Source organism: Chelatococcus sp. XZ-Ab1, assembly GCF_029309855.1.
Classification (GTDB): domain Bacteria; phylum Pseudomonadota; class Alphaproteobacteria; order Rhizobiales; family Beijerinckiaceae; genus Chelatococcus_A; species Chelatococcus_A sambhunathii.
Genome location: NZ_JARKII010000017.1, coordinates 1 through 55775, shown reverse-complemented (window position 1 = coordinate 55775; position 55775 = coordinate 1). Strand labels below are relative to the sequence as shown.

The window sequence follows — 55775 nt, the reverse complement described above, 5'->3', positions numbered from 1 at the left end:
TGCGACGGTGATCTCGCCGTCGTTCAAGGGCAAGACCCGCGTTCAGCAGCATCAGATGGTCTATGCCGCGCTGCAAGGCCGCATGGGCGGGGCGCTCCACGCCCTTGCATTGACGACGGCCGCGCCCGAGAATTGATGCCGGACCGCGGGTCGATGGACGAGCCCCGCGAACAGGGAAAGATCATGAGCAACGCCCACGCTTTCATCGACAACGAGGTCAAGACGAACGACGTCGTGCTCTTCATGAAGGGCACCCCCCAGTTCCCCATGTGCGGGTTCTCCGGCCAGGTCGTGCAGATTCTCGACTACCTCGGCGTGCCCTACAAGGGCGTCAACGTGCTGGAGGACGACGGCATCCGCCAGGGTATCAAGGACTATTCCAACTGGCCGACCATCCCGCAGCTCTATGTGAAGGGCGAATTCGTCGGCGGCTGCGACATCGTGCGCGAAATGTTCCAGTCGGGTGAGTTGCAGAGCCACCTCAGTGACAAGGGCATCGCGGTGCGCGTGCCCGAGAAGGGCTGACGCGCGGCAATTGCGAAACGCATCAGGGCACGCCGCGCGGGGCGGCGTGCCCTTTTTCATGGGCCTTTTCCTGGCCGCGACGCAACGGAGGTACACGTGCCGGCAAGTGCAGTGCTTCCCGCGGCCCTTGTGCTGGCCTTGGCCGCCGCACCGGGAAGCCTTGCCCGGGACAAGGGCGAGAGCCCCTTCGCCGCGGCCGATGCGCCGCCGGCGAAGCCGGCCGCGTGCCACGAGATCCGCGGGCTCATCCGCGACGCGCCCGATCAGGAGGAGGCGGCCCGCATCGACTTCGGGGCCGTCGGGCCGCTGTCGCTCGTCGAGCACGACGGGGCGCTGGCCTATCTCGGCATCTGCGCCGAGCCGGACGTGCGGGTGCTCTGCGTCACCTATTCCACCAACGGCATGCAGCCGGGTGACGTCGTGGCCGTGACGGGCGGCTACCAGCGAGTGGACGAGAACCTCGTGATCCTCGATCCCTGCCTAGCGGCACGTCCCGGCGAAGGCGGCTAGCGGCCGAGCGCGGCCCTGATGAAGGTCACCGCGTCGTCCGAATGCCACTCGGCCGGGCCGGCAAGTTCGGCGACGGCGCAGCCGTTCGGCCCGACGACGAGCGTCGTCGGCATGCCGAAGGCCTTGCCGGCGGACTTGAGCTCCTGGAAGATCTTCGCCTCCGGGTCCCGGTAGTGGGCGAGGCGCGTGATGCCGGCGTCCTTCAGCCAGACCTGTGGCTTTTCGGGATCGCGCGTATCGATGTTGACGGCGACGACCTCGAAATCGGCGCCGCCGAGGTCGGCCTGAAGGGCGTCGAGCGCCGGCATCTCTTGGCGGCACGGCGCGCACCAGGTGGCCCAGAGATTGAGCAGGACGGTGCGGCCCTCGAAATCGGCGAGCGTCAGGCGCTTTCCGTCCGGCCCGTCGAAAGCGAGCGGCGGCAGGGGCTGTGGCGTCGACGGCACCTTTACGGCCGCCAACTCGCCCTTGGCGAGCGGGCGCAGCCGGTCGAGCGTCGCCTGCGCCATCTCGCACTGGGCGGCCGCAGCATCGTTGCCGCCGACGAGCCGGCCCGCCGTGAGGGCAAGCCCCACCCCGAGGATCGCGGCCCCGAGGACGGCTACGACGAACAGCGGCCGGCGGATGAGCGGCGTGGTCTCGGCCATGGGTCTGTCACCTCTCCTCAATCACCTCATGGGCGCATTAGTGCGCGCCGGCGGCGAAATCCAGACCGTCGCCACTCACGAAGACGTGGCCGATGAGCGCAGGTGGCGGATCGCGGCTTCGGCCACGCGCCTGCACCATCGCCGGCGTTTGGGGCTCGCGCTTCGCGATCCTTCCGCTATAGTGCGCGCCGTTTTCCCGGAGAATGCCTTCGTGCCGTCACCGCTGCCCACCGCCCGTTCCCTTGCCGTCGTCCTCGCCGTCGCGCTCGCGCTCGCCGCCTGTGGCCGACGCGGCGCGCTCGAACTGCCGCCGGACCCGAACGCCCCGGCGCAGGAGGAGAAGACCTCGACCGGCGGCGCGAGCCTGACGCCGTCCCCGGTCGGCACGCCGAAGAAACAGCCGGTCGCGCAGCCGCGCCCCAACGAGCCCTTCTTCCTCGACGCCATCCTCTGAAAGGGCGGCCGCTGCGGCGGTCCATCCGGCCATGCACCACTTCTCCTATCGCGGTGACGTTCTCCATGCCGAGGACGTTGACCTCACCCGTCTCGCCGACGAAGTCGGGACACCGTTCTACTGCTATTCCACCGAGACGCTGAGCCGGCACTACCGCGTCTTCGCGGAAGCCTTCGCCGGCGAGAAGGCGCTCGTCTGCTACGCCGTCAAGGCCAATTCGAATCAGGCCGTGCTCAAGACGCTCGCCGACCTCGGCGCCGGCATGGACATCGTCTCGGCCGGCGAACTCGCCCGCGCGCTCGCGGCCGGCGTGCCCGCGCACAAGATCGTCTTCTCCGGTGTCGCGAAGACGAAGGAGGAGATGGCGACGGCGCTCGACGCCGGCATCCTGTGTTTCAACCTCGAATCGGAGCCGGAGCTCGAGGCCCTGTCCGAGGTGGCGCAGTCGCTCGGGCAGATCGCGCCCGTCTCCGTGCGCGTCAATCCGGACGTCGACGCCAAGACCCACGCCAAGATCTCTACCGGCAAGTCCGAGAACAAGTTCGGCATCCCGATCGCGCGCGCGCGGGAAGTCTATGCCCATGCCGCCACCCTGCCCGGCATCGCCGTGCGCGGGGTGGACATGCATATCGGCAGCCAAATTACCGATCTTGCCCCGTTCGACAATGCAGCAGCCCTGCTCGCCGAGCTGGCGCGCGACCTGATGGCGGCGGGCCACAAGCTGCATCACATCGACTTCGGCGGCGGCCTCGGCATCCCATATCGCCACGACGATCCCCCGCCGCCGGATCCGAAGGCCTATGCCGAGGTCATCACCCGCCACACCAGGGGCCTCGGCCTCGAGCTCGTCTTCGAGATCGGCCGCATGATAGCCGGCAACGCCGGCATCCTCGTGACGCGCGTGGTCTACGTGAAGCACGGCGAGGGCAAGACCTTCGTCATCGTCGACGCCGGCATGAACGACCTCATCCGGCCGACCCTCTACGAGGCGCACCACGACATCATCCCGGTGGTGCAGGCCCCACATGCGGGACAGATCAAGGCCGATGTCGTCGGGCCGGTGTGCGAGAGCGGCGACTATCTCGCCCTTGGGCGCCGGATGCCGGAGGTGAAGGCGGGCGACCTCATCGCCGTCATGACGGCCGGGGCATATGGCGCGGTTCAGGCCAACACCTACAATACCCGCCCGCTGGTGCCCGAGGTGCTGGTGCGGGGCAGCGATGCCGCCATCGTGCGGCCGCGCCCGAGCGTCGCGGAGATGATTGCCCTCGACCGCATCCCCGATTGGCTCAACCACAAATCGGCGTGAGACGGGGTTCTCGTCGCGCCCGGGCATGTTAACCTTCGTGTCGGTGGGGGCATTGTGCCGGAGACGGCGCGTGGAGAACCCGCATGAGCGAAAGCCCGGCACGCGTGCCCGCGCGCGTACGGCCCATGATCGACGAGCGGCTCAGCGCGCTCACGGCGCGTGCCCGTCTGGTGCTGTGGTGGGAAGCGCTGTGGCCGGCCCTCTGGTGGCCGCTCGGCACCATCATCGCCTTCCTCATCCTGTCGCTTCTGGGCATCTGGGACATGGTGCCCACAGGCGCGCGGCCCTACGGCGTCGGCCTTGCCGCGCTTGTGCTGCTGGCCTCTCTCGTCCCGCTCGTGCGCGTTCCCCCGCCGACACGACAACGGGTGCTCGCCCGCATCGACCGCGATTCGCCGGCGCCGCATCGGCCCGCGACAGCGCTCGCCGACAGCTTGGCCGGCACGCCGAGTGATCCCGGCACCCTCGCTCTGTGGGAGGCGCACCGGCAGCGCGCCGCCGCGGCGATCGATTCGATGCGCGTCGCGCCGCCGCGGCCGGGCATGGCGGCACGCGACCCCTTTGCCGTGCGTGGCGGCCTCATCATCGTGCTTGCGGCGGCACTCATCGCCGCGGGCGCCGATGCCGTCCCGCGCCTGAAATCCGCCTTCGACTGGCAGGCGCCGCAGAGCGCGGGGCTACCCTTCCGCATCGACGGTTGGATCGATCCGCCACACTACACGCGCCTGCCGCCACTGTTGCTCGACCTGCGCGGCGGCGAGGTGCGCCAGGCCAAGGCGCCCGTCGGCAGCACGGTCGTGGTGCGGGCGGCCGGCAGTGCCGACCTTTCCGTCTCCGCCGGCCGCGGCCTGCCGAGCATCGAGGAACCGACCGGGAATTCCTCGGCCGGGCTCATCGAGCGCCGGTTCACCGTCCGGGCGGACGACGAACTCGTGGTCTCGTCGCAGGCAGGTGCCAGCCGCGTGGTCATCGAAGCCACGCCGGACATGGCGCCGACGATCACCTTCTCCGGCGAGCCGCAGAACAATGCGCGCGGCAGCATTACCCTCACCTATCGCATGGGCGACGACTACGGCATCGACACCGCCGAGGCGCTCGTTGCGCCGCTCGGACAGGAGGGCCGGCGCCCCTTGGTGCCGCCGCCGCGCATCACGCTCGCCCTGCCAATCGATCCGGCGGCGGACGAGGACACACGCACGACGAGCGACCTGTCTGCGAGCCCCTGGGCGGGTGCGACCGTGGCCATGACCCTGGTCGCCCGTGACCACGCGAGCCAGGAGGGACGCAGCGAGACGAAGACCGTCGTGCTGCCGCAGCGGCCCTTCACAAAGCCGCTCGCCAAGGCGCTCGTCGAGCAGCGCCGTAACCTCGTGCTCGCGCCGGACGAGCGCAACCGGGTGCAGACGGCACTCGATGCACTGCTCATCGCTCCGGAAGATTTTACGCCGGAGCTCGGGGTCTATATCGGCCTCGGCCTCGCCTCCGCGCGCCTTGCCGCAGCCAAGAGCGACGAAGAGCTCCTCGACGTCGCCGAACTACTGTGGGCGATGGCGCTGCAAATTGAGGACGGCGGCATGTCTCAGGCCGAGCGCGACCTTCGGGCGGCCCAGGAGGCGCTGCGCCAGGCGCTGGAGCGCGGGGCGGACGAGGAGGAGATCCGGCGCCTGACCGACGAACTGCGACAGGCTATGAACAACTTCCTGCGCGAATTCGCCCAGCGCATGCAGCAGAATCCTGGCCAGCCAAACCAGGCGCGGCCGGACGCCCAGGGGCGCACCATCACGCCGCAGGATCTCGACAACCTCCTGAACCGGCTCGAGGAAATGGCCCGGCAGGGCGCCACGGCAGACGCGCAGCGCCTGCTCGACGAGTTGCGCAACATTCTGGAGAACCTGCAGACCGCCCGCCCCAACCAGGGCGGCGACCAGTTCTCGCAGGAGATGAACCGCTCCCTCAACGAGCTCGACGAGATGATGCGTGATCAGCGCAACCTGCGCGACGACACCTACCGCCAGAGCGCGCCCTGGTCGCAGCAGAACCGGGGCGGACAGCGCCAGCGCGGCCAGCAGGCCCAGCCGGGGCAGGACGGCCAGCAGGATCAGGATGCTCAGGGGCTCGCCGACCGGCAGCAGGCGCTGCGCGAGCGCCTGGAGGAACTGCGCCGCCGGATGCGCGACTTCGGCCTCGAGGACGAGCCTGGCTTCGGCGAGGCCGAGGAGGCGATGCGCGAAGCCGAAGGCCAGCTCGGCCAGGGGCAGAGCGGGGATGCCGTCGACGCTCAGGGACGGGCGCTCGATGCCCTGCAGCGCGGGGCGCAGGGTCTCGCCCAGCAGATGCAGGGCAACGGCCAGCCGCAGCAGGCCGACGGCTCCGACGGGCCGCCCCAGCAGGGCGCCACGGGCCCCGGCGGGCCGCGCAACGAGGACCCTCTCGGACGGCCGACGCGCAACCGCGACTGGTCGGACGGCCGCGTGCGCATTCCAGGCGCGGACGAATCAGCGGCGGTGCGGGCACGGCGCATCCTCGACGAACTGCGCCGGCGGCTCGGCGATCCAACCCGGCCGAGCGAGGAAATCGACTATCTCGAGCGCCTCCTGCGTCGCAATTGACCGAAGAAGGCCGATCCCGGACACAGCGGCGAGACGATCGGTCGCTGGACCCAGGTACGCGGCAGGGTTGGAGACGACGCAAGGGAGCTCTAAAGCACGATCATGACCGCCAATACACTTGTCTCCATGGCCGTCGGCGTCGTCGCCGTGGTCCTCGTCCTCGGGCTCTTCAACATGCTGCGCGGCGGCAGCCCCGAGCGCTCGCAACGCCTGATGCGTCTGCGGGTTCTGCTGCAGTTCCTCGCCATCATCCTCATCATGCTCGTCGTGTGGATGCGCGGCTTCTGACAGCAACCGCAGCAGAACTGCAACACTGGCGCAACACTTTGCTAACCATGTGCGGTTCAGGGTTGCCCGGCGATCAGCTCCGCTTTAAGCCTTTTCATCACGATCAGGCATGCCTCTGAGCGGGAGGAGTGCTGGTCCGTTCCTCGCTGGCAGGCCCTCTCTCCCGGATCGCCTGTCATCTCTGGCATTAGCGACGTTGGTGCCGATGAACCTGTTCCGCTCCTTCCGGGCTGCGATCTGCGTGCCGGCCGTTCTTACTTGGGGCCTTCCGGCGCAGGCCGCCGATTTTGCACCGCCTGCTCCGGCCATCTATCAGGCTCCGGCCCCATCCGGCAGCCTTTCCGACTTCGTCTCGCAGTTGCGCCTGGGCGTCCTCGCGCACGATCCCGGCGGCAAGGAGGATGGCTCCGTCGACGTCATTGGTGAGGTCGTCTTTGCCAAGCCGTGGTCGCACGGGAATCCGCTCGTCGACATGCTGCTGCCCACCTTCAATGCCGGCATCAGCGCAAATACCGACGGCAAGACGAGCTATGTCTTCGCCGGTCTCAACTGGCATGCCGACATCACGGACGCGCTGTTCATCGAGCTCGACTTCGGCGGTGCCGTGCACAACGGCAAGGTGGGCGACGTGGTGCCCGACGGGCGCGATGCCCTCGGCTGCCGTGTTCTCTTCCGCGAGGCGGCGTCCATCGGCTATCGGTTCGACGCCAACTGGAGTGTGCTGGCCACTGTGGAGCATCTTTCCAACGGCGGGCTTTGCGACGACAATCGCGGCCTCACCAATGTCGGTGCGAAGCTGAGCTACCATTTCTGAGGGGTCATGGTCCGCCTCAACCGCATCTATACCCGCACCGGCGACGACGGCACGACGGGCCTCGCCACGGGCGCGCGGCGGCCGAAGTACGACCTCAGGGTCGAGGCCTACGGCACGGTGGACGAGGCGAACGCCTGCATCGGGCTCGCCCGTCTGCATACGGGCGCGGATGCCGAGCTCGATGCCATGCTCGCGCGCATCCAGAACGACCTGTTCGATCTCGGGGCCGATCTCTCGACGCCGGACGACGGCAAGCCGCTGCCCTACGAGCCGCTGCGCATCCTCGACGCGCAGGTGGCGCGGCTCGAAGGTGAGATCGACCAGCTGAACGCGCATCTGTCGCCGCTGCGCTCCTTCGTCCTGCCCGGTGGCAGCCCGGCGGCGGCGGCGCTGCACCTGGCCCGCACCGTCTGCCGGCGGGCCGAGCGCCAGGCGACCGCGCTCGCCGCGCGCGCGGACGAGCCGGTGACGCCGGCGGTCGTCAAATATCTCAACCGCCTGTCGGATTTCCTCTTCGTCGCCGCACGCTACGCCAACGACAAGGGCGTGGCGGACGTGCTATGGATACCCGGGCAGAACCGCTGAGCGTACCGGGAGCGGCGCTGCCGCCGATCGTCCCCGGGCCGGAGCGCTCCACATGTTTGTGCCGCTGCACGATGGCGTGCCGATGCGCAATCTCAGGGCGCCTTACGCCACCTATGCGCTCCTCGTCATCTGCATCCTCGGCTACCTGCTGATTCTCGCCGATCCGGACATCCTGCCGGCGGACTGGGCGATCGCCGGGCTCGGCGTCATTCCGGGCGTGCTCTTCGGCGCCCTTTCCCTGCCGGAGGGGCTGCCGCTGGTGCCGGAGCCGGCGACGCTGCTGACGAGCCTCTTCCTGCACGTCTCCTTCCTGCACCTCGCCGGCAACATGCTGTTCCTCTGGGTCTTCGGCGACAATGTCGAGGACGCGATGGGGCACGCCCGCTTCATCCTGTTTTTCCTCCTGTGCGGCACTGCGGCCGGCCTCGCACATGCTTTCGCCGTTCCCGGTTCGGAGCGGCCGCTTGTCGGCGCTTCGGGCGCGGTGTCGGGCGTTGTCGCCGCCTATCTCATCCTCCATCCGCGCGTCCGGCTGTGGGGCCTCTTCTTCGCGCGCATCCCGCTCCGGCTGCGGGCCTACTGGGCCATCGGCCTGTGGCTCGCCTTCCAGATCTTCCAGGCCTTCACCGCCTCGGACGATTCGGTGGGCTGGTACGCGCATATCGGCGGCTTTGCCGCAGGAGCCGTGCTGGTCCTCATGTTGCGCCGCCGCGACCAGCCGCTGCTCGGCATCGCCGATGGGCCACGCGAGACCGGGGACGCCTAGCCGCTCGTCGGCGTTGACAAGCCCGAACGGCGCTCGTTACGGTCCCCCGCCACGCAAGTTGCCTGTTGATGCGGCAGGCGGTCGCTCAGCTTTGCTGCACCGCCACATGACGGCAGGGCGTCCCATGTCGGTCCTCGGTCGAAAGGACTCAAGTCGATGAAGATCCTGGTGCCCGTGAAGCGGGTCGTAGACTACAATGTCAAGATCCGCGTCAAGGCGGACGGCTCGGGTGTCGAGCTCGCCAATGTGAAGATGTCCATGAACCCCTTCGACGAGATCGCCGTCGAGGAGGCCATCCGCCTCAAGGAGGCGGGCAAGGCGAGCGAGATCGTCGTCGTGTCGATCGGCCCGCAGCAGGCGGCCGAGACCATCCGCACCGGCCTTGCCATGGGCGCCGACCGCGGCATCCTCGTGAAGACCGACGTTGCCACCGAACCGCTCGGCGTCGCCAAGGTGTTGAAGAAGATCATCGAGCAGGAGGCGCCCGGCCTCGTCATCATGGGCAAGCAGGCCATCGACGACGACGCCAACCAGACCGGCCAGATGCTCGCCGCGCTGCTCGGCTGGTCGCAGGGCACTTTCGCCTCCAAGGTCGTGGTCGGCGATGGCTCCGTCGACGTGACGCGCGAGATCGACGGTGGCCTGCAGACGCTGACACTGAAGCTGCCGGCCATCGTGACGACGGATCTGCGCCTCAACGAGCCGCGCTATGCGTCACTGCCCAACATCATGAAGGCGAAGAAGAAGCCGATCGACGAGACAAGCCCCGAGGCGCTCGGCGTCGACGTGTCGCCGCGCCTCAAGGTGCTGAAGACGGCGGAGCCGCCCGTGCGCCAGGCCGGCGTCAAGGTGAGCTCGGTTGCCGAGTTGGTGCAGAAACTCAAGAACGAGGCAGGAGTTCTCTAAGATGACGACGCTGCTTCTCGCCAAGCACGACAACAAGACCCTCAACGAGGCTACTGCCAAGGCGCTCACGGCGGCCAAGGCGCTCGGCGCGCCGGTGCATGTCCTCGTTGCCGGTGCCGGCTGTGGCGCGGTCGCAGAAGCCGCCGCCAAGCTCGACGGCGTCCAGAAGGTGCTTCTCGCCGACGCCCCGCTTTACGAGCACCGCCTCGCCGAGCCGCTGGCCGCTCTTATCGTGTCACTGGCGGATGGCTATGACGCCCTCCTCGCGCCCGGCACGACGACGGGCAAGAACGTCATGCCCCGCGTCGCGGCTCTGCTCGATGTCATGCAGGTGTCGGAAATCACCAAGGTCGTCTCGCCGAACACCTTCGAGCGGCCGATCTACGCCGGCAACGCCATCCAAACGGTCGAGACGAACGAGGCCAAGAAGGTCATCACCGTGCGCACCGCCGCCTTCCAGGCTGCCGGTCAGGGCGGTTCGGCGCCGATCGAGCAGGTCGCCGCCGGGCAGGATCCGGGCCTTTCGTCCTTCAAGGGCGAGGAGCTGTCGAAGTCCGACCGTCCCGAACTCGCCTCCGCCAAGATCATCATCTCCGGCGGCCGTGCGCTCGGCTCTGCCGAGAACTTTACCAAGGTGATCGAGCCCGTTGCCGACAGGCTGGGTGCCGCCATGGGCGCTTCGCGCGCGGCGGTCGATGCCGGCTACGCGCCGAACGACTGGCAGGTGGGCCAGACGGGCAAGGTGGTGGCGCCGGAGCTCTACATCGCCGTCGGCATCTCGGGGGCCATCCAGCACCTCGCCGGCATGAAGGATTCCAAGGTCATCGTCGCCATCAACAAGGACGAGGAGGCTCCCATCTTCCAGGTGGCGGACTATGGCCTCGTTGCCGATCTCTTCACCGCCTTGCCCGAACTTGGCGAGGAACTGGAGAAAATCGGTCGCTGACATGCACGCCACGGCAACCGCCGCGAGCGGTTTCCGTGGCGTTCGCCCGGGAGAGTGATAAAACAGAGCGCGGAACAGCCTCAGGCTGCCGCGCTTGCCGGTTTTGGTGGCCGCCACGCGCGCCGGCCGGCGAAAGTCGGCGGGTATCGACAGGGATGGATTGGACTTCATGTCTCAGCAGATCCGGACAGTAGGCATCATCGGCGCAGGGCAGATGGGCAACGGCATCGCCCATGTCTGCGCACTCGCCGGTTACGACGTCGCGCTCAATGACCTCAGCGAGGAGCGCATCAACGCCGGGCTTGCGACCATCAACGGCAATCTCTCCCGCCAGGAATCCAAGGGCCAGATCAGCGAAGCCGAGAAGCAGAAGGCGCTCCAGCGCATCACGCCCGCTCTCACCTACGAGGCCCTGGCCCGCTGCGACATCGTCATCGAGGCGGCGACGGAGAACGAGGAGACGAAGCGCAGGATCTTCGAGGCGCTCTGTCCTGCCCTGCCGCCGGAAACCATCATCGGTACCAACACCTCGTCCATCTCCATCACCCGGCTCGCCTCCACGACTGACCGGCCAGAGCGCTTCATCGGCATTCACTTCATGAATCCCGTGCCGGTGATGCAACTCGTCGAGATTATCCGCGGCATCGCCACCGAAGATCCCACCTTCGAGGCCACAAAGGCGTTCGTCGCCAGCCTCGGCAAGACGGCGACGCTTGCCGAGGACTTCCCGGCCTTCATTGTCAACCGCATCCTGCTGCCGATGATCAACGAGGCGATCTACACCCTCTATGAGGGCGTGGGTTCGGTGGAATCGATCGATACGGCCATGCGCCTCGGTGCCAACCATCCGATGGGGCCGCTGCAACTTGCCGACTTCATCGGCCTCGATACCTGCCTGTCGATCATGCAGGTGCTGTACGACGGCCTCGCCGACTCGAAGTATCGCCCCTGCCCGCTGCTCGTGAAATATGTCGAGGCCGGCTGGCTCGGCCGGAAAACGAAGCGTGGCTTCTACGACTATCGGGGCGAACACCCGGTTCCCACTCGCTGAGGGAACCCGCCATGGCGCGGCTGCGGCAAAGACGCAGCCCTCCGCCTCCATCTTGGCGCTTCACAAGCCCGTCACACGGTTTATAGACTATCTCTGCTGACGGATTCGCACGTCACGTGCGAGCCCCCAACCAGCGGAGGCCCCCGTGACGGTGCACGTGCCTCACACGACGGTGTCGCCGGACGCCTGTCCGGCCCTGGTGCTCAATGCCGATTACCGGCCCTTGAGCTACTACCCTCTTTCGCTCTGGGGCTGGCAGGACACGATCAAGGCGGTCTTCCTCGAGCGGGTCAACATCCTCTCGCACTATGACCGAACAGTTCGAAGTCCCAGCTTCGAGATGCGCCTGCCTTCGGTTGTTTGCCTCAAGACCTACGTCAAACCGTCACGACACCCCGCCTTCACCCGGTTCAACGTTTTCCTGCGCGATCGTTTCACCTGCCAGTATTGCGGCTCCCGCGAAGACCTCACGTTCGACCATCTGATTCCCCGGTCGAAGGGCGGGCAAACCACCTGGGACAACGTCGTCACCGCCTGCTCCCCCTGCAACCTGCGCAAGAGCGATCGCCTGCCCGAGGATGTCGGGATGTGGCCCGACCAGTTGCCTTATGCCCCGAGCGTACAGGACCTGCACCACAACGGCCGACAGTTCCCGCCCAACTACCTGCACGACAGCTGGCTCGACTACCTCTACTGGGATACCGAACTCGAGCCCTGATCAGCCGCGCGTCAGCGCCGCTTTCGCACCGAGAGCCGCCACGGCCGCAATGGCCAGCGAGATCAGCACGTTCCAGCCTGCCAGCGACAACCCCAGAAAACGCCAGGCCGCCTCCGTGCAACTGACGACGCGTGTGCCTTGGAGGCTCTGCAGAAAGTCACCGACCGCCGCGGGGTTCGCTCCACCCGTGCCGGCGCAGTCGCTCGGCCCCAGCCACCACCCCCATTCGACGCCCGCATGATAGGCCCCGAGGCCAGCACTGACCAGGAAGACGCCAGCGAGCAGCAGCAGGCCAACGCCACTTGCCCGCTCGAGCGCCGGCCGTGGCGGCAGGACGGCGAGACCGAAGGCGACGGGCATGGCCACGTAGTAGGGGTTGCGTTGCATGAGGCAGAGCGGGCACGGCCGAAGGCCGAAGCCATGTTCGAAAACGAGGGCGCCCCCGATCGTCGCAACCGCGGCGAGAAGGATGGCCAGCGCGACGCGACGCGGGCTCGCCAAAAACTCGGCCAGAGCGTTCATTCGCCTCGTCCTCCATCGGCGCCGTCCAGGACGCCTTCATTCTTGCACGCGGCGCAGATGGCCACAGGTTCAATCGGGTTGCATCTCACGATCGGCTGAAGCAACCATCGTCAGAAGAGAAGAACCGCTGCGGCAAAGCCACCGACGATGCCCACGATGACGATGGACGCCACCAGTGTCAGGTGCTCGTCGAGCAGGCGCCGGATGGGGCCGCCGAAGCGGTGCATCACCCCGGCGACGAGATAGAAGCGGGCGCCGCGCGTCACGATGGACAGGAGCACGAACCAGAAGAGATCGTAGCCGGCGAAGCCCGAAGTGATAGTGACAAGCTTGTACGGGATTGGCGTCAGGCCCTTCAGCAGGATGACCCAGTGCCCATATTCCGCATAGGCGCTGCGGAAGCTCTCCACCTTGTCGCCATACCCGTAGAGCTGGATGAGCCACAGCCCCAACGAATCGTAAAGCAAGGCCCCGATCGCATAGCCGAGGAGCCCGCCGACCACCGAGGTGACCGTGCAGACCATGGCGTAGAACCAGGCCCGGTCCGGCCGCGCAAGCGCCATCGGTACCAGGACGACGTCCGGCGGCACAGGAAAGAACGAGCTCTCCGAAAAGGAAACCGCACCAAGGGCCCAGGTGGCACGGGGCCTGCCGGCGAGTGAGAGCGTCCAGTCATAGAGGCGTCGGAACATCGGCTTCGCTTACCGGGCGGGCGGGCGCTTGTCCATCGGCCAACGAGCCGCACCGGCACAAGCCCATGTCGAATTCTCGTGGCAATTCTCTCTGCTGCATTGACCGGCGTTGCGCCGCCGTTATGATCCGCCGCGCTCCGGCTCAAGCTGGTGGGCATGTGCGGGCGTGGCGGAATTGGTAGACGCAGCGGACTCAAAATCCGCCGTCCTTACGGATATGTCGGTTCGAGTCCGACCGCCCGCACCATCGCCTCGACGGCCATTTCTACTGGTGGGCTAGCGAAGAGCGTGCCGTTGCACGCCTGAGCTGGCGCACCTCGCCTATCGCCCGGCCCTAGCCTATCAGGCCCTCGGCTTGCGCGGCCTGCGGGCAGCCATGCCATCCGCCGGATGCTTCCGTGGTTCGCGCTTCTTCAGGGTGTCGCTCTCCGCCGGCAGCTTCGCCGCACCCTTGCTCAGCCTATCGATATCCAGCACCGCCGGCTTGACCCATGAGCGGGAAAGGCCTGTGGTGGACCAGAATCCGCCTCCCCGATCCTCTTGCAAAGCAGTCGATCCGGATTACGCGCGCAATCTCGGCGGCTTTGCCGACCTTTGCCGACGAACTCTCCGAAGATGGATTTTCCCGGCCGTCCCGCCTTGGCAGGTCGCGCTGCCACTCGATATAGTCCATCGGATATATCGAAGCGACGTATTCATGACTGCTCATGCTTGGACACGGCGGCCCCTTCTCGCGCTTGGCCTTGTGGCCGGGGCGATGATCGCAGGCCTTGCGATTCCGACGACCGGGGCCGCGGCCCAGCAGGCGCCGGCGCCCGTCATTGCCGCCGCTGCCGATCTCAAATTCGCCGTCACCGAGATTGCCGCAGCCTTCAAGGCCGACACCGGCAAGGAGGTGAAACTCTCCTTCGGCTCGACCGGCAATTTCGCCACCCAGATTCGCGAGGGCGCTCCATTCCAGCTGTTCATGGCCGCCGACGAGAAATTCATCCGCGATCTTCACAAAGATGGCTTCACTAGGGACGAGGGTGACCTCTATGCCGAAGGCCGCATCGTGCTGATGGTGCCGCACGGCTCGTTGTTGAAGCCAGACGCGGCCATGGACGATCTCGCGGCACAACTGGCGGCAGGCCGAATCACTCGCTTCGCCATTGCAAATCCGGAACATGCCCCCTATGGCCTGCGCGCCGAAGAAGCGCTTAAGCATCGCGGCCTGTGGGAGAAGGTGAGACCGCATCTCGTTCTCGGCGAAAACGTGAGCCAGGCGGCGCAATTCGCCCTCTCGGGCAATGCAGAAGGCGGCATCATCGCCTATTCGCTGGCGCTAGCCCCGGAGGTGCGTTCGCAGGGCACATTCGCGCTGATCCCGCATGACTGGCACGAGCCGCTGCTGCAGCGCATGGCGCTCCTGAAGAGCGCCGGTCCCGTCGCCGAGCAATTCTATGCCTACCTCAAGACATCCAAGGCGCGTGACATCATGAAATCCTTCGGCTTCGTGCTGCCGGACGAGGGCTGATCCTTGGACTGGACTGCCCTGTTCCTGTCGCTGCGGCTCGCCGGGTGGACCGTCGCGATCCTGTTGCCCGTGTCCATCGTGACCGGGCGCTGGCTCGCCTACCGGCAGTTCCGCGCCAAGGGACTGGTCGAGGCGGTGGTCATGCTGCCGCTTGTGCTGCCACCGACGGTCTTCGGCTTCTACCTGCTCATGGCCTTCGGACGAAACTCACCCATCGGCGCCTTCTGGCAGGCGAGCTTCGGCCATCAACTGGTGTTCACCTTCGAGGGGCTTCTGGTGGCCTCGGTGATCTTCAACCTGTCATTTGCCATCCAGCCAGCGCAACGTGGCTTCGAGGCGGTTCCCGTCGATGTGCGTGAGGCGGCCGCCTGCTGCGGCATGTCGCCGATGCGCAGCCTGTTGCGTGTCGAGCTGCCGCTGGCCTGGCCCGGTGTGCTGACGGCCATGGTCCTGACCTTCGCACATACCTTGGGCGAATTCGGCATCATCCTGATGATGGGCGGCTCAATCCCGGGCGAGACGAAGACGATCGCGATCGCGATCTACGATCGTGTGCAGGGCTTCGACATGGCCGGCGCCGGCATCATGTCGGCCACGCTGGTGGCGATCTCGCTTTTCACCATCGCAGCAACCTACATGCTCTCGGCACGGGTAGGACGGAGGCTGTCCTGATGGCGCTTGAGGTGATGGCCAAGGCGCAAGCCCCCATTCCGCTCGACGCATCCTTCCGCGCGGAACCCGGCGAGTTGCTCGCGCTGGTCGGTCACTCCGGTTCGGGCAAGACCACGCTGCTGCGGACCATCGCCGGGCTCTGGCGGCCGGAGATGGCGCGGGTCACAGTGGACGGCGAGGTATGGCTCGACACGGCCGCCGGCGTGAACCTGCCGCCGCACCGGCGGCATGTAGGCGTCGTGTTCCAGAACTATGCGCTGTTTCCGCATATGACGGCGGCGCAGAACGTGATCGCGGCGATGGACCGGAGCGCGCCGGACCCGCGGACCGAGGCCGAGCGCCTTCTGGCCCTCGTCAACCTGCCGGGTTTCGCCGACCGCAAGCCCGCCCAGCTTTCGGGAGGGCAGCAGCAGCGCGTCGCGGTGGCGCGCGCGCTTGCCCGCCGCCCCCAGGCCCTTCTGCTCGACGAGCCGTTCTCAGCGGTGGACCGCGCCACGCGCGAGCGGCTCTACGATGAGATTGTCGCTCTGCGCGCGCACCTCAGAATGCCGGTGGTGCTTGTCACCCATGACGTTAACGAGGCCCAGTTGCTGGCCGACCGCGTGGCGGTGATCGAAAAAGGGCGTGCCGTGCGCGAAGGCACCACGGCCGAGGTGATGGCCGATCCCGAAGCCTTGCGCGCCATGGGCATTCGCGAGATCGCGGCAATGTTGCCGGCGATCATTGTCGAACACGCAGACGACGGGCTGACCCGGCTCGACGCCGCCGCGGGTCCCCTGTTCCTGCCCACCATCGATGGGCCGGTTGGCACGCGGGTGCGCGTGCGGATCATGGCGCATGACGTCATTCTTGCTCGCAAGCGGCCCGACGGGCTTTCCGCGCAGAACATCCTTGCCGGAAAAGTCGCCGGCATCGTAACCGGCACCGGGCCGGGCGTGATCGTTCATGTCCAGGTGGGCGAGGATGAGATTCTCGCTCGCATCACCCGCCGCGCGGCCGACCAGCTACGCCTCCAGCCGGGTGATGCTGTCCATGCCATCGTCAAGTCAATGTCGGTCGCCCGCGATCACGTCGCCCGCGCACCCATGCGCAGCGAACCAGCGCAATGATGCGGAACGTCCGCTCTGCGAAGGCTGTCGGCTGGGGCGCGGTCATCGGAACCCTCGGCGGGCTGATCGGCCTTGGCGGGGCGGAGTTTCGCCTGCCGGTGCTTATCGGGCTTTTTCGCTTTCCTGCGCTCGAGGCGGTCATCCTCAACAAGGCGATGAGCCTCGTGGTCGTGGCGTCGGCCCTGCCATTCCGCGCTGGCACGGTGCCCTTCGGCGCCATCGCCGATCACTGGTCTGTCGTCGTCAATCTCCTGTCCGGCAGTCTGCTGGGCGCCTGGTTCGGAGCAGGTTGGGCCACGCGGATGCAAGCCCGTGCGCTCAATCGCGTGATCGCGCTGCTGCTGCTCGGCATCGCGGCCGTGCTGCTCTTCGGGCACGACGCGGACGGGGCCGGCGTCCCGCTGACGAGCGGGATCGCGCAGACTATGGCCGGCGTCGCCGCGGGATTCGTTATCGGCGTGGTCGCTTCCCTCCTCGGCGTCGCCGGCGGCGAGTTGCTTATCCCTACACTGGTTCTGCTGTTCGGCTTCGACATCAAGCTTTCCGGCAGCCTGTCGCTCGCGGTCAGTCTGCCGACCATGATCGTGGGGTTTGCTCGCTACAGTCGCGACGACAGCTTCGCGGTGCTCGGCCGCAATCGCCGCTTTGTCCTCCTCATGGCGGCGGGCTCGATCGCCGGCTCCTTCATCGGCGGCCAATTGCTCGGCATCGTGCCGGGCGCGGTGCTGCTCCCGGCGCTCGCCGCGATCCTGCTGGTCTCGGCGGTCAAAGTCTGGCGGCATCGCTAGCCCAGCGCGGTCTGGCCGCACAGCCAGCGTCACTCACATTGTGACGATTGATTTGTGACGGCCGTTACATTAAATGTGGGCGATGGTATCATTCACTTGGCTCCTCCTCACGTACAAGGTCCCGCCCGAACCCGCCTCCAGGCGCGTGGCGCTCTGGCGCCGATTGAAGGGTATGGGCGCCGTCTATCTGCAGAACGGCGTCTGTCTGCTGCCGAAGACCGACGATCATGTTCGACGGCTGAAGATGCTCGAAAACGACATCGCGGAGGCCAAGGGCGAAAGCGTGATCCTGGAGACCATCGCGCTAGACAAGGCACAGGAAGGCAAGGTCATCGCACGGTTCAAGGCGGACCGGGACGAAGCCTATGCGGAATTCATCGACAAGTGCGACGACTTCGAGCGCGAGGTCGCCAAAGAGGTCGACGCGAGCCACTTCACCTATGCCGAACTGGAAGAGAACGACGTCGACCTGAAGAAGCTCAGGGGCTGGCTCGCCAGGATCAGGAAACTCGACTTCTACGGCGCCGCGCGCGCGGCCGAGGCGGAGCAGCGCCTGAAGGGCTGCGAGGCGGTGCTCGACGACTATGCCCGGCGCGTCTTCGACGCCCATGACGAGAATCGATGAGGGGTGCGGCGATGACACAGAAGGCGGAGACGATCGCCGCGACACCCGAGAACGGCCCGCGCAACTGGCTCAACCGGACCGTGGCCGGCGCGGGCCTCACCAGCGCGCTCGGCGACTTCTGCTACGAGACGACGACGGTCATCCTGCCGGGCTTTCTTGCCGTTCTCGGCGTACCGGCGGCGGCACTTGGCCTCATCGAAGGCATTGCCGATGCCGTAGCGAGCTTCACCAAAATGGTCGCGGGTTACATTGCCGACAAGTTCGGCCGTCGCAAGCTGCTTGTGCTCGTCGGCTATGGCCTGACGCCACTCGGCCAGGCGCTGATCGCGCTTGCTGTGGGCTGGCCGCTGATTCTGCTCGGGCGCATCGTGTCCTGGTTCGGCAAGGGCCTGCGCGGCCCCTTGCGCGACGCCATCGTCGCCCAGTCGATCACGCCGGATACGCGCGGACGGGCCTTCGGCTTCCATCGTGCGATGGATACGATCGGCGCGGTCGCCGGGCCGCTGCTCGGGGTCGCCTTGCTCGGCTGGGCGCAGCATCTTCCGTGGGAGACGGCCTCCGGCCCCTTCCGCCTGGTGTTCTGGCTGACGCTCATCCCCGGCGTCCTCGCGGTGCTGGCGTTTCTGATTCTCGTGCGTGACCCCGAGCAGTCGCCGAACCCGGCGCTGAAGTTCTTCTCGACGTTGCGAGGTCTGCCGGCCCGCTTCAAGCGGTACCTCGTCGCCGTTGGCATTTTCGGGATGGGTGATTTCTCACACAGTCTGCTCATTCTGGCAGCGACCCAGTTACTGACCCCTGCGATGGGCGTTATCGACGCTGCCCAGGCCGCAGGCCTGCTCTATGTCTGGCGCAATGTGGTCCAGGTCGCCACGTCCTACCCGATCGGGATGTTGGCGGATCGCTTTGGCCAGCGCGGCGTGCTGATCGCGGGCTATGGCCTTGGTGTCCTGACCGCGGCGCTCACCGCGTTGGTCTTCGCGACGGGCGCGGGGACCGTCGTTCTGCTTGCCGGGATTTTTTTCGTCGCGGGCCTCTATGTCGCCGTCCAGGAGGCGCTCGAACCGACCGTGACGGCCGAGATGGTCAGCCAGGATACGCTCGCGACGAGCTACGGGGCGCTCGGCACGGTCAACGGTGCCGCGAAATTCGTCTCCAGCGCAGCCGTCGGCGTGTTGTGGACCGCCGTATCCCCCAGCGTCAGCTTCGCTGTTGCGGCTATCCTGATGGCCGCGGGCGCCCTCGCCCTGGTGCGTGTTCGATAGGGGGCGCGCCGCTCGCGCTCGGTGCGTGCCGAGACAATCAACGGCGCGCGAACGTCGCCGCGACGTTGCATGTACTGATCGATCACGTGCAGCGCTTGCGGTAACAGGTCATCAGCGCAGGGGCAGCACGTGGGTGTGCTTGACCTGTTCCAGCGCGAAGCTCGACTCGATGGAGGCAACCCCGTCGAGGCGCGTCAGCTTCTCCTTGAGGAAGCGCTCGTAGGCCGGCAGATCGGCGCAGACCACGCGCATCAGGTAATCGCGCTGGCCGGTCATGAGGTAGCATTCCATCACCTCGGGCCAGCGGGACACGGTGGCGGCGAAACGGTCGAGCTCCTCCTCGCGCTGGCGCTCGAGCTTGATGGAGATGAAGACGCTCACCGGCAAGTCGACCGCCGCCTGGTCGACCACCGCCACATAGCCCCGGATGACGCCGGCCTCCTCGAGCAGGCGCACGCGGCGCAGGCAGGGCGAGGTGGTGAGGCCGACCCGCTCCGCCAGCGCCTGGATGGTTGTGCGCCCGTCCGCCTGCAGGGCGGCGAGGATGCGCCGGTCGATGTCATCGAGGACGACGTGGCGTTTTCTCATCGCAGGAACTGGGGCTTCTCTCTATAATTGCCATGATTTGAACGTGCGCTGGCAAATTTGGCAAGTTATGCCACGTTGCGCGCCCTAGCCTAACCCTGTCGCGGCCGCGGCCGCCCAGAACGACAGAGGGACTGCCCATGACGGACGAGCGCCTCGCCCATCTCTCCGAGCTGGAGAGGAAGGTGCTGTGGCTGGCCACCTGGACCATCCACAATGCCAACCACCTGCGGAACAACGAGGACGGGCTCAAGATCGGCGGGCATCAGGCCTCCTCGGCCTCGCTCGCCACCATCATGACGGCGCTCTACTTCTCTGCGCTGCGGCCGCAGGACCGGGTCGCGGTGAAGCCGCACGCAAGCCCCATCTTCCATGCGATCCAGTATCTCCTCGGCCATCAGAGCAAGGAGAAGCTCGCGGATTTTCGCGCCTACAGGGGTGCCCAGTCCTATCCTTCGCGCACGAAGGACGTCGACGATGTCGATTTCTCCACGGGCTCGGTCGGGCTCGGCGTGGCGCAGACGTTGTTCGCCTCGCTGGTGCAGGATTACGTCAAGGCGCACGGCTGGGCGAAGGACTGGCCGGAGGGGCGCATGGTCGCCCTCATCGGCGATGCCGAGATGGACGAGGGCAACATTTTCGAGGCCTTGCTCGAGGGCTGGAAGCAGGGCCTCCGTAACTGCTGGTGGATCATCGACTACAACCGCCAGAGCCTCGATGCCGTCATCCGCGAGGGGCTGTTCTCCCGTTTCGAGGCCCTGTTCTCGGCCTTCGGCTGGGAGGTGGTGACGCTGAAATACGGCTCGCTGCTGGAGGAGGCCTTTCGCGAGCAGGGCGGCGAGGCGCTGCGGCGCTGGATCGACACCTGCCCCAACCAGCTCTATTCGGCGCTGACCTTCCAGGGCGGCGCGGCCTGGCGCAAGCGCCTCCTCGACGACATCGGCGACCAGGGGCCGGTCACCGCCCTCATTGAGCGGCGCAGCGACGAGGCGCTGGCACGGCTGATGACGAACCTCGCCGGCCATGACCTGCCCTCGCTCATCACCGCCTTCGAGGCGGCAAAGGCGCACGACAAGCCGGTCGTCTTCATCGCCTATACGATCAAGGGCTTCGGCCTGCCGCTCGCCGGCCACAAGGACAACCATTCAGGACTGATGACGCCGGCCCAGATGGAAGACTTCCGCAAGGCGATGAACATCCGCCCGGGGCACGAGTGGGACAAGTTCGAGGGCCTCGGCGTCGATGCGCGCAAGCTGCAGGCGTTCCTCGACGCCGTGCCGTTCAATGCCCGCGGGGCGCGGCGGCTCACCGCTCCGCGCGTGCCCGTGCCAGCCGAGCTGCCGGCGCCGAAGCAGGCGGAGATGTCGACGCAGCAGGGCTTCGGCCTCGTGCTCAACGAGCTCGCCCGCTCGGACACGGCGCTCGCCGAGCGCATCGTCACCACGTCCCCGGACGTGACGGTGTCGACCAATCTCGGGCCATGGGTCAACCGGCGCGGGCTCTTCGCGCGCGAGGCGATGGCCGACACCTTCCGGCAGGAGCGCATTCCCTCGACCTTCAACTGGGAGTTCTCGCCCAAGGGCCAGCACATGGAGCTTGGCATCGCCGAGATGAACCTGTTCATCATGCTCTCGGCGTTGGGTCTCTCGCACAGCCTCTTCGGCGAGCGGCTGCTGCCCATCGGCACGCTCTACGACCCCTTCATCGCCCGCGGGCTCGATGCGCTGAACTATGCCTGCTACCAGGATGCACGCTTCCTCCTCACGGCGACGCCTTCGGGAATCACGCTGGCGCCGGAGGGCGGTGCGCACCAGTCGATCGCGACACCGCTCATCGGCATGGCGCAGGACGGGCTCGCGGCCTTCGAGCCCGCCTTCGTCGACGAGCTCTCCGTCATCATGCGCTTTGCCTTCGACTACATGCAGCGCAGCGGCGAAGCCGCGGACGAGGACGGCTCTGCCGCCCGCTCATGGCTGCGCGACGAGACCGGCGGCTCGGTGTATCTGCGCCTGTCGACGCGGCCTCTCGCCCAGCCGCAGCGCACGATGAGCGCGGACCTCGCCCGCGACATCATCGACGGCGCCTACTGGCTGCGCGAGCCAGGGCCGAATTCGGAGATCGTCGTCGCCTATGCCGGCGCCATCGCGCCCGAAGCCATCGCCGCGGTGGGCCTGATGGCGGAGGACCGGCGCGACGTTGGCCTGCTCGCCGTCACCTCGGCCGACCGGCTCAATGCCGGCTGGACGGCGGCGAGCCGGGCCCGGGAGCGCGGCCTCGTGCACGCGCGGAGCCACGTCGAGCGGCTGTTCGCAAAACTGCCGCCCCACTGCGGCATCGTCACCGTGCTCGACGGCCATCCGGCGACGCTCGCCTGGCTCGGCGCCGTCGGCGGCCATCGCACCCGCTCGCTCGGGGTGGAGCACTTCGGCCAGACGGGCAGCCTCGCCGATCTCTACCGGCACTACGGCATCGACACGCAGTCCATCGTCGCCGCGGCCGAGACACTGGCACCCGGCCGGCCGATCCGGCACCTCAGGGCACTTGGCTGAAAGGAAGGAACCCGCAGGTCGATGCGACCTCCGGGTTCTCGAACGACACAGATGGTATACCGGCCTTCCGGCCACGCGCATCAGTAGCCGCGGCCGCCACCCAGCACGTCGCCGCCGAAGCGATCATCACGCGGCAGCGGCGTTTGCATCAGCTGATCCTCGACATATTTCGGCGTGCCGGACGGGATGTCTCCATCCACGCCCGAGCGTGACGTATTGCAAGCGGCGAGCGTGAGGGCAAAGCCCGCAGCAGCGAGCGCCACAACGAAGCGCGGCATGGAACCTCCTTGAGTCTCAGGTGGCGCCATTCGACATGAGCGACCTGCCGGGCGCAAGCAAGAAGAGGCAGGCCGCACAACTTCGCCACAGCCATAAGGCTTTGCTGCAACACTTCAGAAGCCGACCTGATCGCCGCCCTTGAGATCGAGGATCTGACGCGCCTCGTCCGGTGTCGCGATCTCAAGGCCGAGGCCCTCGACGATCTGGCGGGCAAGGCGCACCTGTTCGGCGTTCGATCGAGCGAGCCTGCCGGGCCCGGCCCAGAGGGAATCCTCGAGCCCCACGCGCACGTTGCCACCCATGGCAGCGGCCATGGCGGCGATCGGCAGCTGGTTGCGACCAGCGCCGAGCACTGACCACTGGTATTTGTCGCCGAACAGCCTGTCGGCCGTACGCTTCATGTGCTGCACGTCCTCCGGATGGGCGCCGATGCCACCGAGAAGACCAAAGACGGTCTGCACGAAGAGCGGCGGCTTGACGAGGCCGGCGTCGAGGAAATGCGCCAGATTATAGAGATGGGCCGTGTCGTAGCACTCAAACTCGAAGCGCGTGCCGGCGTCCGACAGCGTGCGCAGGACATATTCGATGTCCTGGAATGTGTTGCGGAAGACGATGTCCTTGTTGCCGAGGTGTTTCTCCTCCCAGTCGTGCCTGAAGTCCTTGAAGCGCTTCAGCATGCCGAAGAGGCCGAAGTTCATGGAGCCCATGTTGAGCGAGGCGACCTCGGGCTTCCACGTCGCAGCCGGCTTCACGCGCTCCTCGACGGTCATGTAGGGCGCGCCGCCGGTCGTGAGGTTCACGACACAGTCGGAGCGCTGCTTGATGATCTTGAGAAAGGGCTCGAAGGCCTCGGCCGACTGGTCGGGCTGGCCTGTTTCAGGGTTGCGGGCGTGCAGGTGAACGATAGCAGCCCCCGCCTCGGCGGCGCTGATGGCGGCGTCCGCGATCTCCTCCGGCGTCACCGGCAGGGCGGGCGACATGGAGGGCGTGTGGATGGCGCCGGTGACGGCGCAGGTGATGATGACTTTGCGGGCCATAGTGGACACTCCGACTGGTCGGGAGGAAGGGATCAGGGATCGCCGGGCTGGCTCTTCTTGTGGGCGGCAAGCGCGGCGAGGCGCCGGTTGCGCCATTCGCTGCGCGCGGCGATGCAGGACGGATCACCCGAGCCTTGCCAGGCGGCGAGGATCTTCTCGACGTTTTCCGGGTTGTAGACCTCCGGGCGGGCGGGGTCGGCTGCAAGACGCTTGTAGAAACCGGTGTAACGCGCGCAGTAATCGGCCATGCCACCGGGAGCATTCAATTCGATGGTCTCGAACGGGCCGATGAAGGACCAGCGCAGGCCGAGCCCGTCCTTGACCGTATGGTCGAGGTCCTGCGGCGAGACATAGCCCTCCTCGACGAGGCGGAACGCCTCCGCCAGCAACGCCCCCTGCAGGCGGTTGAGGATGAAGCCGTCGATCTCCTTGCGGACGGTGATCGGCACCTGGCCGACGGCCTCGTAGATGGCGCTGGCACGTGCCATCGTCTCGGGCGCCGTCCAGGGCGCGCCGCACAATTCCACCACCGGCACGAGATGCGGCGGATTGACGGGATGGGCGACGAGACAGCGCGCCCGACCTGGCAGATCCTCGGTAAAGAGCGAGGCGACGATGGCCGAGGTCGAGGAGGCGAGCATGGCATCCGGCCGTGCCAAGCGGTCGAGATCGGCATAGATGGCGCGCTTGGCTTCCACCTTCTCCGGCCCGTTCTCCTGCACGATGTCCGCTTCGCTCACCGCCTCGGCAAGAGAAGCGGCGACGCGTGCCCGGGCGGCGACGGCTGCTGCGTCATCGACGAGCCCGTGGCGGGCAAGCTCCTCACATTCACGGGCGATGAGCGCCGGCGCCTCGGCGAGGGTCGGCCGGTGCGGATCCCACAGGCGCACGTCCCAGCCGGCCCGGGCGAAAACGATGGCCCAGGCCCGGCCGATGAGACCTGCTCCGACGATGGCGGCGGTCGACATGTCTTCCCAGTCTCCTCAATCGTTACAGCCACAGCACCTTGCGGCGCAGGTCGAGGTCCTCGCGCAGCGCCTTGGACGGGCCGGCGTGGATGACCTCGCCGCGCTCCAGCGCCACCGTCTGGTCGGACAGGGCAAGCGCGAGATCGAGGTGATGGTCGACGATGATGATCGCGACTTCCCTGCGCAGGCGATCGAAGCTCTCGAAGAGCTGCTCGACAACCGCCGGAGCGAGGCCCTCGAAGGGTTCGTCGAGCAGAAGCACGCGCACGTCGCCCGACAGCGCCCGCGCCACCGCCACCATCTGCTGCTCACCGCCGGAGAGGTAGTCCGCCGGCGTGCCGAGTCGCTCGCGGATGCGCGGGAAATAGTCGTAGATGCGCTCGAGATCCCAGTGGATGCCGTTGCCGGTGCGGCGCTTGAGGCGGCCGAGCTCGAGGTTCTCAGCCACCGTCATGCCGGCGAAGAGCCCCCGCCCCTGTGGCACGTAGCCCATGCCGAGGCGCGCCACCTCCGCCGAAGGGCAGCCGACGAGTTCCTCACCCGCAAGTCTGATGGAGCCGCGCGCCGCCGGAGCGATGCCGACGAGGGACTTCAGCAGCGTCGACTTGCCGGCGCCGTTGCGGCCGAGCAGCGCCACGATCTCGTTCTGGTGCACCGTGAAACCGACGCCGTTCAGGATATGGCTCTTGCCATAATAGGTGTGGACGTCGTCGAGCGTCAGGATCGGCTCAGGGCGCGCCGCCGTCTCGCGCGGCCTCGCCGCCACATGGGCGGCGCCGGAGCCGATGTAGACCTCCTGCACCTTCGGGCTCGAACGCGCGTCCTCCACCGTGCCGTCGAGCAGCACGCGCCCGTCGTTCATCACCGTCACATGGTCGGCGAGCTTGAAGACGCGGTCGATGTCGTGCTCGACGAGCAGCACTGGCACGTCCGCCGATAGACGCTTGATGATGTTGCCGATGCGCTCGCGCTCGGCCGCGGCGAGGCCGGCGAGCGGCTCGTCGAGGAGCAGCATGCGCGGGCGCGTCGCGAGCGCCAGCCCCATGTCGAGCAGGCGCTGGCCACCGTAGGAGAGCGAGCCGGCCTCGGCGCGCTCGATGCCGGCGACGCCGAGATAGCGCACGACCTCGGTCGTCTCGCCGTTGATCTCGGCGATGGCGCGCGCCTCCCGGAAGACGTTGAAGCGCTCGGGATGGCGCGCCTGAACCGCGAGGCGGATGTTCTCCTCGACGCTGAGCGCCGGGAAGAGATTGGTGATCTGGAACGAGCGACCGATGCCGGCCCGGCAGATGGCCTCCGGCGCCATGCCGGCGATGGAGCGGCCGGCGAGCGTGATCGTGCCCTCGTCCGGCACGTACATGCCGGACAGGAGGTTGAAGGCCGTCGTCTTGCCGGCGCCGTTGGGGCCAATGAGGGCGTGCAGGGTGCGGTCCTCGACGGCGATGTCGAAGCCCTGAACGGCCTTGATGCCGCCGAAATGCTTGACGACGCCGCGTGCCTCAAGGAGCGCGCTGTTGAAATGCTCGGCCGGTTTCAGGAATTCCGGCAGCGGCAGGTTCTCCACCTTGCGTGCCGCCATGGCGGCAGCCTCCTCCGTCTTCTTGCGGAAGGGCGCGAGAAGGCGCTTGCCGATGCCGACGAGGCCGGTGGGGGAGAAGACGATGAACGCGACGAAGAGAAGGCCGAACCAGAACAGCCAGTTCTCGGTATAGATCGACAGGAACTCGCGGAAGAGGATGAAGAACAACGCCCCGAGCGCCGGCCCGAGGAAACTGCGCATGCCGCCGATGACGACCATGGCGAGCAGTTCGCCCGAGAAGGCGACCGAAATCGGCTCGGCCGAGGTCATCCGGTTCTTGTAGAGCAGCAGGATGCCGGCAAGGCCGGTGATGACGGCCGAGGCGACGAAGGCGACGAGCTTGTAGCGGTTCGTCGCATAGCCGAGGAAGCGTGCGCGCTGCTCGTTCTCGCGGATGGCGACGAGGACGGTGCCGACGGGCGAGTTGTGGAAGCGCCACAGCAGCACGACGACGAGGAAGCCGACGGCCGCGACGAACCAGTACCAGGCGGTCGAGCTCTCGAAATCGATGCCGAACCATTGCGGCCGCGTGATGCCGCCGAGACCGTTCTCGCCGCCGGTCACCTCCGTCCAGCGGAAGGCGACGACATGGAGCATGGCGGCGAGCGCCAGGGTCATCAGCGAGAAATAGACGCCGCGCCGGCGCAGGATGAGATAGCCGAACACCGTCGAGCCGATGAGGACGGAGCCGAGGCCGAGGAGAACAGGCGCCACGAACGAGCCCGGAAAGAGCTCGCGCTGGGCGATGCCGGCGACATAGGCCGCCATGCCGAACCAGGCGCCATGGCCGAAGGAGATGAGCCCGGTGTGGCCGGCGAGGATGTTGAGCGCCATGCAGGCGATGGCAAAGATGACGACCTCCGCCGCCGAGGTCATGGTGAGGCCGAGCGCGAGCAGCACGGACGGCAGGACGACGAGACCGACGGCCGCGACGGCGAGCGAGGAATATTTCTGCATTGTGCTGCGCCTCACTCGAAGCGGGTGATGCGCTCGCCGAACAGGCCGCGCGGCCTGAACAGGAGGACGAGGAACATGAGGAGGTAGATGGCGGCCGTGGAGCCGGCCGAATAGCCGACCGCCACCATCAGCCCCTTGACGAGGCCGACGAGCACCGCCGCGACGACGACGCCCCAGAAGGAGCCGAGGCCGCCGATGACGACGACGACGAAGGCCGGCGTGATGATCTCCGCGCCCATGGCGGGATGGACGGAATAGATCGGCGCGAGCAGCACGCCGGCAAGGCCCGCAAGGCCGATGCCGAGCGCGGCGACGGCCGACATGTAGGGCTGCAGCGAGATGCCGAGCGCGCCGACCATGTCCGGGTTCTGCACGCCGGCCCGCACCACGCGGCCGAAGGCGGTCTTCTGCAGGAGGAACCAGAGCCCGGCGATACAGGCCACCGCGACGACGAGCAGCATCGAGCGGTAGTAGGAATAGATGAAGTCGCCGATGAACACCTGCCCGCGCAGGGCCGGCGGGATGGAATAGGATAAAGGCGGAGCGCCGAAGATCATGCGCAGCGCCTGCTCGGCAACCATGGCGAGGCCGAAGGTGAGCAACAGCGAATAGATGGGATCCGTCCGGTAGAAGCGCGTGAACAGGACGCGCTCGATGAGGACGCCGAGCAGCGCCACCGCAACCGGCGAGACGACGAAGGAACCGCCGAAGCCGATGTAAGGCGACAGGACGATCGTGAGGTAGGCGCCGATGGCATAGAAGGCGCCGTGCGCCAGGTTGACGATGCCGCCGAGCGAGAAGATCAGCGACAGGCCGAGCGCGATGAGAAGGTAGTACACACCGTCGAGCAGGCCGTTGAGCACCTGCTGCAGGAAGAGCGTGAAGGTCACGAGGTCATGCTCCGGCGGTCGTTAACGGCTGGGCGGCGGGGCGTGTCATACCTTGAACTCTCTATCGGCATTGGCGTCCCGGCGGCCCTGATCCTCCCCCTCAGGGGGGTGGCGCTGCGAAGCAGCGACGGAGGGGGCCACCCGCGGACACCGCAAGCGATATCCCGGCCATAACCCCACCCGTCTCGGTCCTTCGGACCGATCCACTTTCCCATAAAGGGAGGGATCATCGCGTCACCACGTTTAACCAGCCCACGGCGAGGCGGTTGCGCCCCTCCTCACGCCGGGAAGGTGCAGGCGTTCTCTTCACGCGTCGCGGCGATCGCATCGAGCGGCTCGTCGGCGCCGGGGACAGGGCCGGACGAAGTGAAGATGTCCCACTCATTCTCGATCTTGTCCGCCGGCAGGGCCGTCACGGCGTACATCTCGTGCATGAGCTGGTGGTCGAAATCGCGGAAATAGCCCTCGCGCGTCTTCAGCACGTCGAACTTGGCGCCCTTCTCCCAATGCTCGACGAGCTGCAGCGATTCCGTCGATTTCAGCTCGTTCATCGACTGGGCGATGATCTTGAGCGCGATGTAGTCGCCCCAGGCCTGGTTCTCCGGCGGCTTGCCGTATTTCTTGACGAAACCCTCGGTGAAGGCCTTCGAGCCGGGCGTCTCGAGGAGATGGTGCCAGACCACCGGCCAGGTGCCGACGAAATTGCCCTTGCCGGCCGCCCAGGCAAGCGCCGTGTCGAAGCCGAAGCCCCCGATCGGGAAGGTGAGGCCGAACTCGGCATATTGCTTGAGGAAGTTGGTGATCTGCGCGCCGGCGAGATTCAGCACCACGAGGTCGGGGTTCGCCGAGCGGATCTTGATGAGATAGGCGGAGAAGTCGGTGGCGTCCGTCGGCACGAGGTCGTCGCCCGCGAATTCGCCGCCGTTCGCCTGCATGAAGCGCTTGGCGACCGAGAGCAGGTCGTGGCCGAAGGCATAGTCGGCGGTGAGCGAATACCACTTCTTGCCCTTGACGAGCCCCTCCTGCATGAACGAGCGGCCGACCGATTTCACATACATGGAATTCTGCGATTCCACATGGAACATGAAACGCTTGCAGTCCTTGCCGCGCAACGCGTCCGAATTGCCGCCGGTGTTGACGAAGAGCGTCTTCGTGCGCTGGGCGACCTGGGCGATGGTAAGGCAGGAGGCCGAGGAGATCTCGCCCACGATGCACGTCACCTTGTCGCGCTCCACCATACGCTCGGCCTTGGTCGAAGCCGTCTGGGGATTGACCGAATCCTCCTTCAGGATTTCGACCTTGCGGCCGAGGATGCCGCCTGCGGCGTTGATCTCCTCCACCGCCAGGTCGGCCGCCATGACGGCATATTCACCGAGCGGCCCGAGGAAGCCCGTGCGCGGGGTGAGATGGCCGAAGCGGATGACGTCGGATTGGGCACGCACAATAGCCGGCATGCCGAGCCCGGCGACGAGCGCAGTGCCGGCCGCTCCCTTCAGCAGACCGCGACGGGACAGATGATCCTTAACTGTCATGACCTCCCCCTTGGGCTTTGGCCGCTTCTGGCGGCGTGGTTTTCCATCCCCTCGACCGACGGCAGACGTCGATCGTCCTCAGTCACTTGGGCCGGAGCCCCGCAGGCGTCGCATCTCTGAGCGGACGCGTTCTGCGCTTGCCGTGATCTGTGATCACAGTTAGATTTTCCTATCTCTCGGCTGATGTCGAGTCCTTTTTTGAGGTTGCCCTTGCCGCTCGCCCCCGCCCTCAACGAGATCGCACCGCTCGCTCGCCAGACACTGGGCGACCGGACCTATGCGCAGCTGAGTGAGCTTCTCGTGTCCGGCCGCCTCGCGCCGGGCGACAAGCTCTCGCTGCGCGGTGCGGCCGAGGCGCTCGGCGTTTCGATGATGCCGGTGCGCGAGGCTGTGAGCCGCCTCGTGGCGGACGGAGCGCTGGAAGTCGCACCCAACCGAGCCGTGCGCGTGCCGATCATGACGACGGAGCAGTTCCGCGACCTGGCGCGTGTGCGCATCGAGATCGAGGGTTATGCCACTGAACAGGCGGCGCTGCTGCGCGACGCGGATGATCTCGCCGCCATCGCCCGCTGCGAGGAGGCCTTCCGGCTGGAAAGCCATGCTGAGAAGCCGGACGCGCCGCTGTCGGTCGAGCTCAACAAGAACCTGCATTTCGCGATCTACAGCGCGGCGCGCTCGCCGATCCTCGTCGAGATCATTCGCGGGCTGTGGCTCAAGGTGGGGCCCATCCTCAACCTCGACCTCAGGGCCAATCCGGACCGGCTGACGAGCGGCGGGGCTCGGGAGCGGCACGCCGCAGCGCTCGCCGCCATCATCGCGAAGGATGGCGCGGCGGCCCGCGCCGCCATCGCCGAGGACATCCGCAACGCGGCGGACTTCATCATCTCCCGCGGGCAGCTCGCGGACTGACGAACCAAAGGGACGGAACGGAGAGGGCAATGGATCTCGACATCAAGGGCCTGCGTGTACTCGTGACAGCGGGCGCGAACGGCATCGGCCTCGAAATCGCCCGCGCCTTCGTGCGCGAGGGAGCGCGTGTGCATGTGTGCGACGTCGACACGGCGGCGCTCGACGCGCTCGCCGGGAGCGATCCCGCCCTGACGCGCTCCACCTGCGACGTGGCGGACCGGGCCTCCGTCGCACGGCTGTTCGAGGAGGCCCTCGCCGCTCTCGGCGGGCTCGACGTGCTCGTCAACAACGCCGGCATCGCCGGGCCGACGGGCAAGGTCGACGAGATCAACCCGGAGGACTGGGACCGCTGCGTCGCCGTGTGCCTCACCGGCCAGTTCAACTGCGCGCGCCTCGCCGTGCCATACCTCAGGAAGAGTGGCAACGCCTCCATCGTCAACCTTGCCTCGGTGGCGGGACGCCTCGGCTTCGCGCTGCGCTCGCCCTACGCCGCTGCGAAATGGGGCGTCGTCGGCTTCACCAAGTCGCTTTCCATCGAACTCGGGGCGGACCGCATCCGCGTCAACGCCATCCTGCCCGGCCTCGTCGCCGGCGACCGGCAGCGGCGCGTGCTCGAGGCCAAGGCCCAGCAGCGCGGCCTGAGCTTCAAGGAGATGGAGGAGCGCGCCTTTTCCTTCACTTCCATCAAGGATTATGTCACCCCGCAGCAGATTGCCGACCAGATCGTCTTCCTCGCGAGCCCCCGCGGACGCACCATCTCCGGCCAGGCCATCTCAATCTGCGGCGATACCCAGATGCTGAGCTGATCGCGGCCCACTCGACTTCCGCGCTTCGTCTGCCGCCGCATTGTGCAGCCGCGAAATGAGCTGGCGCCTTCTCGGGCGCCTCCGGCATTGTGAAGCTCGGGCCGGCGCATGGAAATCCGGCTCTTTCCGGCCGCGCCGTGGTTGGCACGGTTGATGCTTCCTGCTTTCACGAAGACCCGGAGGGGGTCTGACAAGCGCCACAACGGGCGCAGCCTTCAGCCGCCGCCGGCCGGATTGGCATCCGGCCGGCGGCTTTTTGACCAAGCCATGGTGCGCTGCAAAGACGCAAGGATGACCCGCCGCGGCGCTTCCGGTAGGAATGCCATTCCGCCAAACCGGGCGGACGGATGCCACAAAGCAATCCCTTTGCGCGGACCGGCAACTAGTCTTGCCGTATGAGAACTCATCCTGCCGACGAACTTGCGTCCGCCGCTGCGGCGGACATCTGCAGCCGTGCCTGGCTCAACGAGGCGATTGCCCGCATCGAGGCGGATTTCAACCGCTCGGCCGACACGCATCTGGTGCGGCTCGACCTGCCCAGGGCGCCGGGCATCACGCTCTACCTGAAGGATGAATCGAGCCATCCCACCGGCAGCCTCAAGCACCGGCTCGCCCGCTCGCTCATCCTCTACGGCCTGTGCAACGGCCGCATCGGCCCCGCGACGACGCTGGTCGAGGCCTCGAGCGGCTCGACCGCGGTGTCGGAAGCCTATTTCGCCCGGCTGCTCGGCCTGCGCTTCATCGCCGTGATGCCGCGCTCGACCTCGCCGGAGAAGGTGGCGGCCATCGCCTTCCATGGCGGCGAGAGCCATTTCGTCGACGATCCGAAGGCCGTCTACGAGACGGCCCGCCGCCTCGCAGAGGAAACCGGCGGCCACTATCTCGACCAGTTCACCTATGCGGAGCGGGCGACGGACTGGCGCGGCAACAACAACATCGCCGAATCCATCTTCACGCAGATGCGCCTCGAGCCGGCGCCCATCCCGGCCTGGCTCGTCTGCGGCGCCGGCACCGGCGGCACCTCGGCGACGCTCGGGCGCTACATCCGCTACCAGAAGCACGCGACGCGGCTGTGCGTGGCGGATCCCGAGGGCTCCATCTTCCACCGCCATTATGCCGACCGCAGCCTCAGGGAACTCGAGCGCTGCGACTGCATCATCGAGGGCATCGGCCGGCCCCGGGCCGAACCGTCCTTCGTGCCCGAGGTGGTGGACCGGATGATCGCCGTGCCGGATGCGGCGAGCATCGCGGCCATGCAGGTGACGAGCGAACTCCTCGGCCGGCGCGTCGGCGGCTCCACCGGCACCAACATGTGGGCCGTCGCCACCATTGTCAGCGAGATGATGACGGCCGGCCGCCGGGGCTCCGTCGTCACGTTGCTGTGCGACGCGGGCGAGCGCTACAGCTCCACCTACTACGACCCGGCCTGGCTCGTCGAGCGCCGGATCGACACCGCGCCCTGGCGCGAGAAGATGCTGCGCTTCCTCGACGGCTGCGGCATCGCCCTGACGCAACCCTGCTGACGGGGCCCCCCTACCCCTTGTGAGAGTCTTGACGCAGGCGCACCGCGACCTGCCAGGCTGCCCCCCTTCCCCCGCAAGGGGGGAGGGAAAGGGCGGCGCACCTTCTCGGCGTCACGCCCTCCGGAAGAACGCAAGTAGCCTCAGGGCGTTGAGCGTGACGAGCACGGTCGCGCCGGTATCGGCGAGGATGGCCATCCACAGGCCCGTCGCGCCGACGACCGTGGTGACGAGGAAGAGCGCCTTGAGCCCGAGGGCGACGGCGATGTTCTGGCGCACGTTGATCATGGTCGCGCGCGAAAGGCGCAGCAGCACCGGCACGTCGCGCACCCGGTCGTGCAGCAGGGCCGCATCGGCGGCTTCGAGCGCCACATCGGTGCCGCCGCCCATGGCAATGCCGACATGGGCCCGCGCCAGCGCCGGCGCATCGTTGATGCCGTCGCCGACCATGGCGATGCGCCGCCGGGCGGCGAGCTCGCCGATGGCCGCGGCCTTGTCCGCCGGCAGCATGCCGCCCCTTGCCTCGACACCCAACGCGCCGGCGATGGCTGCCGCCGTGCGCGGATTGTCGCCGCTCAGCATCAGGCTGCCGACCCCGAGCGCACCGAGCTCCGCGACCGCATCGGCTGCATCGGCCCGCGGCTCATCGCGCAGGGCGAACAGCCCAGCCGCCTCGCCGCCGACAACGATGACGACGACCGTCTTGCCCTCGCCTTCCAGCCGCGTGATCGACGCGCGCAAGGCGTCGTCGAGCGGCGCCCTTTCGGCGGCGAAGGGCGGCGCGCCGATGAAGACGGGCGTGCCGCCGACCGTCCCTTCCATGCCCTTGCCGGGCAGTGCACGCACATCCGAGGCCGCTGGCGGCTGGACGCCGTCCCTTCCGGCGCGCGCCGCGACGGCTGCGGCGAGCGGGTGGCTGGAATGGCTCTCGACCGCCGCGGCGAGGGCGAGGAGGCCGGCGGCGTCACGGCTGCCGAGGGGCACGATGTCGGTCACGACCGGACGACCGACGGTCAGCGTGCCCGTCTTGTCGAAGGCCACGGTCTCGATGCCCGCCAGCCGCTCGATGACGGCGCCGCCCTTGACGAGCAGGCCGTTGCGCGCCGCCGAGGACAAGGACGAGGCCATCGCCGCGGGTACGGAGATGACAAGCGCGCAGGGGCAGCCGATGAGGAGCAGCGTCAGGCCGCGATAGATCCACGTCATCCAGTCCCCGCCGGCGACGAGCGGCGGCGCCACAGCCACCGCGGCGGCGAGCGCCACGATGAGCGGCATGTACCGGCGGGCAAAATCGTCGATGAAGCGCGCTGTGGGCGCCTTGGCGTCCTGCGCCTCCTCGACGAGGCGCACGATGCGCGCGATGAGGTTGTCGGCGGCGCCCGCCTCCACCGTCACGCGCAGCGCCGCCTCGGCGTTGATGGCACCGGCGAAGACCTTGTCCCCCGGTCCCTTGGCGACCGGCACGGATTCGCCCGTGATCGGCGCCTCGTCGAGGCTCGAGCGCCCCTCGATGACGACGCCGTCGGCGGGCACCCTGTCGCCGGGCCGCACCACGACGACATCGCCGATGGCGAGGGCTTCGGCCGGGACGCCTTCGAGCCGGCCACCAGTCTCGCGCAGGGCCGTCTGCGGGACGAGGGCGGCAAGGGCGCGGATGCCGGAGCGGGCCTTCTCGGCCGCTACGCCCTCCAGCACCTCGCCGACGGAGAAGAGGAAGACGACGATGGCCGCCTCCTCCACCGCGCCGATGACGAGCGCGCCGATGACGGCAACCGTCATCAGCATGTCGATGGTCATCGGCGCGCCGGCCACGGCCTTGCGCAGCGCGGCCCGGGCGATGGGCGCGGCGGCGACGAGGCTCGCCACGATGAAGGCGGCATCGGCGAGGCGCGCATCGGCCAGGCTGACGCCGTAGGCGACGACGAGGAGAAGCCCGGCCGCAATGGCGATGCGGCCCTTGCCGGTCGCCCACCAGGACGGTGACGCGGCCCGACGGGGCTCGACGGATCCCTCCCCGCCCGGCGTCGCCAAAGGCGCGACGCGTGCGGCGCGATAGCCGAGGCGGCCGAGCAGCGCTTCGATCTCGCCGGTGCTCGTGCCGTTGCCCAGGTCCAGCGAGACGGTCTCGCGGGCGAGCGAAACGGAGACGCCCGAGACGCCCGGCAGCCGCGACAGCGCCTTGTCGATGGTCGCGACGCAGCTCGCGCAGTCCATCCCCTCGACGCGCCAGGTGAAGGCCGCCGGCGAGGCCCCGCCGAAGGGGGCCCCGTGGTCGTGCTCGCCATGAGCGTGGTGATGGCCGCAGCAGCCGCCTGCTTCTTGCGGAAGATGCGCAGTGGAATGGGTGCCGGTGTGCATGAACCTGCCCGTCCGTTTCTGGTCAGGCAGGCACCATAATTCCTGTAGCGACTACAGGGTCAAACGGCATCCGGCGCTTTTCGATCGCAGGGCGCGCATGGCCGCCCTGCGGTCCGCTCAGACCACCAGCTTGCGGTAGAGATGCCACGTGGCGTGGCCCAGCACCGGCAGGACGACGGCGAGGCCGACGAAGGCCGGCAGCGCACCGGCTACAAGGCTGAGGGCGACGACGAGACCCCAGACGAGGATGGGGATCGGGTTGACGAGCGCCGCCTTGATCGAGGTCGCCACCGCCACGGCCGCGCCTACGTCCCGGTCGACCAGCATGGGGAAGGAGACGGCGCTGAGGAGCAGCACGACGAGGGCGAAGCCGAGCCCGACGATATTGCCGATCACGATGAGGCGCAGCCCCTCGGGCGTGCCGAGGATGGTGGCGAAGAACTCGTTCATGGGCTTTGGCGCATCGATGCCGAAGATCGACTGGTAGATGGCATGGGCGGTGGCGACCCAGACGAAGAAGATCGCCATCAGCGCCACTGCCAGCGCGCCGATTGCCCAGATGGAGGGCGAGCGCAGCACGTCGAAGGCGTGCTTCCACGAGGTGTCGAGGCCCTGCTCGCGCCGCTTGCTCATCTCATAGAGGCCGATGGCGGCGAAGGGACCGATCAGCGCGAAGCCGGTGATGAGCGGATAGACCAGCGGCATCAGGTTGTTGTCGTAGGTCGCCCGCCCGAGCAGCAGCCCCATCACGGGATAGATGATGATGAGGAAAGGCAGGTGGCTCGGCATTTCCCGGAAGTCCTCGAGCCCGCGTGCGAGCGCCTGCCAGAGGTCACCGACCGTGATCTTGCGAACCGCGGGAACGTGGACGTCGTCGTTGGGCCCGGAAATGACATGGAAGACCATGGCTCTGCCTCCGCAAACCGTGGCGGTCGCGAGGCCCGAGATGGCGCTGCCCCCTTCTGCGCTGGTCACGTCGAGCTGCGACCTGCTGACGCAGCATAATCCCTTGCGGGCCTCCGTGTCATCCCACGGCGGAACCGGCTGCGAAGGGATCGCGGCCGCAGGCTGCGGAGATGGCCTCGCGGACCAGCCCGCGCAGGGCCGCCACCGCCTTTTCCGCGCGGCGTGGCAGGGGATGCCCATCGAGTGCCGCCACCGCCATGACGAGGCGCAGGCTGTTGGTGGCGAGAACGGCATCGGCCTCGAAGAGGTCCTCCGGCGCGAGCGGGGCTTCGCGCGCTGCAAGTCCCGCCTTCGCCGCTTGCGCGAGGAGGAAGGCCCGCAGCGTGCCGGGCAGCACGCCGTCACGGACGGGCGGGGTCAGGAGCCCGCTTCCCCGGATGATGAAGAGATTGGCCATGCTCGTCGCGGCCACGCGCGCCCCCGTGTTGAGGACAAGGGCATCGTCGGCGCCCCGGGCCGCGGCCTCCTCCAGCGCCAGCACGTTGTCGAGATAGGCGAGCGTCTTCATCCGAGAAAGCGGTGAAGTCTCGTTGCGGCGGATGGCGACGGTGGCGAGCGTGATGTCGGTAAAGGCCATCGATGGCTGCCACGGCGCCATGGTGACGAGGAGGTTCGGCGCCGCATCGGCGGGAATGCGCAGCCCGCGGGCACCGGGGCCGCGCGTCACGGCAAGGCGCAGCGCACAATCGCCGGCAGCGGTTTCGGCCAGCAGCATGGCAACCGCGCGGACAAACGCTTCGCGCTCTACCGGCAGGCGAAGCTCGGCCGCGGCGGAACAGAGCCGGTCGAGGTGCGCGTCGAGCATGAAGGGGCGGCCGGAGACGACGAGGATGGTCTCGAACAGGCCGTCGCCGAGCGTCAGGCCGCGGTCGCGCAGGTCGAGCGCGGCCGCGGTGCCTTCATGGATCTCGCCGTTCAGGACGAACATATTCCCTCCCCGTTGGCGGCGAACCGCTCGGCGGCGGCGAGAAAATTGGCGAGCAGCGCCTTGCCCTGCGGTGTCAGCACGGATTCGGGATGGAACTGGATGCCGTAGGTCGGATGCGCACGGTGCGCGAGCGCCATGATCTCGCCCTCGGGCGAGCGGGCCGTCACGCGCAGCGGCCCGGCTTCATCGTCGAGCGTGACGATCAGCGAGTGATAGCGCCCGACGGCGAGCGGCTGCGGCAGGCCGGCGAAGAGCCCTGCCCCCTCGTGCAGGGCCGGCGCCGCACGCCCGTGCATCGGTACCCGGGCGCGCACTACCTGCCCCCCGAACACTTCGCCGATGCACTGGTGGCCGAGGCAGATGCCAAGGAGCGGCACCCGCCCGGAAAAGGCGCGGACGACGTCGCACGAGATGCCGGCCTCTCGGGGCGTGCACGGCCCTGGCGAGAGCACGACGGCCGAAGGGTGCATGGCAGCGAGCCCTTCGACATCCACCGCATCGTTGCGCACGACCGTCACCTCGCGACCGAGCTCGCGCAGGTAGCGCGCGATGTTGAAGACGAAGGAATCGTAATTGTCGATGACGACGATCATGACTCACGCCGCCTCGCCCGTTGCCGAACCGGCGAAGGCCTCGAAGATACGACGGGCCTTCACCATCGTCTCCTCATGTTCGGCCGGCGGGTCGGAGAGCATGGTGATGCCGCCGCCGGCCTGCACCACGGCCTTGCCGCCGGCAAGCGTCACCGTGCGGATGGCGATGTTAAGGTCCATGTCGCCGGAAAAGCCGATGAAGCCGATGGCGCCGCAGAAGACGCCGCGAGCGTTGCGCTCGAGCTCGGCGATGATCTCCATGGCGCGGATCTTCGGCGCACCGGAGATGGACCCGCCCGGGAAGGTCGCGGCGATGAGATCGACGGCATCGCGCCCGGCCTCGAGCTCGCCCGTCACGGTCGAGACGAGGTGATGCACGTTGGCGTAGCTCTCGAGCGCGCACAGCGCCGGCTCATGCACGCTGCCCGGCCGGCAGACGCGCGAGAGGTCGTTGCGCAGGAGGTCGACGATCATCAGGTTCTCGGCCCGGTCCTTCTCGGAAGCGGCGAGAGCCGCCGCGAGCGCCGTATCCTCCTGCGGATCGGCGCTGCGCGGTGCCGTGCCCTTGATCGGCCGTGTCTCGACGTGGCCTCGGTCGAGGCGCAGGAACCGTTCCGGCGACGAGGAGGCGACCTTGACGTCACCGTAGTCGAGCCAGGCACCGAACGGGGCCGCATTGACCGAGCGCAGGCGCCGGTAGAAGGCCCAGCCGTCGAAGCCCGGCGGCAAAGGGGCCTCGAAGCGCTGGGCGAGGCAGGCCTGGAAGATGTCGCCCGCCAGGATGTAGTCGATGGTGCGGCGCACGACGGCGAGATAATCGTCGCGCGAGAAATCCGCGACCCAGGCATCGGAGGCGATCGCCGGATTGCCGCGCATCGGCGGTGCCGGCTGCCGCAGCCGGTCGAGAAAGGCCTCCGCCCGCTGCCCGGCGCGCCGCTCACGCACGGCAGGTTCGGTCTCGGGCCAGCCGGTGGAGACGAGGAAGGCGCGGGAGGCGACGAGGTCGAAGGCAAGGACCACGTCGTAGAAGGGCAGCACCGCCTCGGGCACCGCGCCAGCCCCGGCTGCGGTTAGGGGAAGCTTCTCGAAGGCGCGCGCGAGATCATAGGCGAGGAAGCCGGCCGCCCCGCCCTGGAAGGGCGGCAGGTCCGCCAGCCTCTCCTGCCGAAAGGCGGCGAGGCGCGCCTTCAGCGCCGGGACGAAAGGCTCGTCGAGCCGCTCTCCATCCCAGAAGCAGCGCCCGCCGCGCACCGAGAAGATGCCGAACGGATCGGCGGCCGCATAGGCGTAACGGCCGAGGCCGCCGTCGCGGGCGCTGTCGAGGAAGGTCAGATGCCCGAGAGGTGCGAGGCGCGCCGCCGCGTCCACAGGATCAAGGCCGTCGAGAACACGTATCTGCATGGGCCCTGCCCGACGTCCCCCAGCCTGGTTCCTGAGCCGGCATTTATGATCGCGCGCCGGCGGACCGCAAGCCCCGGCTGTCGGAAGAACGGGCGTGGGCGCGGATGCCTGCGACAAGCGCATGGCTGCTCGGTCGAGGTTCGACCGCTTGGCTTCAACGCGTCGATCTCGCGTGTGAAACGGATGCCGTCGCCATTCGGGGCGTGACAGGACACACGGCGCTGACATGGTCTTCCGGCCGTCTCCGCCGTCATGCCCGCGCTTGTCGCGGGCATCCATGCCACCCACGCCTGCGCGCTGCCGGAAGGCGTGGATGGCCGCGACAAGCGCGGCCATGACGGGCGGGGAGGCTGCGGCCCCTTTCCGTTTTCATCCGCGCCAGCCGGACGGCCGTGTAGGCGCGAGCATGGCGGTAAGACCTGCACTTCCCGGCAGCATCAGTCGCCGCTCCCGCAAGAAATCGTGATCTCGCCCCGGCGGCGTGCTACCAGTTTGGAATCGCATCAGAAAAGCGATCCGGCCTGCGACCCGGACGGCGGAGAGCGACAGGGAATGAGCGACGACGACGCGGTGATGGCGAGGCCCCGCGGCAAGGGACGGGCACGTGTCGGCAAGGGCCGTCCGCTTGACGAGGCCGCGCTCGACGAGGTGCGCGCCGTCATCATGGAGACGCCGCTCAGGCGCGACCGGCTGATCGAATATCTGCATCTCCTGCAGGACCGTTTCGGCGCGCTGCGCCCGCGCCACCTCCATGCGCTCGCCGCCGCCATGGGCCTCGCCCAGGCCGAGGTCTTCGAGGTCGCGAGCTTCTATCACCATTTCGACGTCATCGCCGACGACGCGCCGGACCTGCCGCCGGTCACCGTGCGCGTCTGCGACAGCATCTCTTGCATGCTGGCCGGTGCCGAGGACCTCGTCGCGGCGCTTATCGGCATGGTCGATCCGCGTGAAGTGCGCGTCGTGCGCGGGCCCTGTATCGGCCGCTGCGCCGCGGCGCCCGCCGCGCAGGTGGGGCAGCGGGCGGTCGATCACGCCACGGTCGAGACGATTGCCGCTCTCGCCGCCGAAGGAGCGACGGTTGCGCAGTTGCCGCAGTACGAGACGCTGAGCGCCTGTCTGGAGGCCGGCGGCTACCGCGCCTTCGTCTCCTGCCAGAGCGGGGCGAAAAGCCGCGAGGAGACGATCGCCGCGCTGTCGGACGCCGGCCTGCGCGGGCTCGGTGGCGCGGGCTTCCCGGCCGGGCGCAAGTGGGCGGCCGTGGCGGCGCAACCGGCGCCGCGGCTGATGACGGTGAATGCCGACGAGGGCGAGCCCGGCACCTTCAAGGACCGCTGGTGGCTGGAACGCACGCCGCACCGCATGCTGGAGGGCATGCTGATCGCCGCCTGGGCGGTGGCGGTGGAGCGCATCTACATCTACCTGCGCGACGAATATCCGGCCGTGCGCGAGATCCTGAGGCGCGAGATCGCGGCGCTTGAAGGCGCGGGGCTCGTCGCCCCCGGATTCATCGAACTGAGGCGCGGCGCCGGCGCCTACATCTGCGGCGAAGAATCGGCGATGATCGAGTCGATCGAAGGCAAGCGCGGCCTGCCGCGCCACCGGCCGCCCTATATCGCCGAGGTCGGCCTCTTCGGCCGCCCGACGCTCAACCACAATGTCGAGACGCTCGCCTGGATCCCCGACATCCTGTCGCGCGGCGCCGACTGGTTCACCGCCGAGGGTCGGCGCGGGCACAAGGGCCTGCGCTCCTTCTCCGTCTCCGGCCGCGTGCGCGAGCCGGGCGTCAAGGTCGCGCCGGCGGGCATCACGGCGCGCGAATTGATCGACGAGTTCTGCGGCGGCATGGCCGAGGGACACGCTTTCGCCGCCTATCTGCCCGGCGGCGCCTCCGGCGGCATCCTGCCGGCCTCTCTCGCCGACGTGCCGCTCGACTTCGGTTCGCTCGATCCGCACGGTGCCTTCATCGGCAGCCATGCCGTCATCGTGCTTTCCGACAAGGACGACCTCAGGGCCGTCGCGCTCAATCTCATGCGTTTCTTCCGTGCCGAGAGCTGCGGCCAGTGCACGCCCTGCCGCGCCGGGACCGACAAGATGGTGCGCCTGATGGAAGCCGACGCGTGGGACCGCGACCTGATGGAGGATCTCTCCACCGCGATGCGTGACGCCTCCATCTGCGGCCTCGGCCAGGCGGCGCCCAATCCTGTGCGTTCGATCCTCGCCTTCTTCAACGGCACGGCAGCGGGAGCAGGAGGGGCACGATGAGCGAGACGGAGGACCTCATCCGCTTCACGCTCGACGGGCGCGAGATCACGGCCCTGCCCGGTGAGACCCTGTGGCAGGCGGCAAGGCGCGCCGGCACCGACATTCCCCACCTCTGCCACCTGCCCGAGCCGGGCTACCGGCCGGACGGCAACTGCCGCGCCTGCATGGTGGAGATCGAGGGGGAACGCGTGCTCGCCGCCTCCTGCATCCGCAAGCCAACGCCGGGCATGGTGGTGCACTCGGCCTCGCACCGGGCCGAGAAGGCCCGCGCCATGGTCTTCGAGCTGCTCCTTGCTGACCTGTCCGCGCGCGAGGCGGCGCCGGATCCGGATGCCCCGTTCTGGCAATGGGCGGAGCGCGTCGGCGTCACGGCGAGCCGCTTCGCGAACGGGCGCACTTCCTCTCATGACGGCACGGCCCAAGCTGGCCACGCCCTTCTCGCTCAGCCCCCGCACGATACGAGCCATGTGGCCATCGCCGTCAATCTCGATGCCTGCATCGCTTGCGGGCTGTGCGCACGCGCCTGCCGCGAGGTGCAGGTCAACGACGTCATCGGCATGGCCTTCCGCGGGCTCGACACGCGCCCGGTCTTCGACATCGCCGCGCCGATGGGCGCCTCCACCTGCGTCGCCTGCGGGGAATGCGTGCAGGCCTGCCCGACGGGCGCGCTCTTCGAAAAATCGCTGATGGACGCGGCGGCGCGGCAACGCACGGTGGTGGCGGATCGGCATGTCGACAGCGTCTGCCCGTGGTGCGGCGTCGGCTGCCTGACGCGCGTTGCCGTGAAGGACGACACCATCGTGCAAGTGGACGGGCGCAACGGCCCGGCCAACGAGAACCGCCTGTGCGTCAAGGGCCGCTTCGGCCACGACTACATCCGCCATCCGCATCGGCTCACGGTGCCCCTGGTGCGGCGCGAGGATGCGCCGAAGCGCGGCGACATCACCGTCGATCCCGCGAACCCGTGGACGGTCTTCCGCGAGGCGACCTGGGAGGAGGCGCTCGACCGCGCGGCTGGCGGATTGAAGCGCATTCTCGATGCGCACGGGCCCAGCGCCCTCGCCGGCTTCGGCTCGGCCAAGGGCTCCAACGAGGAGGCCTATCTCTTCCAGAAGCTGGTGCGGCAGGGCTTCGGCACCAACAATGTCGACCATTGCACGCGGCTGTGCCACGCCTCCTCCGTCGCGGCGCTGATGGAGGGCGTCGGTTCCGCCGCCGTCTCGGCGCCGTTCAATGCGGCGCTGGAGGCCGACTGCATCCTCGTCATCGGCGCGCGGCCGGCCCAGAACCATCCCGTCGCCGCCACCTATTTCAAGCAGGCGGCGAAGGGCGGGGCGACGCTGATCGTCGCCGACCCGCGCGGGCAGGACCTGATGCGCCATGCGACGCACGCCCTGCGCTTCAAGCCGGGCACCGACGTCGCGCTGCTCAACGCGATGCTCAACGTGATCATCGACGAAAGGCTCTACGACGAGCAATACATCCAGGGCCACGTGGACGGTTTCACGGCGCTCCGGGAGAAGGTCGCCGCCTTCACGCCCGAGGCGATAGAGCCGGTCTGCGGCATCCCGGCCGAAACCATCCGCACCGTGGCGCGAACCTATGCGCGCGCCGAGCGCTCGATCATCTTCTGGGGCATGGGCGTGTCGCAGCACGTGCACGGCACGGACAATTCGCGCTGCCTCATCGCGCTCGCCCTCATCACCGGCCAGATCGGGCGGCCGGGCACGGGCCTTCACCCCCTGCGCGGGCAGAACAACGTGCAGGGCGCCTCCGATGCCGGGCTCATCCCGATGGTCTTCCCCGACTATCAGAGCGTGGCGGACGACGATATCCGGGCCCGCTTCGAGGACCTGTGGGGCCGGCCGCTCGACCCGGTGCGCGGGCTCACCGTTGTCGAGATCATCGACGCGATCCACGAGGGCAGCATCCGGGCCATGTACATCATGGGCGAGAACCCGGCGATGTCGGACCCGGACCAGATCCACGCGCGTGAAGCGCTGGCCAGGCTCGAGCACCTCGTGGTGCAGGACATCTTCCTCACGGAGACCGCCTGGCACGCCGACGTCGTGCTGCCGGCCTCGGCCCACGCCGAAAAGCTCGGCACCTACACCAATACCAACCGGCAGGTACAGCTCGGCCGGCCCGCCGTGCCGCTGCCGGGCAAGGCGCGGCAGGACGTCGCGCTCATCATCGAGATCGCCAACCGCCTCGGCCTCGGCTGGACCTATGCCGATGTCGGCGAGGTCTACGAAGAGATGCGCTCGGTGATGCCGTCGCTCGCCCACATCTCCTGGGAGCGCGTCGAGCGCGAAGGCTCGGTGACCTATCCGGCGCCGGCCGACGATGCGCCGGGGACGGAGATCCTCTTCGCACAGGGCTATCCGACGAAGGATGGGCGGGCGCGGCTCGTACCGGCGGACCTGTCCCCGCCCGACGAACTGCCGGATGCCGAGTTCCCCCTCGTACTGACGACGGGGCGGCTCCTCGAGCACTGGCACACCGGCTCCATGTCCCGCCGCTCGAGCGTGCTCGACGCCATCGAGCCGGAGGCGATGGTCGCCATGCATCCAGGCGAGATCGGCCGACGCGGCCTCGCGGCCGGCGAGATGGTGCGCGTCGAGACCCGGCGCGGCACGATCACCCTGCGCCTGATGGCCGACCGGCAGGTCGCGGAAGGCATGATTTTCATCCCCTTCTGCTACGGCGAAGCGCCGGCGAACGTCCTCACCAACCCGCAGCTCGACCCCTTCGGCAAGATTCCCGAGTTCAAGTTCTGCGCCGCGCGCATCACGCCTGCAGGCTGACGACATGCGTCACCGGCGGCTGCGGCATGGCACCAACCGCAGGCTCGAACCTGCCAGTGGCAATCTCATCGTTATTGCAAGGACAAGGCCGCTCTATTTAATTTAGAATGATTAAAAAATTAAATGACTATGCCAAAGCGCCCGATATTCGGTGTTTGACTTGGCGAAACATGTTCTAGTATGGAGCTTTCATCGGCCGGTATCGGCGAAATTGAGTGTTTCCGGAATTGCATGGGAGGTAGCGTCATGGCGGACCAGCAGCGGATGTTCGGTGATCGCGGCACGGCCGGCGACATCAACCTGCGCGCCATGCTCGACCGTGCCCCGCGTTCGCCCATGGCGGGCTGCGCGTTCCACGACATGCGCGAGCGCCTGCGCAAGGTCGGCCTCAGGCCCACGCGCCAGCGCCTGATGCTGGGCTGGCTGCTCTTTGCCAAAGGCCACCGCCACGTCTCCGCCGAGATGCTCTACGAGGAGGCGACCCGCGCCAAGGCGGCCGTGTCGCTCGCCACGGTCTACAACACGCTGCACCAGTTCACGGAAGCCGGGCTCCTCAAGCAGCTCGCCCTCGACGGCACCAAGAGCTATTTCGACACCAACGTCACCGATCATCACCATTACTTCATCGAGGACGAGCAGGTGCTGGTCGACATCCCGCCCGGCGAGCTCGACGTGCGGGTGGTGCCGAACGTGCCCGCGCATTTCGAGCTGCGCGACGTCGAGGTGATCGTGCGGGTGCGCCGGCGGGACCGCCTGGCCCTGGCACGCGCCAGCGGCGAAGCCTGAGCGCGATTGACGCCTCCCGTGTGATGGATTGAACTGCAAGGCATCTTGCGAGGAGATGCCTTGGGTCGGCCGTCATGAACAGCAGCGATCTCGCCTTCTTCCTCGCCGCAGCCCGGCATGGCAGCATCGGGCGCGCTGCGGCGGCGCTCAACACGGTCCAGTCCAACGTCACGGCCCGCATCCGCGCTCTTGAGGCGGAGATCGGCGAGGCGCTGTTTACGCGGCACAGCCGCGGCGTACGCCTGACAGCGGCGGGCGAGCGCCTCATGCCCTATGCCCTGCGCGTCGGCCAGCTGCTCGCGGAAGCGCGCGAGGCGGTGCGCGACGACGGCGCCGACCCTTCCGGCGCGCTGCGCATCGGCTCGCTGGAGACCACGGCGGCGCTGCGCCTCCCGTCCGTCCTTGCCGCCTTCGCCCGCGCCTGCCCGCGGGTCGACCTGCATGTGGAGACCGGGACCAGCGAGGCCCTGATCGGCAAGGTGCTCGACGGCGACCTCGCCGCCGCCTTCGTCGTCGGGCCCGTGACCCATGCGGCGCTCGTGGCGGAGCCGATGGTGGAGGAGGAACTCGTCCTCGTCACCGCCCCCTGGCTGGGTCCGCCCCGCTGGCTCTCTGCCTCCCCCGGCGCCGCGCCTGCGGCCGAACAGGCAAAGCTCATCGTCTTCCGCGCCGGCTGCAGCTATCGACGGCGCTTCGAGGCGCTCATCGCCACGGCCGGCATCGTCGAGGTCCGCCATCTCGAGTTCGGCACGCTCGACGGCATCATCGGCTGCGTTGCGGCCGGGGTCGGCATCAGCCTCCTGCCGCGCGCCGTGGTGGAGTCAGCGCGCGCCGCGGGACGGATTGCGACGCACCCCGTGCCCAGCGGCAGCGCCCGCGCCATCACCGTGCTCGTGCGGCGGCGCGACGTCCATGTGCCCGCGGCGCTCGCGCGCCTCGCCGACTGTGCGCGAAGCGCCATGTCCCCCGCCAGCCGCGATGCGGCGTGAGCGGATAATGGACGACGCAGCAGTTGATGCCAATTCGGGTCGAGCTTCGGCACATCCTGCCAAAGAGATGGCTGGCCGGCGGAGGGCCTGCGCCGGCTCACGCCTCTAACCTTCATTTACCGCCTTCGCGAGGCTCGCAGTGGCGGGCGAGAAATGGAGTGTTCCATGAAACTGACCGACTTCAAGGTGCTGACCTTCGACTGCTACGGCACGCTGATCGATTGGGAGAGCGGCATCCACACGGCGCTGCAGCCGCTCCTTGAGAAGGGCGGGCGCGCCCGCCCACGTGACGAGGTGCTGGAGACCTTTGCGCGGCACGAGAGCAGCCAGCAGGCCGAGACGCCCGACATGCTCTACTGCGACCTTCTCGCCCGCGTGCATCGCCGGATCGCGGACGAATGGGGCATCGCTGCGAGCGCCGAGGATGACCGGCGCTTCGGCCTTTCCGTCGGCGACTGGCCGGCCTTCCCGGATTCGGCCTCGGCCCTCCAGTACCTGCAGAAATTCTACAAGCTCGTCATCCTCTCCAACGTCGATCACGCCAGCTTTGCGCCCAGCAACGAGAAGCTGGGCGTTACCTTCGACGCCGTCTATACGGCGCAGGACATTGGCTCGTACAAACCGAACCCCCGCAACTTCACCTATATGCTGGAACAGCTCGCCGGCCTCGGCTACGGCAAGGCGGATATCCTGCACACGGCCCAGAGCCTCTTCCACGACCATGTGCCGGCCAAGACCGTCGGCCTCGCCTCGGCCTGGATCGACCGGCGGCGCAACGAGGGCGGCTGGGGCGCGACGATGCCGCCGGACGGCGACGCCCGCTACGATTTCCATTTCGCCAGCATGGCCGAAATGGCAAAGGCCCATCAGGACGCCCTGCGCGGCTGAGCACCGCGCTTTTCCGGAGACCACGAGCCGATGACCGGCGCCCCGAAGCTCGACCGCATCGACCTCAACATCCTCGTTGAGCTGCAGAAGAACGGACGCATGACCAATGTTGCGCTGGCCGAGGCGGTCGGGCTGTCGCCGAGCCCGTGCCTGCAGCGGGTGAAGCGGCTCGAGGCGGCACGCTACATCGCAGCCTACGGCGCCACAATCAATCTCGCGAAGCTCGGCCAGACGGTCATGGTCTTCACGGAGATGACGTTGCACGACCACCGGCGGGAGGATTTCGTGCGCTTCGAATCCTTCATCCGCACGGTCGACGAGGTGATGGAATGCCATCTCGTCAGCGGCGGCTACGACTATCTCGTTCGGTTCATCACCCGCGGCGTGCTGCACTACCAGGAGGTGATGGACCGAATCATCGAGCGTAACGTCGGCATTGCCAACTACTTCAGCTACATCGTGCTGAAATCACCCCTGGTTCGCACCGAATATCCCCTCACCACCCTCTTCCGAGAGGAGGACTGACGGCAGCGGCGAGGACGTTCGCTGCCCGCGTCATCGCGCCAGCTGGTAGACCTGCGCGGCATTGCCGCCGAAGACCCGCGTGTGCCCGTACTCGCCGAGCGGCGCGAGCAGTTCCTCGGCGGTGAGCACCACGCGGGCATAATCGGCGGCGAGCAGGCAGACCGGCCAGTCGGAACCGAAGATGAGGCGCTCGGAGCCGAAGAGGGCGATGGCGCGCGCGACATAGGGCGCAAGGTCCTGCGGCGTCCAGCCGCCCCAATCCGCCTCGGTCACGAGGCCGGAAACCTTGCACCAGACGTTGGGGCGCGCCGCCAGCTCGGTCATCAGCGCGCTCCACGGCTCCATCGCGCCCTCAGCGATGCGCGGCTTGGCCATATGGTCGAGCACGAAGCGCACGTCTGGGTTGGCGTCGACGCAGCGGATCGCAGCGGGTAGTTCGCGCTCGCGCACCAGAAGATCATAGGCGAGACCCTCGTGGCCGACCGCGGCGATGCCCGCGATCACGTCCGGCCGGGCGAGCCAGTCCGCATCGTCCTCGTCGTGCGCCTGGTGGCGGATACCCTTGAGAAAGGCACCACCCGGCGCCCGGCGCAACTGCCGGATAGCGCCAGCGACGTCCGGCCCCGTCAGGTCGACCCAGCCGACGACGCCAGCTATGAAGGCATTGTCCTGCGCCTGGGCGAGGAACCTGAGCGTCTCCGCGATGTCGGCGCGCGTCTGGACGAGGACCGTCCGCGTGATGCCGGCGGCAGCGATGAGCGGAGCCATGTCCTGTGGGCCGAACGGCCGGCGGATGGGGGCGAGCGCGTCGGGCGCCATCCAGGGATAGTCCGCCTCCTGCGGATTCCAGAAATGATGGTGGGCATCGATGCGTCCGCTCATGGTCCTCTCGCTGGCTGCGGGGCTGGCGGGGCGGAGTTGTCGCACTGCGGCGGCCCGGGAGCAAGGTAGGGTCTGAGCGCCGACAAGTGATCAGGCGCGGAGAAGGATGCCGCCAAGCCCCTCGATGTGCGCACTGAGCGTACCGGACCGCCCGCAGCGGACAAGGCCGACAAGGCTCCCGGTGGTCACGATCTGGCCGGCCCGCAGCCCGCCCAGCGCGTCGCTCTGGGCATTCGCCCAGGCGAGCAGCGGCGCCAGCGGATCGCCCGCCGGATGGCCGCCGGTCGCGTCGTGTATGACAGTGCCGTCGCGCGACACACGGCAGCGCAAGTCCGACAGCCCATCGATGGATGCGAGTGGCACGGGTTTGCCCGCAACGAAGCCGCCGTTGCCGAGATTGTCGGCGAGAAAGGCGGGGAACGGCGCGGTTGCCCCCTCGGCGAGGCGGCTCGCGACGATCTCAATGCCGACGAGCACACCATCGACCGCTGATACGACGTCCTCGCGCGCATAACCACCCGTGCGGAGCGGCAGGTCACGACCCAGCCGGAAGGCGATCTCGACCTCGACGGCATCGGGATCGCTGTCGCCTGTCAGCCGATAGCCGGAATGCAGGAGCGGCCCGAGCAACGGCGCAGCCACGGGCGTGCCGTCCGCGAGGGCCGCCTTCCAGCCGGCAACCTCCATGCCTAGACGGCGGGCGACGAACGCCTGCACGGCATAACCCTCGGCTGCATCGCGCGGCAGTTCATACGCCGTGCAGGCGATGGGCTCGCCGTCCACGCGGGCCCCGAGAAGCGCCTCGGCAAAGGCGGCGAGGTGGCGCTGCATCGCCGGCGGCATGACTTTCCTCAATAGCTGGCGCGGCCGCCGGAGATATCGAAGACGCCGCCGGTGGAGAAGGAACAATCGTCGGACGAAAGCCACAGCACCAGCCGGGCGATCTCCTCGACAGCGACGAAGCGGCGCATCGGAATACGGGCGAGGATCTCGGCGCGTCGTTCGCTGGTCAGTTCCTTCGCCATGCTGGTCTCCGCCGCGGCAGGTGTGATGCAGGTGACGCTGATCGCCTCCTCGGCCGTCTCCCTTGCGACACTCTTCGTCAACGCGATGAGCCCCGCCTTGGAGGCGCTGTAGGCGCCGGCGCGCGGCATGCCCTCCTTGCCCTGGATGGAGGCGACATTGACCACATGGCCGCGCAACGGCTGCGCGGCCTGGCCGCGCATCAGCGCGACCACGGCCCGCATCGCGAGATAGGCGCCGACGAGATTGACCTCCAGGACGCGGCGGAAATCGTCCGGATCGCTCTCCCACACCGGCTTCACCTCGCCGAGGATGCCGGCGTTGTTGACGAGGATGTCGATGCGGCCCCACTGCGCATGGCATTGCCGAGCGGCCTCGTCGACCGCGCCGGCATCGGTGATGTCGACCACGCGGCGGTCCGGCTCGCCGCCGAGTTCCGCCACCGCCGTTTCGAGCGCCCGGTCGTCGCGATCCCACAGGCTGACGCGCGCGCCCGAAGAGATGAGCGCCGAGGCGACGGCTCGGCCGATGCCGCCGGCCCCGCCGGTGACGATGGCCGTGCGGCCGGCAAGGTCGTAACGGTTCATGTGCCCTCTCCCGCGAGCGGACGCTGGCACATCGCCTGCAGCCGATAGTGCCCGAGTTGCGGCGCCCCGACCACACCGGGCGCGAGCAGCTGATCGAGCGTCAGCTGGTCCTGGCAGAAGGTGGCGAAGGGCGCCTCGTCGCCCCAGCCCTCGATCACCACGATCCAGCGCGGGATGCGGTTGGGCTCGGCACGGGCCTTGCGCTCGGCATTTTCGACGGCGCTCGCCTCGGCATCGGCGACGAGCAGATGCACGCCGGCGATGCCCGACCTTCTTGCAAGGCCGGGCAAGAGCCGGTCGCGCATCGCGGCGAGATGGGCCGCGGCAGATGCATCCTCGACGTCATAGCGGATGGTGGCCACGAGCCCCCCCTCGCCATGGCCGAGGCTGACCGCCACGCGGCATATGGAGCGGGCGACAGAGCGGAAGTGCTTCACTGCCTTCAGCGTCCATGGCGTCGGCGCATTGAGCCGGGCCACATAGTCGGGCCCGGTCACGGTCGCGTGGTCGCGCGCTTCGTAGAGGTTGAAGAACTCAAGGTCGGCCGCGCTGGCGACATAGCGGCGGCCGCGCAGGAAGCCCGGGATGGCGACGCGCTCGGGCATGTGCTCGAGGCCGTGCCATGCATAGAATTCTTCCCGCCCTTCCGGCGCGATGTCGTGCCAGATGGCGACCGCGCCGCGTCCAGCAAGGCCCATCGTCTCTCCCTCCCCCGTCGGCTCGCCCGCGCCATGAAGCGCTCGGCATGCCCGCGCCACGGATTGACTCGCCGCGCCGCCTGCCGCTATAGCTACCAGACAACAAAAATGGAACGCAATTCCAAAATGGTTTATTGTTCCATTTAAAGGGACCCAGGCCCCGAATGACCGTCGCCGCCGTGGATCGCTGCCTCAGCCTGATCGAGGCTCTTGCCGGAGAACCCGACCCGATCGAGCTCGGCGTCCTCGCGGAACGCATCGGCATGCCCAAAAGCGCGACGCACCGCATGCTGGCGACCCTCGTGGAGCGGGGCTATGTCGCGCAGGATCCGGTAACGCAGGGCTATGGCCTCACACTGCACTTCTCCATCCTCGCCTTCCGCAATCTCGATGTGCGCGGCCTGCCGGATGTCGGCCAGGTGGTGCTCGACCGGCTGGCGCGCCGCACCGGCGAATACTGCCGCCTGTCCGTCGTCGAGGGCGAGCGCCTCGTCTGGGTGGCGCGGGCGCAGGGCGCCACTGCCGGGCTTCGCTATGAGCCGGACATGGGCCAGGAGGTCGTGCTGCACACCACGGCGACCGGCAAGGCCTGGCTTGCCACCCTGCCCGAGAGCGAGGCGCTGCGCATCGTCTGCGCCCGCGGCTTCGAGACCGGGACCGCGTTGGGCCCGCGACGCCTGAAGACCGTCGACGAACTGCGCCGCCACCTCGACGAGACGCGGGCGCGCGGCTATGCCCTCGCCGTCGAGGAGGGGGAGCCCGGCACCGTGGCCCTCGCGGTCGCCTTCCGGGCGGACGAGGACCCGACGGCCCCGGCCGCCGGCACGCTCTCCGTCGCCGGCCCGCTCGTGCGCCTCGGCGCGGACCGGCACGAGGCGATCGCCGCCGCGCTCCTCGAGGCCGCGCGCGAGATGGCGCAGCTGTGGCCGCTGCGCAAGCGCCAGCCGCGCCGGCTGGCCGCCGTCGCGCCGACCGACGAGCGCAACATCCCACCGCATCAGCTGAGGGCCGGATGATGGTCGCCGACACGCAACATGCCGCCCTGCCCGCCGCGCAAGGTCCCGGCCTTGCGGCGCGTGCCCGCGGCTGGCTCGCCGCCGCGGCCTGGCCGCTCGCGAGCTTCGCCGTCCTGCTCCTCCTCTGGGAGTGGGTAGTGCCGGTGCTGGAGATCCCGGAATACATCCTGCCAGTGCCATCGGCCTTCATAGCCAAGCTCGTCGAGGCGCATGCGCTCATCTTCGAGCATACGCTGGTGACGGCGAAGGAAATCCTCCTCGGCTTCCTGATGGCGACAGTGATCTCGATTCCGCTCGGCTTTCTCATCGTCTCGGTACGGCTGCTCGAGAAGGCGGTCTATCCGATCATCGTCTTCTTCCAACTGGTGCCGAAGATCGCCATCGCGCCGCTCTTCGTCGTCTGGTTCGGCTTCGGGCTGTTTCCGAAGGTGCTGCTGACCTTCCTGCTCTGTTTCTTCCCCACGCTGGTCGCCAGCATGAGTGGCTTTCGCGCCCTCGACGAGCGGGTGCTCTATCTCACGAAGTCCATGGGCGCGAGCGGTTGGCAGACCTTCCGCTATGTGCGTGTGCCGGCGGCACTGAGCTACATCTTCGCCGGGCTCAAGGTCTCCATCGTCTTTGCGGCGACAGGCGCCATCGTCGGCGAATTCGTCGGCGCCAATGCCGGGCTCGGCTATCTCCTGCTGCGCGGCACCAGCTTCCTCGATATGCCGCTCATCTTCGCCTGTCTCGTCGCGCTCAGCGTCATCGGCATCCTCTTCAGCTACGCCGTCGAGATGCTGGAGGGCCTGCTGATGCCCTGGCAGCGCAAGGGCTGAGACGCGGGGCCGGGAGGCCCGCACACCAACCGCCCGCACGAGACGGGCGGGCACACAACACGATCGAACGGCAAGACCCGATCGAAGGGGAGGACAGGATGAAGAAGGCAATGCTGATCGCCGCAGCCGCCGCGCTGGCGCTGGGCATGGGGCAAACCGGGGCCGGGGCGCAGGAGAAACTCACCCCGATGAAGCTGACGCTCAACTTCCTGGCGGCGGGGCCGAATGCCGGCTTCATGTATGCCAAGAAGCTCGGGCTCTACGAGAAGGCGGGCATCGATCTCACCATCGAAGAGGGCAAGGGCTCCGGCACCACGGCACAGCAGGTGGCGACGGGACAGACCGACGTCGGCTTCGCCGATGCGCCGGCCGCCATGCAACTGCGCACCAAGGGCGCGCCGGTGAAGATCGTCGCCCCCATCCTGCAGACCAACGGCTTCGCCATCATCTCGCTGAAGGAAAAGGGCATCAACAGGCCGCAGGACCTGATCGGCAAGACTCTCGCCGTTCAGCCCGGCACGGCGCAGACGACGCTGCTCGAGGCCATCCTCGCCGCCAACAACATCGACAAGTCGAAGGTCAACATCGTCAACATCGATCCCGGCGCCTTCGTCGGCGCGGTGCTCGAGAAGAAGGTCGACGCCATCCTCGGCGGGGCCGACTACCAGTCCATCCAGATGCGCGACCGCGGTTTCGAGGTGACGGACCTCTTCTACCGCGACATCGGCGTGCCCACCGTCGGCCTGTCGATCATCGCCCGCGACGACCGCATCGAGAAGGATGTCGACCTCTACAAGAAGTTCGTGGCCGCGAGTCTCGCCGGCTGGGAAGCGGCGCGCAAGAACCCGGACGAGGCGGCCGCCGCTGTGCTCGAACAGTTCCCGTCCGTGACCAAGGAGCAGATCACCAAGCAGTTCGACGTCGTCTTCAAGCTGATGTGCGCTCCCGGCGCCACGCGCCTCGGCGAGGTGCCGGAGAAGAACTGGCAGACGACCTACACGCTTCTGACGACCTATCTCGGCCTGCCCAAGGACAAGCCGATCACCGACTACTACACCACCACCCTCCTGCCGGCCGACGCCCCGGCCTGCAAGTGATGGTCGCGAACCCGCGGCGGATGATGACGATGAACGCCCCGATCGCCGACAGGACGAAAGCCGCCGACGCCGCCTCCATCGAGGGGAAGAACGTCGTCAAGACCTTCGGCGGCTTCACGGCCGTCGACGATATCTCCTTCGCCATCGGCAAGGGGGAGTTCGTCAGCCTCATCGGCCCGTCCGGCTGCGGGAAGAGCACCTTGATGCTCATCGCGGCCGGGCTGCAGCCCTTGTCGACGGGCGCGATCCTCGTCAACGGCGCACGCCTCGACAGACCGCTGACGGATATCGGCATCGTCTTCCAGGATCACCTGCTGCTCGACTTCCGCACGGCGCTCGACAACGTGCTGCTGCAGGCCGAGATCCGCGGCCTGCCGATGGAGCCGGCGCGGGCGCGCGCGATGGAGCTGTTCGAGAAGCTTGGCATTGCCCATGCCGCCGACCGCTATCCCAAGCAGCTCTCCGGTGGCATGCGCCAGCGCGTGTCGATCGCCCGCGCGCTGATCCACGATCCGTCCGTGCTGATGATGGACGAGCCTTTCGGAGCGCTCGACGCCATCACCCGCACGCAGATCCGCCACGACCTCGAACTGTTGTGGATGGAGACGGGCAAGACCGTGCTCTTCATCACCCACAGCCTCGAGGAGGCCATCGGGCTGTCCGACCGGGTGCTCGTCATGTCGCCCTCCCCGGGCCGTATCGTCGACGAGATCAAGGTGGAGCTGCCACGCCCGCGCCCGGCCCATCTCGGCGACTATCCGAGCTTCAACATCTACGCCGACCGCATCCACGCCCTGTTCCGCCAGTTTGGCGTCATCAAGTACTGAAGTATCTCGCGCGCTGTGCTGCAAGCGATGACGCAGCGCCTGCCACCCGGCGTTTTAGCGGCCGTTAACCGTGATGCGGGTAGGAATCGGCCCGTCAGAGTGGCCAGAAGAATCTGCGGGCGTCGATGCGCAAACGGGAACTGCCTTCACGAAACAGCGAAACGGACGCCGCAGATATCCTGCCCAACCCGCTCAGGGCCGCAGGCCGGCTAAGGCGCAACCGCCCCCCGGAGGAGCCCGCGGTGACGGCGCCCAAGCTGATGCCGCATCCGGCGACAATCGTGTTGCCAACCCATGTCCGCTATGCGCGCACCCCCGACAAGCTGCGCCAGATGGAAGCGGCGCTCGCGGCAGAAGCGGCGATCGCCACCGAACAGCCGCGAGGACCGCAGGCCGGCACGACGCGGGTGAAGTTCGGCCGCACCCCGGACCATCTCATCCAGCAGGTATGGAAGGGCGTCCTGCCGGCCCTGCCACCACAACAGGGGCCGGCCGAAGCGCCGGTCGGCTCGGAGGCTCCGCACGCCGAAAGCCGAATGCCCACGACCGCGGCGTTCATCGAGGAGCCGCTGGCGGCTGAAACGCTTTTCGCCGGAACCAACGAACCTGCAGAGCGCGAGGACGTCGCCTTCGTCGCCATATCCGATCACGCCTTCTTCGAGTTCGGCTGCAACCCCGCCCTGCTTCCGGCGGCACCGGCCGACCGGGCGGTCGCTGGTGAACAGGAAGCCGCGTCGGCGCCGGAGGCTTGTGCGCCGCAGACGCATGCGGGCGAAGACCATGAACCGGAGGTCCACGAAGCCGACGAGCCGGAACCCGGGGAGCGGACCGCCCCGGCCGGCGTATCCGCGGATACGGTCGAGGCGTGGTGGAGCCATGCCTATAGCGTGAACCTGCGGCTTGTCGGCAGCACGGGGATCGAGCGGGCCTTCACGACGGCCCCCACAAAGACCCCCGAACCTGCCGTCGAGGACAGCCCTGCCGAAGAGCCGACCCTCCCGGTCGCGCCGGAGCCGCAAGCGCCGGCAGTCCGCGTTCCGGAAGCGCCGACGACCAATGCCATCGCCGTCCCGCCAGGCAACGACAACCGGGTGGTGAGGCGGGAGGTCGCGCGCCCGCCCGTCGCGGCGCTGAAGCCACCAGTGGCGCCCGCGCCGGCGCCCGCACGCCAGCCCGCTCCTCCGCCTGCCGCAGAGGCCTTCGAACTCCCGCCCATAACGCTCCTTGCCGAGCCCCCTGTCTCGACCGGCACGGGTGATGCGCCGGAGTTCATCGAGCAGAACGCGGCACTTTTGGAGAGCACGCTGGAGGATTTCGGGGTCAAGGGCGAGATCATCAACGTGCATCCCGGCCCGGTGGTGACGCTCTACGAGCTGGAGCCGGCGCCCGGCACCAAGTC

The 55775-nt window shown here is 68.0% G+C and carries 54 protein-coding genes and 1 tRNA gene (1 of these 55 running past the window's edge); 36 read left to right on the top strand and 19 right to left on the bottom strand.

The window, feature by feature from the left end:
- The 3 genes from P2T65_RS19665 to P2T65_RS19655 all read left to right on the top strand — a co-directional run.
- Window positions 1-136, top strand: the 3' portion of a protein-coding gene (locus P2T65_RS19665) for a BolA family transcriptional regulator (protein ID WP_055460879.1). 101 nt of this gene lie to the left of the window's left edge; only the last 136 of its 237 coding nucleotides appear in the window; its start codon lies off the left edge, out of view; it ends in the stop codon at window positions 134-136.
- A 47-nt stretch (window positions 137-183) separates the two neighbouring features.
- Window positions 184-525, top strand: a complete 342-nt coding sequence (gene grxD, locus P2T65_RS19660) for a Grx4 family monothiol glutaredoxin (protein WP_055460924.1) — start codon at window positions 184-186, stop codon at window positions 523-525.
- 96 nt (window positions 526-621) lie between these two features.
- The gene (locus P2T65_RS19655; protein ID WP_276200529.1) at window positions 622-1035 is read left to right on the top strand and encodes a hypothetical protein; all 414 of its coding nucleotides are present in this window, start codon (window positions 622-624) and stop codon (window positions 1033-1035) included.
- Here P2T65_RS19655 and P2T65_RS19650 read toward each other — a convergent pair.
- Window positions 1032-1682, bottom strand: coding sequence for a TlpA disulfide reductase family protein (locus P2T65_RS19650; protein WP_276200528.1), 651 nt, complete (start codon window positions 1680-1682; stop codon window positions 1032-1034). The two genes, P2T65_RS19655 and P2T65_RS19650, sit on opposite strands and share 4 nt — an antisense overlap.
- Here P2T65_RS19650 and P2T65_RS19645 point away from each other — a divergent pair.
- The 11 genes from P2T65_RS19645 (at window position 1681) to P2T65_RS19595 (ending at window position 12128) form a co-directional block, all read left to right on the top strand.
- Window positions 1681-2136 carry a lipoprotein gene (locus tag P2T65_RS19645; RefSeq protein WP_245280631.1) on the top strand — a complete coding sequence of 152 codons (456 nt, stop codon included), beginning with the start codon at window positions 1681-1683 and terminating at the stop codon, window positions 2134-2136. The two genes, P2T65_RS19650 and P2T65_RS19645, sit on opposite strands and share 2 nt — an antisense overlap.
- Window positions 2137-2167: 31 nt before the next feature.
- A complete protein-coding gene (gene lysA, locus P2T65_RS19640) occupies window positions 2168-3445 on the top strand; it encodes a diaminopimelate decarboxylase (protein WP_276200527.1) in 1278 nt (425 codons plus the stop codon).
- A gap of 83 nt (window positions 3446-3528) precedes the next feature.
- Complete coding sequence (locus P2T65_RS19635; RefSeq protein ID WP_055460884.1) at window positions 3529-6054, top strand: TIGR02302 family protein; 2526 nt, start codon at window positions 3529-3531, stop codon at window positions 6052-6054.
- A gap of 102 nt (window positions 6055-6156) precedes the next feature.
- On the top strand, window positions 6157-6342 hold the full coding sequence (locus tag P2T65_RS19630) for a twin transmembrane helix small protein (RefSeq protein ID WP_055460885.1): 186 nt from the start codon (window positions 6157-6159) through the stop codon (window positions 6340-6342).
- Between the two features lie 205 nt (window positions 6343-6547).
- A complete protein-coding gene (locus P2T65_RS19625) occupies window positions 6548-7156 on the top strand; it encodes an acyloxyacyl hydrolase (protein WP_055460886.1) in 609 nt (202 codons plus the stop codon).
- A gap of 6 nt (window positions 7157-7162) precedes the next feature.
- Window positions 7163-7741, top strand: coding sequence for a cob(I)yrinic acid a,c-diamide adenosyltransferase (locus tag P2T65_RS19620; protein ID WP_276200526.1), 579 nt, complete (start codon window positions 7163-7165; stop codon window positions 7739-7741).
- A gap of 52 nt (window positions 7742-7793) precedes the next feature.
- A complete protein-coding gene (locus P2T65_RS19615) occupies window positions 7794-8507 on the top strand; it encodes a rhomboid family intramembrane serine protease (protein WP_055460887.1) in 714 nt (237 codons plus the stop codon).
- A 156-nt stretch (window positions 8508-8663) separates the two neighbouring features.
- Window positions 8664-9413, top strand: a complete 750-nt coding sequence (locus P2T65_RS19610) for an electron transfer flavoprotein subunit beta/FixA family protein (protein ID WP_063187699.1) — start codon at window positions 8664-8666, stop codon at window positions 9411-9413.
- A gap of 1 nt (window position 9414) precedes the next feature.
- Window positions 9415-10359, top strand: a complete 945-nt coding sequence (locus P2T65_RS19605; RefSeq protein WP_071923339.1) for an FAD-binding protein — start codon at window positions 9415-9417, stop codon at window positions 10357-10359.
- Window positions 10360-10528: 169 nt separating this feature from the next.
- Window positions 10529-11410, top strand: a complete 882-nt coding sequence (locus tag P2T65_RS19600) for a 3-hydroxybutyryl-CoA dehydrogenase (RefSeq protein WP_055460925.1) — start codon at window positions 10529-10531, stop codon at window positions 11408-11410.
- 145 nt (window positions 11411-11555) lie between these two features.
- The gene (locus P2T65_RS19595) at window positions 11556-12128 is read left to right on the top strand and encodes an HNH endonuclease (RefSeq protein WP_082464910.1); all 573 of its coding nucleotides are present in this window, start codon (window positions 11556-11558) and stop codon (window positions 12126-12128) included.
- On the opposite strand, the gene P2T65_RS19590 is transcribed toward P2T65_RS19595, so the two are convergent.
- Window positions 12129-12650: a disulfide bond formation protein B gene (locus tag P2T65_RS19590; protein ID WP_055460890.1), complete on the bottom strand. Its 522-nt coding sequence runs from the start codon at window positions 12648-12650 to the stop codon at window positions 12129-12131. It abuts the gene before it with no gap.
- 110 nt (window positions 12651-12760) lie between these two features.
- Complete coding sequence (locus P2T65_RS19585) at window positions 12761-13342, bottom strand: YqaA family protein (RefSeq protein WP_055460891.1); 582 nt, start codon at window positions 13340-13342, stop codon at window positions 12761-12763.
- Window positions 13343-13502: 160 nt separating this feature from the next.
- Between P2T65_RS19585 and P2T65_RS19580 the strand changes: the two genes are divergently transcribed.
- From P2T65_RS19580 to P2T65_RS19550, 7 genes are all read left to right on the top strand, one after another.
- A tRNA-Leu gene (locus tag P2T65_RS19580) sits at window positions 13503-13589 on the top strand.
- A gap of 108 nt (window positions 13590-13697) precedes the next feature.
- Window positions 13698-14858 carry a molybdate ABC transporter substrate-binding protein gene (gene modA / locus P2T65_RS19575; protein WP_245316291.1) on the top strand — a complete coding sequence of 387 codons (1161 nt, stop codon included), beginning with the start codon at window positions 13698-13700 and terminating at the stop codon, window positions 14856-14858.
- Between the two features lie 3 nt (window positions 14859-14861).
- Window positions 14862-15530: a molybdate ABC transporter permease subunit gene (gene modB / locus P2T65_RS19570; protein ID WP_055460893.1), complete on the top strand. Its 669-nt coding sequence runs from the start codon at window positions 14862-14864 to the stop codon at window positions 15528-15530.
- Window positions 15530-16639, top strand: coding sequence for a molybdenum ABC transporter ATP-binding protein (gene modC, locus P2T65_RS19565; RefSeq protein ID WP_071923337.1), 1110 nt, complete (start codon window positions 15530-15532; stop codon window positions 16637-16639). The genes modB and modC overlap by 1 nt, the downstream gene beginning before the upstream one ends.
- Entirely contained in the window at window positions 16636-17427 is a 792-nt protein-coding gene (locus tag P2T65_RS19560; RefSeq protein WP_276200525.1) for a sulfite exporter TauE/SafE family protein, read from the top strand. Before modC ends, P2T65_RS19560 begins: the two co-directional genes overlap by 4 nt.
- A 73-nt stretch (window positions 17428-17500) precedes the next feature.
- Window positions 17501-18052, top strand: a complete 552-nt coding sequence (locus P2T65_RS19555) for a Chromate resistance protein ChrB (RefSeq protein ID WP_346348322.1) — start codon at window positions 17501-17503, stop codon at window positions 18050-18052.
- 11 nt (window positions 18053-18063) lie between these two features.
- Window positions 18064-19314 carry an MFS transporter gene (locus P2T65_RS19550; protein WP_063187716.1) on the top strand — a complete coding sequence of 417 codons (1251 nt, stop codon included), beginning with the start codon at window positions 18064-18066 and terminating at the stop codon, window positions 19312-19314.
- Between the two features lie 111 nt (window positions 19315-19425).
- Here the strand turns inward: P2T65_RS19550 and P2T65_RS19545 are convergent, their stop codons facing one another.
- Window positions 19426-19902 (bottom strand): Lrp/AsnC family transcriptional regulator, encoded by a 477-nt coding sequence (locus P2T65_RS19545; RefSeq protein WP_063187719.1) that lies wholly within the window; start codon window positions 19900-19902, stop codon window positions 19426-19428.
- Between the two features lie 137 nt (window positions 19903-20039).
- Between P2T65_RS19545 and P2T65_RS19540 the strand changes: the two genes are divergently transcribed.
- The gene (locus P2T65_RS19540; protein WP_055460897.1) at window positions 20040-22448 is read left to right on the top strand and encodes a transketolase; all 2409 of its coding nucleotides are present in this window, start codon (window positions 20040-20042) and stop codon (window positions 22446-22448) included.
- A gap of 80 nt (window positions 22449-22528) precedes the next feature.
- On the opposite strand, the gene P2T65_RS19535 is transcribed toward P2T65_RS19540, so the two are convergent.
- From P2T65_RS19535 to P2T65_RS19510, 6 genes are all read right to left on the bottom strand, one after another.
- Window positions 22529-22726 carry a hypothetical protein gene (locus tag P2T65_RS19535; protein WP_055460898.1) on the bottom strand — a complete coding sequence of 66 codons (198 nt, stop codon included), beginning with the start codon at window positions 22724-22726 and terminating at the stop codon, window positions 22529-22531.
- A gap of 114 nt (window positions 22727-22840) precedes the next feature.
- Window positions 22841-23764, bottom strand: a complete 924-nt coding sequence (locus P2T65_RS19530) for a 3-keto-5-aminohexanoate cleavage protein (RefSeq protein ID WP_063187724.1) — start codon at window positions 23762-23764, stop codon at window positions 22841-22843.
- A 32-nt stretch (window positions 23765-23796) separates the two neighbouring features.
- Window positions 23797-24732, bottom strand: a complete 936-nt coding sequence (locus tag P2T65_RS19525) for a 3-hydroxyacyl-CoA dehydrogenase (RefSeq protein WP_071923335.1) — start codon at window positions 24730-24732, stop codon at window positions 23797-23799.
- 22 nt (window positions 24733-24754) lie between these two features.
- A complete protein-coding gene (locus P2T65_RS19520) occupies window positions 24755-27268 on the bottom strand; it encodes a branched-chain amino acid ABC transporter ATP-binding protein/permease (protein ID WP_276200524.1) in 2514 nt (837 codons plus the stop codon).
- 11 nt (window positions 27269-27279) lie between these two features.
- Entirely contained in the window at window positions 27280-28158 is an 879-nt protein-coding gene (locus P2T65_RS19515) for a branched-chain amino acid ABC transporter permease (RefSeq protein WP_019402226.1), read from the bottom strand.
- A gap of 278 nt (window positions 28159-28436) precedes the next feature.
- Window positions 28437-29690: an ABC transporter substrate-binding protein gene (locus P2T65_RS19510; RefSeq protein WP_055460903.1), complete on the bottom strand. Its 1254-nt coding sequence runs from the start codon at window positions 29688-29690 to the stop codon at window positions 28437-28439.
- A 210-nt stretch (window positions 29691-29900) separates the two neighbouring features.
- Here P2T65_RS19510 and P2T65_RS19505 point away from each other — a divergent pair, with 210 nt between their 5' ends.
- The 3 genes from P2T65_RS19505 (at window position 29901) to P2T65_RS19495 (ending at window position 32928) form a co-directional block, all read left to right on the top strand.
- Window positions 29901-30599 carry a GntR family transcriptional regulator gene (locus P2T65_RS19505; RefSeq protein ID WP_210166024.1) on the top strand — a complete coding sequence of 233 codons (699 nt, stop codon included), beginning with the start codon at window positions 29901-29903 and terminating at the stop codon, window positions 30597-30599.
- A gap of 29 nt (window positions 30600-30628) precedes the next feature.
- Window positions 30629-31405, top strand: a complete 777-nt coding sequence (locus P2T65_RS19500; protein ID WP_055460905.1) for an SDR family oxidoreductase — start codon at window positions 30629-30631, stop codon at window positions 31403-31405.
- A 395-nt stretch (window positions 31406-31800) separates the two neighbouring features.
- Window positions 31801-32928: a PLP-dependent cysteine synthase family protein gene (locus P2T65_RS19495; RefSeq protein WP_276200523.1), complete on the top strand. Its 1128-nt coding sequence runs from the start codon at window positions 31801-31803 to the stop codon at window positions 32926-32928.
- 111 nt (window positions 32929-33039) lie between these two features.
- Here P2T65_RS19495 and P2T65_RS19490 read toward each other — a convergent pair whose 3' ends face one another.
- From P2T65_RS19490 to pabB, 5 genes are all read right to left on the bottom strand, one after another.
- Window positions 33040-35283, bottom strand: a complete 2244-nt coding sequence (locus P2T65_RS19490) for a heavy metal translocating P-type ATPase (RefSeq protein ID WP_276200522.1) — start codon at window positions 35281-35283, stop codon at window positions 33040-33042.
- 117 nt (window positions 35284-35400) lie between these two features.
- Window positions 35401-36189, bottom strand: a complete 789-nt coding sequence (locus tag P2T65_RS19485; RefSeq protein ID WP_019402232.1) for a DUF2189 domain-containing protein — start codon at window positions 36187-36189, stop codon at window positions 35401-35403.
- A gap of 118 nt (window positions 36190-36307) precedes the next feature.
- Window positions 36308-37177, bottom strand: a complete 870-nt coding sequence (locus tag P2T65_RS19480) for an aminotransferase class IV (RefSeq protein WP_276200521.1) — start codon at window positions 37175-37177, stop codon at window positions 36308-36310.
- Window positions 37165-37770, bottom strand: coding sequence for an aminodeoxychorismate/anthranilate synthase component II (locus P2T65_RS19475; RefSeq protein ID WP_276200520.1), 606 nt, complete (start codon window positions 37768-37770; stop codon window positions 37165-37167). The genes P2T65_RS19480 and P2T65_RS19475 overlap by 13 nt, the downstream gene beginning before the upstream one ends.
- A 3-nt stretch (window positions 37771-37773) precedes the next feature.
- Window positions 37774-39171 carry an aminodeoxychorismate synthase component I gene (pabB, locus tag P2T65_RS19470; RefSeq protein WP_276200519.1) on the bottom strand — a complete coding sequence of 466 codons (1398 nt, stop codon included), beginning with the start codon at window positions 39169-39171 and terminating at the stop codon, window positions 37774-37776.
- A 552-nt stretch (window positions 39172-39723) separates the two neighbouring features.
- Here pabB and P2T65_RS19465 point away from each other — a divergent pair.
- The 6 genes from P2T65_RS19465 to P2T65_RS19440 all read left to right on the top strand — a co-directional run bounded on the left by P2T65_RS19465 (window position 39724) and on the right by P2T65_RS19440 (window position 47428).
- Complete coding sequence (locus P2T65_RS19465; RefSeq protein WP_276200518.1) at window positions 39724-41433, top strand: NADH-ubiquinone oxidoreductase-F iron-sulfur binding region domain-containing protein; 1710 nt, start codon at window positions 39724-39726, stop codon at window positions 41431-41433.
- A complete protein-coding gene (gene fdhF / locus P2T65_RS19460; RefSeq protein WP_276200517.1) occupies window positions 41430-44240 on the top strand; it encodes a formate dehydrogenase subunit alpha in 2811 nt (936 codons plus the stop codon). The genes P2T65_RS19465 and fdhF overlap by 4 nt, the downstream gene beginning before the upstream one ends.
- A gap of 309 nt (window positions 44241-44549) precedes the next feature.
- The gene (irrA, locus tag P2T65_RS19455) at window positions 44550-45026 is read left to right on the top strand and encodes an iron response transcriptional regulator IrrA (RefSeq protein ID WP_276200535.1); all 477 of its coding nucleotides are present in this window, start codon (window positions 44550-44552) and stop codon (window positions 45024-45026) included.
- Between the two features lie 74 nt (window positions 45027-45100).
- Entirely contained in the window at window positions 45101-46015 is a 915-nt protein-coding gene (locus P2T65_RS19450) for a LysR family transcriptional regulator (RefSeq protein WP_063187747.1), read from the top strand.
- A gap of 165 nt (window positions 46016-46180) precedes the next feature.
- The gene (locus P2T65_RS19445; RefSeq protein WP_055460913.1) at window positions 46181-46903 is read left to right on the top strand and encodes a haloacid dehalogenase type II; all 723 of its coding nucleotides are present in this window, start codon (window positions 46181-46183) and stop codon (window positions 46901-46903) included.
- Window positions 46904-46933: 30 nt separating this feature from the next.
- Window positions 46934-47428, top strand: a complete 495-nt coding sequence (locus P2T65_RS19440) for an Lrp/AsnC family transcriptional regulator (protein WP_055460914.1) — start codon at window positions 46934-46936, stop codon at window positions 47426-47428.
- 30 nt (window positions 47429-47458) lie between these two features.
- Here the strand turns inward: P2T65_RS19440 and P2T65_RS19435 are convergent, their stop codons facing one another.
- The 4 genes from P2T65_RS19435 to P2T65_RS19420 form a co-directional block, all read right to left on the bottom strand.
- Complete coding sequence (locus P2T65_RS19435; RefSeq protein ID WP_276200516.1) at window positions 47459-48310, bottom strand: amidohydrolase family protein; 852 nt, start codon at window positions 48308-48310, stop codon at window positions 47459-47461.
- Between the two features lie 90 nt (window positions 48311-48400).
- The gene (locus P2T65_RS19430) at window positions 48401-49153 is read right to left on the bottom strand and encodes a fumarylacetoacetate hydrolase family protein (RefSeq protein WP_055460916.1); all 753 of its coding nucleotides are present in this window, start codon (window positions 49151-49153) and stop codon (window positions 48401-48403) included.
- Between the two features lie 8 nt (window positions 49154-49161).
- On the bottom strand, window positions 49162-49920 hold the full coding sequence (locus P2T65_RS19425) for an SDR family NAD(P)-dependent oxidoreductase (RefSeq protein ID WP_055460917.1): 759 nt from the start codon (window positions 49918-49920) through the stop codon (window positions 49162-49164).
- The gene (locus P2T65_RS19420) at window positions 49917-50618 is read right to left on the bottom strand and encodes a hypothetical protein (protein ID WP_055460918.1); all 702 of its coding nucleotides are present in this window, start codon (window positions 50616-50618) and stop codon (window positions 49917-49919) included. Before P2T65_RS19420 ends, P2T65_RS19425 begins: the two co-directional genes overlap by 4 nt.
- 164 nt (window positions 50619-50782) lie before the next feature.
- On the opposite strand from P2T65_RS19420, the gene P2T65_RS19415 reads away from it, so the two are divergent.
- The 5 genes from P2T65_RS19415 to P2T65_RS21160 all read left to right on the top strand — a co-directional run.
- The gene (locus tag P2T65_RS19415; RefSeq protein ID WP_055460919.1) at window positions 50783-51634 is read left to right on the top strand and encodes an IclR family transcriptional regulator; all 852 of its coding nucleotides are present in this window, start codon (window positions 50783-50785) and stop codon (window positions 51632-51634) included.
- Window positions 51631-52452, top strand: a complete 822-nt coding sequence (locus P2T65_RS19410) for an ABC transporter permease (RefSeq protein WP_071923322.1) — start codon at window positions 51631-51633, stop codon at window positions 52450-52452. Before P2T65_RS19415 ends, P2T65_RS19410 begins: the two co-directional genes overlap by 4 nt.
- Window positions 52453-52550: 98 nt before the next feature.
- Window positions 52551-53549 (top strand): ABC transporter substrate-binding protein, encoded by a 999-nt coding sequence (locus P2T65_RS19405; RefSeq protein ID WP_276200515.1) that lies wholly within the window; start codon window positions 52551-52553, stop codon window positions 53547-53549.
- A gap of 29 nt (window positions 53550-53578) precedes the next feature.
- The gene (locus P2T65_RS19400) at window positions 53579-54376 is read left to right on the top strand and encodes an ABC transporter ATP-binding protein (RefSeq protein ID WP_063187759.1); all 798 of its coding nucleotides are present in this window, start codon (window positions 53579-53581) and stop codon (window positions 54374-54376) included.
- A gap of 242 nt (window positions 54377-54618) precedes the next feature.
- The coding region (locus tag P2T65_RS21160; protein WP_346348321.1) for a DNA translocase FtsK at window positions 54619-55775 on the top strand (1157 nt) is incomplete at its 3' end.

Excerpts from the sequence above, each read along its gene's own strand:
- P2T65_RS19475 (WP_276200520.1), bottom strand. The coding sequence starts at position 37,770 with ATGATCGTCGTCATCGACAATTACGATTCCTTCGTCTTCAACATCGCG.
- modC (WP_071923337.1), top strand. The coding sequence starts at position 15,530 with ATGGCGCTTGAGGTGATGGCCAAGGCGCAAGCCCCCATTCCGCTCGAC.
- P2T65_RS19485 (WP_019402232.1), bottom strand. The coding sequence starts at position 36,189 with ATGGTCTTCCATGTCATTTCCGGGCCCAACGACGACGTCCACGTTCCC.
- P2T65_RS19450 (WP_063187747.1), top strand. The coding sequence starts at position 45,101 with ATGAACAGCAGCGATCTCGCCTTCTTCCTCGCCGCAGCCCGGCATGGC.
- P2T65_RS19625 (WP_055460886.1), top strand. The coding sequence starts at position 6,548 with ATGAACCTGTTCCGCTCCTTCCGGGCTGCGATCTGCGTGCCGGCCGTT.
- P2T65_RS19555 (WP_346348322.1), top strand. The coding sequence starts at position 17,501 with ATGTGGGCGATGGTATCATTCACTTGGCTCCTCCTCACGTACAAGGTC.
- P2T65_RS19620 (WP_276200526.1), top strand. The coding sequence starts at position 7,163 with ATGGTCCGCCTCAACCGCATCTATACCCGCACCGGCGACGACGGCACG.
- P2T65_RS19430 (WP_055460916.1), bottom strand. The coding sequence starts at position 49,153 with ATGCCGCCGGCGATGCAGCGCCACCTCGCCGCCTTTGCCGAGGCGCTT.
- fdhF (WP_276200517.1), top strand. The coding sequence starts at position 41,430 with ATGAGCGAGACGGAGGACCTCATCCGCTTCACGCTCGACGGGCGCGAG.
- P2T65_RS19425 (WP_055460917.1), bottom strand. The coding sequence starts at position 49,920 with ATGAACCGTTACGACCTTGCCGGCCGCACGGCCATCGTCACCGGCGGG.
- P2T65_RS19590 (WP_055460890.1), bottom strand. The coding sequence starts at position 12,650 with ATGAACGCTCTGGCCGAGTTTTTGGCGAGCCCGCGTCGCGTCGCGCTG.
- P2T65_RS19510 (WP_055460903.1), bottom strand. The coding sequence starts at position 29,690 with ATGACAGTTAAGGATCATCTGTCCCGTCGCGGTCTGCTGAAGGGAGCG.
- pabB (WP_276200519.1), bottom strand. The coding sequence starts at position 39,171 with ATGCAGATACGTGTTCTCGACGGCCTTGATCCTGTGGACGCGGCGGCG.
- P2T65_RS19560 (WP_276200525.1), top strand. The coding sequence starts at position 16,636 with ATGATGCGGAACGTCCGCTCTGCGAAGGCTGTCGGCTGGGGCGCGGTC.
- P2T65_RS19630 (WP_055460885.1), top strand. The coding sequence starts at position 6,157 with ATGACCGCCAATACACTTGTCTCCATGGCCGTCGGCGTCGTCGCCGTG.
- P2T65_RS19605 (WP_071923339.1), top strand. The coding sequence starts at position 9,415 with ATGACGACGCTGCTTCTCGCCAAGCACGACAACAAGACCCTCAACGAG.
- P2T65_RS19545 (WP_063187719.1), bottom strand. The coding sequence starts at position 19,902 with ATGAGAAAACGCCACGTCGTCCTCGATGACATCGACCGGCGCATCCTC.
- P2T65_RS19440 (WP_055460914.1), top strand. The coding sequence starts at position 46,934 with ATGACCGGCGCCCCGAAGCTCGACCGCATCGACCTCAACATCCTCGTT.
- P2T65_RS19635 (WP_055460884.1), top strand. The coding sequence starts at position 3,529 with ATGAGCGAAAGCCCGGCACGCGTGCCCGCGCGCGTACGGCCCATGATC.
- P2T65_RS19435 (WP_276200516.1), bottom strand. The coding sequence starts at position 48,310 with ATGAGCGGACGCATCGATGCCCACCATCATTTCTGGAATCCGCAGGAG.
- P2T65_RS19465 (WP_276200518.1), top strand. The coding sequence starts at position 39,724 with ATGAGCGACGACGACGCGGTGATGGCGAGGCCCCGCGGCAAGGGACGG.
- P2T65_RS19610 (WP_063187699.1), top strand. The coding sequence starts at position 8,664 with ATGAAGATCCTGGTGCCCGTGAAGCGGGTCGTAGACTACAATGTCAAG.
- P2T65_RS19490 (WP_276200522.1), bottom strand. The coding sequence starts at position 35,283 with ATGCACACCGGCACCCATTCCACTGCGCATCTTCCGCAAGAAGCAGGC.
- P2T65_RS19410 (WP_071923322.1), top strand. The coding sequence starts at position 51,631 with ATGATGGTCGCCGACACGCAACATGCCGCCCTGCCCGCCGCGCAAGGT.
- P2T65_RS19480 (WP_276200521.1), bottom strand. The coding sequence starts at position 37,177 with ATGTTCGTCCTGAACGGCGAGATCCATGAAGGCACCGCGGCCGCGCTC.
- P2T65_RS19530 (WP_063187724.1), bottom strand. The coding sequence starts at position 23,764 with ATGGCCCGCAAAGTCATCATCACCTGCGCCGTCACCGGCGCCATCCAC.
- P2T65_RS19500 (WP_055460905.1), top strand. The coding sequence starts at position 30,629 with ATGGATCTCGACATCAAGGGCCTGCGTGTACTCGTGACAGCGGGCGCG.
- P2T65_RS19540 (WP_055460897.1), top strand. The coding sequence starts at position 20,040 with ATGACGGACGAGCGCCTCGCCCATCTCTCCGAGCTGGAGAGGAAGGTG.
- P2T65_RS19405 (WP_276200515.1), top strand. The coding sequence starts at position 52,551 with ATGAAGAAGGCAATGCTGATCGCCGCAGCCGCCGCGCTGGCGCTGGGC.
- P2T65_RS19645 (WP_245280631.1), top strand. The coding sequence starts at position 1,681 with ATGGGTCTGTCACCTCTCCTCAATCACCTCATGGGCGCATTAGTGCGC.
- P2T65_RS19525 (WP_071923335.1), bottom strand. The coding sequence starts at position 24,732 with ATGTCGACCGCCGCCATCGTCGGAGCAGGTCTCATCGGCCGGGCCTGG.
- P2T65_RS19520 (WP_276200524.1), bottom strand. The coding sequence starts at position 27,268 with ATGCAGAAATATTCCTCGCTCGCCGTCGCGGCCGTCGGTCTCGTCGTC.
- P2T65_RS19585 (WP_055460891.1), bottom strand. The coding sequence starts at position 13,342 with ATGTTCCGACGCCTCTATGACTGGACGCTCTCACTCGCCGGCAGGCCC.
- P2T65_RS19650 (WP_276200528.1), bottom strand. The coding sequence starts at position 1,682 with ATGGCCGAGACCACGCCGCTCATCCGCCGGCCGCTGTTCGTCGTAGCC.
- P2T65_RS19615 (WP_055460887.1), top strand. The coding sequence starts at position 7,794 with ATGTTTGTGCCGCTGCACGATGGCGTGCCGATGCGCAATCTCAGGGCG.
- P2T65_RS19420 (WP_055460918.1), bottom strand. The coding sequence starts at position 50,618 with ATGGGCCTTGCTGGACGCGGCGCGGTCGCCATCTGGCACGACATCGCG.
- P2T65_RS19415 (WP_055460919.1), top strand. The coding sequence starts at position 50,783 with ATGACCGTCGCCGCCGTGGATCGCTGCCTCAGCCTGATCGAGGCTCTT.
- irrA (WP_276200535.1), top strand. The coding sequence starts at position 44,550 with ATGCTCGACCGTGCCCCGCGTTCGCCCATGGCGGGCTGCGCGTTCCAC.
- P2T65_RS19550 (WP_063187716.1), top strand. The coding sequence starts at position 18,064 with ATGACACAGAAGGCGGAGACGATCGCCGCGACACCCGAGAACGGCCCG.
- P2T65_RS19495 (WP_276200523.1), top strand. The coding sequence starts at position 31,801 with ATGAGAACTCATCCTGCCGACGAACTTGCGTCCGCCGCTGCGGCGGAC.
- grxD (WP_055460924.1), top strand. The coding sequence starts at position 184 with ATGAGCAACGCCCACGCTTTCATCGACAACGAGGTCAAGACGAACGAC.
- P2T65_RS19600 (WP_055460925.1), top strand. The coding sequence starts at position 10,529 with ATGTCTCAGCAGATCCGGACAGTAGGCATCATCGGCGCAGGGCAGATG.
- lysA (WP_276200527.1), top strand. The coding sequence starts at position 2,168 with ATGCACCACTTCTCCTATCGCGGTGACGTTCTCCATGCCGAGGACGTT.
- P2T65_RS19400 (WP_063187759.1), top strand. The coding sequence starts at position 53,579 with ATGAACGCCCCGATCGCCGACAGGACGAAAGCCGCCGACGCCGCCTCC.
- P2T65_RS19535 (WP_055460898.1), bottom strand. The coding sequence starts at position 22,726 with ATGCCGCGCTTCGTTGTGGCGCTCGCTGCTGCGGGCTTTGCCCTCACG.
- P2T65_RS19445 (WP_055460913.1), top strand. The coding sequence starts at position 46,181 with ATGAAACTGACCGACTTCAAGGTGCTGACCTTCGACTGCTACGGCACG.